The organism is Luteolibacter algae (assembly GCF_042683045.1).
GTDB lineage: Bacteria > Verrucomicrobiota > Verrucomicrobiia > Verrucomicrobiales > Akkermansiaceae > Luteolibacter > Luteolibacter algae.
In genome coordinates this window covers 9,252-66,922 of sequence record NZ_JBHUIT010000008.1, presented here as the reverse complement: position 1 = coordinate 66,922, position 57,671 = coordinate 9,252, and the positions used below count along the sequence as shown (strand labels likewise).

The window sequence follows — 57,671 nt, the reverse complement described above, 5'->3', positions numbered from 1 at the left end:
TGGTATAAAGCGTCCGGTCTTCGACATCTTTGGGGAGAAGCAGGGCAGTTGCCACAATGGAAAGCACTACCGAAAACAGCGTCATAGCACCGAGCGACCAGCTTTTGATGGAGCGCAATATATTCACTCCTGTGGATTCCGGGCCTTCGTGCTGGGGCAGGTTGAAGAAATTACTGGCGATCAAGATTACCGCAAATACCGCGAGAAAGTAAAAGACCTTCATTCTCACCAGCTGGGTGAATGCGTGATGAGCGATCACCAGGATACGACTAATGTGGGACGGCATGGATTTTATGGAAGAAAGCGGATTCATTTCTGCGATTCTATTTTGACTCTTGTTTTTGCGTCTCGCGAAGGAACAGACGCTCGAGCGTTGTCCGCGGTTTTCCCATCCTTATCAGCTCGGCTTGATCATCCCGCCCTATCATTGCCTGGATCTCAGCGATCAAGTCCGGACTAGCATTTTTCATGACAAGCTCTGTCTGGTCCTCAATAGCTATGAGATCATCCAACTTGCCTTCCTTGACCATTTTTCCACGGAAGATGATACCCACATGATCACATACTTCCTGCACTTGCTCAAGCAGATGGGAACAAAGGAACACCGTGATTCCCTGCTCCCGCAGCTTGAAAATGAGATCACGTATTTCGCGGGAACCCACGGGATCCACCCCGGCGGTCGGCTCGTCCAGAATGACCAGCCTGGGCTCCTGAATCATCGCCTGCGCCAGGCCGATCCGCTGCAGCATTCCCTTGGAATAGCCACCGATTCTCCTGTGGCTCGCTCCTTCCAGATCGACTAGTGCCAAAAGCTCTTTCACCCGGTCTCTCAGCTTCGCGCCTTTGATTCCGCAGAGCTTTCCATAAAAGTTCAATGTTTCCTCACCACTTAGGTGCTTGTAGAAATACGGATTTTCCGGAAGGAAACCAACCTCGTTGCGTGAATCGACCTTCAGGGAGTCTTTTCCAAAAATGGCACACTGCCCGGAAGTCGGGGCCACCAGCCCCAGAAGAGCCTTCATGGTTGTCGATTTTCCAGAGCCGTTCGGACCGATCAATCCGTAGACCTCACCCGGCATGATACGGATCGACACATCATCAACAGCTCTCAGAGGCTTGCGCTTGAAAGAGGTCTTAAAATCCTTCACCAAATGGCGGATCTCAACTGCTGGCGTGGGTTCTGTCATGTTCGGAAATAAGCTGTATGCACATCCCATATCTTGCAATGCCTTTCCGAACGGTGTCGCTCTCTTGGCGAATCCGGGCTTGTCAGGCGCAACCTTATCCTACAGAAAGTGATGAATATGAAAAAAACACTATTGAGATCTGTCCGGTTGGCTCTGGGAATCATCGCTGCATTGGCCCTGCCCGGCTGCCTCCAGAATGAAACATCCGTCACACTCAACAAGGACGGAAGTGGCACGGTAGTTGAAGAAACTTTCCTGGGTGCCCAAATGCTCGCGATGATGCCCCAATTCTCCCAACCGGGCGCTCCGGACCCGATCAAGGAAATGTTTTCCGATGAAAAGGCGAAGGATAAGGCCGCCCAGATGGGAAAAGGCGTGGAATACGTGAAGACTGAGCTCGTCGATGAGAACGGGAAAAAAGGAGCGCGGGTTCATTATAAATTTGCCGATATCAATACACTGGAGCTCAACGCGGGAGGTGTGATGGACGATCTTGCCAACCAAGCGCCGGCACCTGCCAAGCCAAAGAAAGAAAAGCAGCCTTTGAAATTCTCCTATGCCGATGGCAAACTGGAGATTCTGATTCCCCCAACGAATTACGAGGAGCTGGAGCTGCCGGAAGAACAGCAAAATCCCCAGATGGAAGCAATGATGACCCAGATGATGGCCGACATGCGCTTCAGCATAAGCCTGACCATCACCGATGGGGTCAAGGACACAAATGCAAGCTTCCACGATGGCGACAAAATCACCCTGATGGACGTTCAAATGGGCAAAGTTTTCGCACAAAAAGACAAACTCAAGAATATCGCTGAAAAAGCGAAAACCGATGAGGCTGCCGCCAAAAAAGAATTCTCGAAGCTCGATGGAGTAAAATTCGAGACCAACGAGAAAGTGGTAGTCGAAGTTAACTAATCCTTTATAGAACAATGACCGCATGTGCTTCGGCGCATGCGGTCTTTTTTTTGATCCTAAGATTGCCTGAAAAAATCGGCACTTTAGCCTTGTAATGAGATTGTGTCGCATTAGTCCTAGCCGCGCTCGAAATCTCGAAATTATGCAAGAAATGAAAAAATCAACGATTTCCCCACTAACCACCTGTCTCGTGATGACCGTATTATCCTGCTCCGCGAGCTTTGCCGAACGTGCGGAAACGTTCAGCGAACGTCTGGACCGATCAGAAAACCTCAGCGCTTCGGATATTGATGCCGCATTTCTTACAAATCCGCAGACTAGCTGGCTGGATCGGGCAAGCTTCGGATCCTACGGAGAAGCCCACTTTGCAACCGGCGACCAGGCAGACAAGTTCGACATCCACCGCCTGGTGCTCTTTGCTAGCTACGATTTCACCAAAAAGGTTCGGTTTGTAACAGAAATCGAGCTTGAGCACCTTTATTCGAATGATCCCGGAACCGATCTTACCTGGGAGTTCGAACAAGCTTATTTTGAGTTTGACCTCGGGAACCAATACACACTCCAGGCAGGGGGCATTCTTGTTCCCCTTGGCATTATCAATGAGATCCACGAGCCGACTACTTTCTACGGTGTCGAGCGCAACAAGATCGAAACTGAGATTATCCCATCCACCTTCACAGAGTTCGGCATTCTTCTCCGCAAAAATTATGACTCGGGGCTTCAGTGGGATCTGGCAGTCCACCGTGGCCTGAAGCTCGATACAGGAGATATGAACCTGAACGGTCCCGACATTCGAAACGGCCGCCAGAAGACGGATACGTTCGATGACCCTGCCTCCGCGGTTACGGCCCGGGTGAAATACACGGGCATCGAGGGACTTGAGTTGGCGGTCGGCGCCCAGTATCAGGACGATATCTCAACTGGTCGGGAAGAAAACAGCGCTCTACTCACCACAGCCCACTTCATTTACACCACCGGGGGCTTCAGCGTGCGGGGCCTTGTCGCTAACTGGCAGATCGACGGCGATGCCGCAGTGAATGGTATCACGGCAACCGGCGTTGACATTGATAACCAATACGGCGCTTATCTCGAGCCCTCCTATAAATGGGATTTCGACAATGGAATGGCTATCGGTGTATTCAGCCGTGTGCTCTATTACGAAAACGAAGACTCTCCCGACGGGCAGACCGAGTATCAGCTGGGTGTGAACTACTGGCCCACAGAGAAAATCGTGCTGAAAGCGGATTGGATTCACGAAGACCGCACCCGCGGAAAAGCCAACCAGGATAACTTCAACTTCGGCGTTGGATATTCCTTCTGATTTTCGGAATCATACTCCTACCAAAAATGTCTAGAATCCCGCTCCTCTTCATTTTCCTGCTGACTGCATTAGCGGCAAAGGGTGAAGAGCGGGTATATAAAGCACCTTCGGAGTTCATCCGTTCTGCATTCGGCGGAAGTATCCCGCGCACCTCCTCATTAACCCTCTCCAAAGAGGCCAAGGACCGCGCGAAAGCTATCCTACAGCACGAGTATGCCGGCTCCAGGGTCCGTTATTGGGCCAATGGAGACCGCAGCGTATGGATACTCGAAGAAATCGGAAAAACGCTGCCGATCACTACCGGATTTGTGGTGAGTCGCGGTAAAATCACCTCGGTAGAGATTCTTATCTATCGCGAGAGCCATGGATGGGAAGTCAGCAAACCGTTTTTCACCAGACAATTCCAGGGTGCTACGCTTGAAAACGGTGATGCATTGTCCAAGTCTGTCACCAATATTGCGGGGGCAACACTTTCAGTGCGGGCCGTTACCAAACTTTCGCGACTTGCGATTTACTTCGATTCACTGATCAAATAAGCCTGTGCCACCTCCAATGAAAAACCGGCGCTGGAACCGCCGATTTCATCGATGGTCCGGCCTTATTTTGATCATTCCCCTTTCGATTGCCTGCATTACCGGTGTATTGCTCAATCATTCGGTGGATCTAGGGCTGAAGGCCCGTCACGTCACAAGTCCCCTCATACTCCGCCCGTATGGGATGACACTGAAGGGCGAACCAATCGCTTATGGAATGGATGGCAGGACTTACGCCGCATCCTGGGACGGCAGCCTCTTCCATGCTTCTCGACTGATCGATTCCGATTCCACGCTCATTGGAGCGGTTCCGCTTCGGGACGGATTCGCCATCGTCACCCGGCAGACGATTCACTATTATGGATTGGATGGAGAACTCATCGAAAAACTCAATCCGCCGGAAATACCAAAACCTTTTGAAAAAGCCGGGCGCAGCTCCAGCCTATCCCTGGTTCTGCGATCGGGTGATCAATTTTTTATCAGCGATCCCGATCTCCTGGGCTTTACGAAAACCACAACACCTCCGGATGTCCAGTGGTCGGAACCTGTCACCCCCACTCTTTCTGAAAAATCCGCTTGGAAAACCGCGTTCCGTGGGGAGGGTCTGCCGCTTGATCGGGTAATCCTCGATATCCATTCCGGAAGAATCCTGGGCCCGGTGGGCAAATGGCTGTGGGACATCGCCGCCATCGGAGTCTTGGCTCTCTCCATCTCAGGACTCATTTTGTTCTTCAAGAACCGGAAACGTAACCGATGAACCGGCGCCATTTTTTGAAGGTCATTGGCCTTTCCACACTCCCATCCTGCCGAGAAGAAACAAAGATCCACACATTCTCATCCATCGCCTTCGGCACAGACATTCATTTCAAGACCCATGGTATAAGTTCCGCACTTTTCCGGAAAATTTGTAATTCAAGCTCGCAGCGCCTCGCGGAAATCGAGGCACTTTTCAGCCTTTATCAACCGGAATCAGCAATCTCCAGACTGAACCGTAACGGCTTTCTTGAAAATCCAGATTCGGAGTTTTTCCAACTACTCCATACGGCGCTCACAATAAGCGAAACCACCGGCGGTCTCTTTGACCCCACAGTTCAGCCGTTATGGGAATATCGCCAAAATTGGAAAAACGCGGATTTGGTCCAGCGAGCCGAACTCAAAAAACACACCTGGCAAACAGCGCTGTCCCTCGTCGATTACCGCAAGATACGACTGAACCGGAACAGAGTGGATTTTACGAAACCGGGAATGGCAATCACGCTCAATGGCATCGTGCAGGGTTACGCCAGTGATGAAATCCGCAGCTTGCTACGGAAAGCGGGAGTTGAGAACGCCCTTGTAAACATTGGCGAATACGCCGCGCTGGGCACAGCTCCGGACGGAAAGCCCTGGTCCGTTGAAATCCGCGGAAAAAATTCGAGCAGGTTGATTACCCGGGATCTCCGACCCAATAGCGCGATAGCCGTTTCCGCAGGCTACGGACATGTCTTCGATCCCGAAGGCCGGCTCCATCATATCTTTCATCCATCCGATGGGAAGACACCCAATGTTAACAGCACCATCGTGACTGAAGCACCAAGCGCGACCTTGGCCGATGCTCTTTCAACCGCGCTGGTAACAGCAACCCCCATCGAACGAGACAGGATTTCACACAGTTTTCCCAATATGATTTTTACGGAGTTTTTATAGAAATTAGTATCAAATTTATAACATCCCGTAAGCTTTTCCCTGTGAGAAGATTATAAAAAAAGCGTATCGGTCCATTGTCCGATACGCTTTTTAAAAATTCCTAGATCAGTTTAGTGCTCTTTGCAAAACTGCTCGAAACGCGTAAGACCTTCATTGAGAACGTCGAGCGTAGTGCAGTAACTAATGCGGATTCCATCGTCATACCCGAAGGCGATTCCCGGGATCGCCGCCACTTTGTAACGCGAAAGCAATTTGTCACAGAGATTCATGGATTTGAGCCCTGTTTGGCCGGTGTAGACAAAGAAGTAAAATGCACCCTTCGGCTCAATCACCCGGATATTCGGGATCGCGCTGAGGCGAGAGAAGACGAACTGGCGTTTCACATCATATTCTCCGCGAAGATCTTCGATGAAGGATTGGTCTCCCTCCAGTGCCGCAAGCGCTCCGTATTGTGCAAAGGTGGTCGCGTTGGAGACGGAATGGTTCTGGATCTTATCGATCGCTTCCGCGACAGGCTTGGCGGCTGCCGTGTAGCCAAGGCGCCAACCGGTCATTGAGAAGGCTTTTGAAAAGCCGTTTACAGTAATCGTCAGATTATAGAGCTCTTCACTGAGCGAAGCGATGGAAACGTGCTCGGCACCGCCGTAGACGAGTTTTTCATAAATCTCGTCGGAAAGGATCATGATGTCTTCTCCCACCGCGATTTCGCCGAGAGCGAGAAGCTCCTCGCGGCTGTAAACCGCCCCAGTAGGATTGGAAGGCGTATTGATGATCACCATCTTGGTCGCAGGAGTCATCGCGTCCTCAAACTGCTCCGGAGTCATCTTCCAGCCGGTGGATTCTTTGGTTTCCACCAGAACCGGGACACCGCCTGCCATACGCACCATTTCAGGATATGAAACCCAATATGGAGTCGGGATAATGACTTCATCACCATCCTCGATCACGGCGAGAATTGCGTTGAAACAAGCCATTTTAGCGCCCGCTGTCACACAGATCTGATTTGGCTCGTAATCGAGGCCATTGTCGGTCTTGAACTTCGTCGAAAGTGCCTTCCGCAGCTCTGGAATACCGCCGGAGGGTGTGTATTTCGTCCGGCCTTCCATAAGAGCCTTTACGGCAGCTTCCTTAATAAAGGTCGGAGTGTCCACTTCCGGCTCTCCACCGGCCAGTGCGTAAACCTCTTCGCCCTTGGCAATCAATGCTTTGGTCTGAGCCGTTACGGCGAGAGTAAGTGATGGGGAAACCTTATCGATTCGTGATGAAATGCTGTGCATGATGGGCGCTGTGGTTGATTTACAGGACATTCTGCCTCGGCTCCGGTGAGCACAACAGATTTTGAGATGCACCACCGAAACGGGCGGCGCTTGTTGTGAGCTTTGGCTCCCGAAGTGGCAAGAGAAATGCTGATCAAATGTGACATAGTTATCACTGGAATACGTTTCTGAATGTGCTCTTTTTATGGATGAGTTGTAGCCGCAAAATGCCAGTATCCTACTGCAATTTGCATCCAGCAGAGGTCTTGGAATCTTCATCAACCCTGTATTCTTCCATGTTTCATACCATTTCTGCCAATGGCACTAATATCGCTAGATATTTACGAACTTCGATTAGTCTATACCATGCACCTCAATACTTTGCCAGCAGCCCCGCCCCACAAACCACTAGCAAGCCCCAACAGGATAGCCGAAGCTCGTATTAGTCGAAATTCCCAGCAGATCAAAAAACGCCAGCAACCGCGAAGATTGAAAGTATTATTGGTTACTCCGGAAATAAGTGAGAGCTCCTACCTCAGTCAGGACGGGCGGAATTCACCATGCGTAAAAGCCGGCGGCCTGGCGGATGTCAGCGCGTTGCTGTTGGATTCGTTGACGGAATCAGGCGCAGAAGTTCATGTAGCCTTACCGCATTTCCGATCGCTTTACCAGCCCGGCAGCAATGGTCACTCTCCGCGATTACATCTTTGTAAGGATAGAGAGTTTTATTATAGAAAGTCCGTCTACGATGGCAGCCAAGAGTCAAATCTACGGGCGGCACTGGCCTTCCAGCGCGATGTGATTCATTATGTAATGCCCCGGATAAAACCGGATATCATCCACTGTCATGACTGGATGACAGGCTTGGTTCCTGCCGCGGCGCGCAGTATGGGAATTCCGTCGATTTTCACGATGCATAATCTCCACGACGAACGGACGAACCTCGCCCATATCGAGGACCGGGGGATCGATTCCGCTGAATTCTGGAGCCATCTGTATTTCGAGCGATATCCATATTCCTATGAGGAAACGCGCAGTCACAATACCGTTAGCATGCTGGCATCGGGAATTTTAGCGGCGGATCGTGTAAACACGGTGAGTCCAAGTTTTCTGGAAGAGTTAAGCTATCGCAGCCATAATTGTCCGTGGCAGGTGGCGGATGCGGTCCAGGGGAAAATCTCCGCGGGGCATGCCTCGGGCATTCTCAATTCATTGCCGGAAGAACGCTCCCCTCAGAACGATCGATTCATCTTCCGTCGCTTCAATGCCGATACTCACGTAGAGGGAAAACGGGAAAACAAAATCGAGTTACAGCGCATGCTGGGATTCGAACAGAATCCGGACATTCCCGTGCTTTTCTGGCCATCGCGCCTGGATCCGATGCAGAAAGGCTGCCAGCTGCTTGCAGAAATTCTAGAAGATCTGGTAAAAGCCAACGCCGATTCCGGGATACAAATTGTCTTCGTGGCAGATGGTCCGTTCTCTCGCCACTTCGAGGATATCGTCTCGATTGGAAAACTCCATGATCATGTTGCAATCCGCAAGTTCCACGAGCCGTTTTCACGGCTGGCTTACGCTGCTTCGGATTTTGTGTTGATGCCATCATCATTCGAGCCCTGCGGACTCGCCCAGATGATCGGACAGCGCTACGGCAGCATCCCGATCGTTCACAGCACAGGGGGCTTGCGTGATACTGTCACGTCTTTGAACTGGGAAGAAAACCAAGGAAGCGGATTCCCCTTCGAGGTTCATAATTCAGAAGGTCTGCGCTGGGCGATTGATCGGGCTCTTGAATTCCACAGACAATCTCCTGAACTCCGTGATTCCCAACGGGCCCGAATCATGAAAGACGCGGTCTGCGCCTTTTCTCCGGAGAAGATGATCGATTCGTATGTCTCTATGTATCGCAGTCTCGTCCCGTTCGAAGCCTGATCAAACGGGCTCGTGCTGCTTCCAGGATCTCTGGATCAAATCGTTGGCCTGCTCCGCTGCCATCATATTGGGAGCTGGAGCATCTCCGGATATCTCCTCCAGCACGACATACGGAAGCACGTCAGTAAGCTGCCGAACCAATTTCGGGCAGCTGTTTAGCGCCGATAGGGCAAGCTCCTCACAGCGCTTGTGATTGGTGGCCAATGCCAAGGTCAGCAACATACTATAACTGGTTGAAGCCACATTCATTGCCACGGTATTATCACGAACCATATGAGACAGAGGATGCTGCCTGGTAATTCCATAAAGCCCAGCCATTACCCCTGCTACTGCTGCGATTCCCTCTTTTATAGCTCCGCCGAGAGAGCCGCCCTCCTGGGCTATAAGTTTTTCAAAAACTTCCGCACGGTAATCCCCATTTACTGCAATCTCTAAAAAAAGTGAATGGAGTTGTGGATGATCACGCACCCGATCGTCTTCGAGTTGTGTTCTCACGGCGTTAACAATATCACGCTCCATGGCGACTATATCGTTAACGTAATGGATAATACTTGAGTGGTGTATATCTTTCATAAACAATTAAGGCTCACTGTTAACTTAGCCGCGCGGGGTGTCGTTCTCAGGATGCATCGCCGAGATTTCAGGGCTCTGTTTGGTTTCAGTCCCGTCAGGATACTCGATGTCATCTAGCGTCTCTTCCGGCTCATCACTGGTGGAGGCTTGTTTTTCATATTCACTTATCACAGCGTCCCTCTTTTCGTTTTCAGCTGCTTGAAGTCCTTGTTCTGTCAACGTTTGGTTCACATCGTCGTCGATGTAAGGAGGAGACATTGGAGCTTGGTTCTGCTTGTCGGATGTTTCTACGGGGTCGATTGGGCACATAATTTTATTCAGTTGTTACCTCTCCTATCCGCAGATGCCATTCCAACGGACTTCACCCTAGAACTAGGCGAATCAGACAGTTGCGCTCCGTTCCGAGATGACAAATGGCACGGACTGCGGAAAAAAATCCTGCATTCTGCAATCCCTCCAAATATGGATGAGCAACTCAGATCATCTGATCGAAAATTAGCAATCGAGAATCTCGAAAACATGCATTCGAGACCATTTTCAGCAGCTAATTTATCATATAAATATCATTCAGAAGATCCCGAACATTAGTGACCACCCATTGCATCAAAAAATCTGAATTTGTTCTATCCTGAAGATCAGCGACTTACAATCTTACGAAAAAATACCTAACAGGTATTAAATTTTTATGATTGAAAAACCGTTAGACAAACAGAACATCGCGTGCAAATGAAATTGGCCATCATAGCAATTGGAATGATTTTTCCACTCATATCCATAGCCGGTGAAACCGAAGGAAATGCAATATTCCGCGGGGTATTCACAGTGAATGATACAAATGAAAGCTCTGGGACGGCAGTCATTTCCACGATTCATTACCCAGGCATTCATTCTCATTTTTCCACGGATGACGCCCCCCTCCTAAAAGGACACATCGGTTCCGCTTCTATTTCAAATCCGGGAAATAGCCTGGCGGGTATAGAAAACAAATTAATCATAGGCTTTTATTCCCTTTGCATTATTGGCTCTGTAATAGGGGCATCAATTTTCTTTTATCTGCGGAAACATCCGTCACTCAAAAACGTTTCGTTCCCGTCATCAAAGACTCTGCATTCACCTGTTGCTGAATCAGATCGTGCCTCGGACTTTGAGATGACCACGGAAGAAATTGCCTTTTTCGAGGTTTTGAAACCCCTTGCCCCAGAGGGCACTCAGTTTCTGGTCCACCCACGACTGGATGAAATATTTGGCTCCGGATATACAAATACCGATTCAAAAAATGGACGAACAACATCCGCCAGGGTCGATTTTGCGTTGATGGGACTGCGCAGTAAGAGAATTCTCTGTGGCGTGGAACTCGACGATCAATCCCACTTTACCTCAGAACGGATGGAAAGAGATCGCGCAATCAACGCTGTTTTCGCGGCAAACCGGACAACGCTTCTCCGTATTCCACAGGCACAAACATATAACCGCAGCGTTTTGCACTCCAAGCTTCAGCAAATTTGCCAGATCAATCTATCGCCTGCTGCTTGATTTTCAAAAGGTCCTAGAACGGCCAAAAACGTGGAATCAACAACACGGAGGTAAGCCACAGGATCAAGCTGAGCGGAACTCCGACCTTCAAGAAATCACTGAATCTATAGCCCCCCGCTCCGTAAACGTAGGTATTGGTTTGATAGCCAATAGGCGTGATGAAACTGGCGCTGGCAGCAAACATGATTGCCACAAGGAACGGCCGGGGGTCAACCTCCATAGAAGCCGCGATTGAGATAGCAATGGGAGTCATCAAAATTGCCACAGCGTTATTAGTGACCAGTTCTGTAAGAACGAACGACAGAAAATAAATCGCTGCGAGAATAACCAATGGCCCCGAATCAGGCATCAGGCCAATCACATTCATCGCCACCCATTCTGCACCTCCTGTGTTTTTCATCGCCAGTCCTACTCCAAGCATCCCGTAGATAAGGAACAGCACATTCCACTCGATAGCTTGATAGGCTTTTCGAATCTCAAGGCACCCCGTTAGAACCACCATCACCGCCCCAATGACTGCGGCGCTTGTGATCGATAATATACCCAGGGCGGAGACCAGCACTACTGCGGCAAGAATTGCTATCGCGGTAAACACCTTGGACTTCAAATGCGGCTGCATTAAAGCTTCGTTCAAGCTTAGGAAGCTCCCTTCCTGACTAAGTTTCATAATACTTTGCACCGGACCTTCCAGCAGCAACGTATCGCCGAATGCGAGTTTCACATCCTGATAACCCTCTCTGAGATTGGTGCCTTTTCTATGAACTGCAGCCACGACGATTCCGTAACGCCGCCGAATATTTGACTGCCGGACACTCCTCCCGATCAGCTGGCTCTGCGGTCCGATGATCGCCTCGACGGTTTTCACTTCCTCGGCCTGCTCTGCCCCCGACTCTGTAAGATTCGACTTCCGGTGAATCATCACAACTCCTTTGGCCGCTTGTATCTCCGCAAGCTGTTTCGAGGTCGCGCGGAAGAGCAATACATCCCTCTCCTCAAGTGTGATGGCATCCAGAGGTATATTTTCCACTCGAAGACCGTGACGCAATACCTCGTAGACAATGGTCCGCTTCCGGTTGGAAAACAATGGATGGGCGATCAAGCTCTCGCCAATCAATGGAGAGGCATAGGGGATCTCCACGGCGCTGACGAATTTCCGCGTATCTTCGGCATCCAATAAACTGCTTACCGTATCTCTATCGGGTAAAAGATGACGCCCGATAAAGAATAGATAACAGGAGCCAACAGCAGCATACACCAAGCCCAGACCACTGATCTCAAAAATTCCAAAAGCTGGCTGGCCTTGCTGCTTGGACAATCCCGAAACGAGCAGGTTCGTCGAGGTTCCTATCAAAGTGATCGTTCCGCCAAGAATACTCAGGAAAGAAAGAGGAATGAGTAGTTTGCTTGCTTTCAGGCCCGTGCTCCGGGCGAAGCTCATCAGCACCGGCAAAAAGACGATCACTACCGGTGTATTATTCATAAACGCCGAGAGCGGCACCACAATAAGAGCTAGGATGATCACAGCTCTAGTTAATGAGTTTCCCGCCCATTTTTCAAAACGGTGCGCGATCCAATCGATCGCACCGGTGCGGGTCAGAGACTCGGCGAGAATGAACATGGCACCAATCGTCATCGGTGCCGGGTTACTGAAAATCTCTCCGAGATCAGAATCACTCAGAACTCCCGTTCCGAGAAGGATGGCAAGACCGCACAACGCCACCAAATCATTGGGCAGCCATTCTTTGATAAACGCGAGAAATACGCCCCCCAGGACGATGAACGTTAGGAGCATTTGAAACTCTACAGGCATTAATAAAGACGATCTGAAATTCTATCGATGGCAGAAAAGCCGAAATGGATTTGGCGAAAACTAATTATAGAGGATTTTGGTCAGGCTTGTCCTCTCTTCGTGCGATCTCTTAATCCACGCCATAGCGCATGCACGCTGCCAAAGGTCTTCCGAATAATTAATACGGCAACAACAAGCAGTATGACGAAAACGGCAAATGCCACTACCGGTGCGAAGGCGGTTAGAGTCAAGCCACCCAAGACCAAGCAGTCTTCGGCAACACTTGCAACACTGTTCGAAACAGGCTCCGGTGACATATTGACCAATAGTCGGGTTCCAGCCTTGGCTCCATGCATTGTCAGCGAGGCTCCACCGGATATCAGCCCTCCTATTGCCAAAAATTTGGGATCCATTTCACCTAGAGCAGCCATTCCTAAAAGAACACCACCCGCTGGGCGGAGAACCGTGTGTATGGCATCCCAGCCACTATCCAGCCATGGCACCTTATCCGCGCAAAATTCAATCACCATCATGATTCCAGCTACCGCCAGCACCCATTCGTTTCCCAAAACTCCAAGTCCCTCGTGGGAGGCAGCTAGATCAATCCAATTGAAACGGATAGCTAGCCCTGCCACGAAAGCCGTGAGATAGAGATTAATTCCCGCTAGCGATGCCAAGCCTAGTGCAGCCCCCAAATGCTCGAAAACGTCCATTCGAGATAGTTGAATACCAGATGCTACCAGGCTACAAAAAAGTTGCTCTAGTTATTGGTGCAAAAAAAAGCACTGCCTTAAAGGCAGTGCTTTTTATAGTTGTTACGGCGCTTTTAGATTTATTGGTCGTTCGTATCTTCGTCAGCCGGAGTGACTTCGATGGTCGGAACTTCCATCTCTACCTTTTTCTTTTTGATATCCACATCCGGGGCATCGACATCGTATTTAGGAAGTTTTGCTTCGCCTTCCACTTTCACTTCAGGCATTTCGCCATCCTGCGTTTTTTCCACATCACATGAGCTCAAAGCTACAGCTGCGAAAAATATTGGAAGGGCTTTCAAGGAGGTATGTGTGATTGATTTCATGGTAAAAGGATTATAGCTAGCAACAAGCCATCCCGCCAAATTCCCAGAATCAACCCGCAAAAACCTGATTATAAGCAAGTTACAACGAATCAGCAATAGAAGAAAACCTTCATCGAGGCACCCCACCCATGCGTTATGCATGAATTTCTCCGATAGCTCAAAGCGTTATGCAGTCATCCTCAAATGCTTTCCAGCGGAGCCTCGCTCTCTACTACATTCAGCTCGTGATCCTCAAGCTTGCGAAAGTGAACCTGTCCGACTCTACGGCCATCCGTGCTCGTGACCTTTGCTTCATATCCAAGGATCTTCAGGGTTTCGCCGACTTCCGGGAAGCGCTCCAGTTGTTGGGTGATATAACCGCCGACGGTAGTTACTTCGCCACTTTCCAGAGAAAGCTCTTCAACATTACCTTCCAGATCGTTCAGGGTCATCGATCCTTCGACGACAAACTCGTCGTCATTCACACGCATGAAGGAGGAATGTTCGTTATCGAACTCGTCCTGAATGTCACCCACGAGTTCTTCCATGACGTTATCAAGGAAAACAATACCCACAGGAGTTCCAAACTCGTCCACCGCCATTGCCAAGTGGGCATGCTCCTTGAGGAAGAATTTCAAAAGAGTATCGAGCGGCATAGTATCCGGAACCATCTTCAGTTCCCGCTTGATGCGCATCAGATCTGGATCCGGATCGTTCATTAATTTGAACAAATCTTTGATGTGGATCAACCCGATCGACTGATCCAAATGCCCTTTTACCAAAGGAAAACGGGTATGTTTGCTTCGTATCGCTACATCCAGAGCTTTCTCAAAAGGCTCATCTGCGTCCAGCACAACCACTTCGTTGCGCGGCGTCATCACATCCCGAACCCATAGCTCGTTCAACTCCAGCGCGTTGATAAGAATTTCCCGTTCGGTATCGGTGACTTCCTTGAATTTTCCGGAATGGGTGACGAGAATGGCTAGCTCTTCCGCGGAATGCACGTGTTCGCCCTCACTAATTGGATCGATCCGAAAGATGGTTTTCAACAGCCAGTTGGCAGTCCCTTGGAAAAACCGAATAACCAGATAGAAAGTTTTGTAGAACAGATGTAGTGGTCCCACCAACATCAAAGTCGTTCCAAGTGAACGACGAATCGCAATGGACTTTGGCAATAGCTCGCCGACGACGACGTGAAGGAACGTGAACGATGCGTAAGCGATTACCAATGAAACCCAGTAAATTCCCTGCTCTGGCATTCCGGTATTGGCCAAAATCGGCGAGACCAATGCTTTCACGAAAGGTTCTCCCAGGAAACCTAGAGCCAGAGATGAAAAAGTGATCCCCAGCTGGTTTGCAGATAGATAGCCATCAAGATTCTCGACCACATGAACTGCCCGGGCCGTATCAGCCCCGGTCTCTTTGCCGTGGCTTTCCAGCTGGCTTGGTCTGACTTTTACTATCGCAAACTCTGAAGCCACGAAAAAGGCATTGAGCAGGAGGAAAAAGGTGATCCCAAGGAGATAGAATACCGTCTCGCCAGCGCTGGGAAACTCATGAACTACGGCAGCTCCCGTAGTTAGAGAAAAATATTGAAACAGCTCGTTCACAGGTTGATCAAAGCTTTTCATAAACTCCTTGATCCCGTTTTTCCAAAACCGTGAAGCCAGCTTTCTTGGCGTCCGATATCGAAAGAGGCTTGGTGACACGAGGTGTGTTCACCTTGGATATAACCTTCTTAACTGGATTTTTACAAATCAAGCAGTTGCACAAGGCCTCTCTCTCGATAGGCCTGCGCAGTTCAAATCCGGATCGACAGATCTTACACGATCGCTCAGGATCGTCGGGTGATTCGGAAATATATTCGTAAATAGGCATAGGAAAAACGCAGGATCGGGTATGTTACCGTCCCGCGCTATATTCGATGCGGTAATCATACCGCAAACCGACTGTCTTACCAGCTCGATTTTGTTACACCCGGCAACAAGCCTGCGGATGCATACTCACGGAATGTAATACGTGAAAGTCTGAAGCGACGGAGGAAAGCACGGCGGCGGCCAGTGATTTCGCAACGGTTTACAAGACGGGTAGGACTTGCATCACGTGGAAGCATGGAAAGACCCACATAGTCTTTTTCCGCTTTGAGTTTATGCCGGAGATCGGCATACTTATCGACTGTCTTTGCTTTGCGCTTGTTTCGTGCTATCCAACTTTTCTTAGCCATAATTAGAGGGGCGGTTGATACCTCATAGCACCGCCTATGCAAGCCCAAACTTGTTATTTATCGGAAAAAAGTCCCATTCAGGGTTCTTTCGGGGCTTCCCTGTCAATTTACAGAGCCTTTACGGACAGACGAGTGACCAAACGTGTAGAAAAAGAGAGTCATGAAATTTCCACTTACTCTCTCTTTAGCCTTAGCGGCAATCATAGCCGTCCACCAGGTTCATGCGAGCCCCGCGCGGACTCCCCAGGTAGATCACGGCCCCGGTCAAATCGATCCCAAAACTACTTCCGACGATGATAAAAAGAATCGAATCCAGATCGCCCTGCTGCTTGATACTTCAAACAGCATGGACGGTTTGATCGACCAAGCCAAAACGCAACTATGGAAGGTTGTAAACACCTTCATCGATGCCAAACGGGACGGTGAGACACCCTACGTGGAAGTGGCACTTTACGAATATGGCAACAACGGGAACGCGATGGGAAATGATTGGATACGTCTGGTCAGCCCACTCAGCCGCGATTTGGACGGACTGAGCAAGCAGCTCTTTTCCCTGAAAACCAACGGTGGCGAGGAATTCTGCGGAGCGGTTATCCAACGGGCTCTTGGCGATCTGACCTGGGATCCCCGCAAAAGCACTTACAAAGTCATCTTTATCGCAGGTAATGAATCATTCACCCAAGGCAGGGTCGATGCCCGTGCAGCGTGCAAAGAAGCCATGGAGAAAAACATTGTCGTAAATACGATTCATTGTGGCGATCGGGGGCAAGGGATCGCAGGTTTTTGGCATGATGGCGCCGCATTGGCTGGCGGGGACTTTCTCATAATCGATCAGGATCGGGCGGTTCCCCATGTGGATGCGCCCCAGGATGAAAGGATCTCCAAGCTAAGCCAAGATCTTAACAAAACCTACATCGGCTACGGCAGGCAGCGGAAGGAAGCCTCCGCCAATCAAAAGCTTGCGGATGCGGATGCCGAGGCAAATGCAAAGGAGGGCGCGGCTGTTCAACGGGCTATCACCAAAGCCAGCAACAACTACTCGAATGCCAGCTGGGATCTAGTCGATGCCGTCCGGGAGAAAAAAGTTAACCCCTACAAGCTCGACGAAAACGAATTGCCAGAGAATCTGAGGAAAATGACTCCGGAGGAGCGGGCGGACTTTATTGAAAATGCTGCGGCTCGCAGGATGGAGATTCAAAGCGAAATCAAAAAATTAAACAAGGAGCGGGAAGCACACGTTGCCGCAGAGCTAAAGAAACAAGCGGAATCGGGGAAACAAACCCTTGATCAGGCAATGATCGAGATCACCCGCAAGCAGGCAAAAAGCCTCGGTTATCAATTCGAGGAATAACTGTCCTCATTGCAAAAGCGAGGGAGCACGCCGCTGTGGCGTGCTCCCTTAAAATGTTTTACAACGGCAGCAGCACATCTGTGAATCCCTACCATCCCACGAACTTTAAATCTGGGCGTGTGGAGCCTTGTTTATCATCGTTTTCCAAGAAATCCTACTCCCCGCCATAATGATCGAGTCTCCCACTATCCTTGTCATCGAAGACGACCCCGCTGTCCGGACCGGCATCGTCGATACGTTAGAATACGGCGGCTATAAGACCATAGAAGCTGCTGACGGTCACAGCGGTATGAAAATGGCGCTGCAATCAAGCTACCGCCTCTTGCTGCTGGATATCGTTATGCCGGGTCCGTCTGGCTTTGAGATTCTAGCAGCCCTCAAAAAGTCACGCCCAGGGCAAGCGGTAATCATGCTTTCCGCTCGCGGCGAGGAGCAGGACCGGGTGAAAGGTCTCGTGGGCGGTGCGGACGACTACGTCGTCAAACCTTTTAGCATGAAGGAATTGCTCGCTCGCGTGGATGCGGTATTACGGCGCACCCACGAGCGCCCTTCCCTATCCCCCACTCATAATTTCCATGGTGCGGTCATTGATCTGAATGAATGTTTCATCAAGTTTTCAGACGGCTCCAGGGCGGAGTTCAGCGAAAAGGAAAATTCTCTGCTTCGTTATCTGATCGGAGCCAGCGGCCGCACAGTCACCCGTGCCGAGATCCTGCGTCAGGTATGGAATCTGGATCCCGAACGTATCGAAACGAGAACCATCGATATGCACATGGCCCATCTCCGTTCCAAATTGGGCAAAAGGATTGCCTCCTGCATCATCACGGAACGCGGGAAAGGCTATCGTTTCATCCAACCCGAAAAGCCTGAATGAACTGGAGTCGCCACAAACATTCTCCCGCATGGGTGTGGGTCGCTTTCGGCTGTTGTGCCTGTCTCGTTCTGGCGGCAATGTTGTGGCTGACACGCAGCGTCATCAAAACGGAGCGTAATCGTGCTCTGGCGGAAATCCGGGCAGAGCAACAGGAACGTGTCCGCCTCTCGCTCTGGCGTATGGACTCTTTGGGCGCTTCCATTTTGCTCGAGGAAAACTCCATCCCTCCCCAGCTCTTCCTTTCCGACGCAGAAACCACCCTGCCCTGTATCGTTCGCTTCGAGACACCTGATGGCGCGGCAATCCGAGGTGAAGGCGATCCCGACGCATTGCAAAAAGTCGCCACACAATTACCGACTTTGATCTCAAATCTAAAAATTTCACTTCAGGCAGAAGGGAAACCCCTGAAGAAATCCAGCTCTGGCTCCGAATTGGAAAATCCTGATAGCAAAAAGCTCATCGAGAATAAGATCCGTGGAGGCCCAGCCGCTCAAAATTTTGCCAACAGTGTCGAAAAGGCAACCCGCGAAAAATGGTTGGGGGAAGCTTTATCAAGGCAGCGTGAGCAAAACCTTCAGTATAAGACGGTCATCCCGAGCGAGGGATCCGTGGAGGATCTTCCTATCCCCGATTCATCCGCCAGTCTTGCGGATCGAAGGCAGCCAATTTCTCCGTCCACACCCAGTGCGAAGGAAATTTCCAATCCTGTCGGCGATTTTAAACCAACCTGGTTTGACGGCTCCCTGTATCTTATCAGGCGTGGACTTAGCATCACCACCTTTGCCCAAGGCAGCCTGATAGACGGCAGAGAGCTAACCGAGATACTGCAGGCGGAAGCCAATCAATTACTCCCGGGTTCCAAATTGGTGCCCGCACACGCCCAGGATACCGATGACTCTTTTGTGCTGGCATCATTTCCGTATAAGCTTCATCCCGGAAAAATTAGCGCCACTCCCGATCGCATTCCCGGAAGTATCACCATCTCGCTCTTGGTCGGCTGGCTGGCAACCCTTACGGCTCTGATCATTGCCTCGATATTGATTTCCAATGTGATCGAGCTCAGCGAACGCCGCGCGTCTTTTGTCTCCGCAGTCACCCACGAACTCCGCACTCCATTGACCACTTTCCGCCTCTATTCCGATATACTGAGCAGTGGCGCGGTAAGAGAAGAGAAACGGCCTTCATATCTCAATGTCTTATCGCGCGAGGCAGACCGCCTTTCACATCTTGTGGAAAACGTCCTGGCATTCTCCCGGATTGAGCGTGGGAGTGCGCGGAGCACCATCGCAAAGGTGGATCTTCCGATTTTGTTGAGTGGCATGCGAGAGCGTTTCGAATCCCGTTTGGCCGCTGCTGGATTGGAGCTGAAAATGGATCTACCAAGCTCATGTGACATCACCTTGGACGCATCCGCCCTTGAGCATATTCTCTTCAACATCATCGATAATGCCGCAAAATACGCTGCGGTTTCAGAGCCTCCCCTGGTTACGCTCAAGATTCTCGATTTTCCTAAAAAAATCGAAATTCACGTTATCGATCATGGCCCCGGCATCCCGGTTGATGAATGTAAAAGAATCTTCCGGCCCTTTCACAAATCCGCCAAGCAAGCTGCCGAAAGCATGCCCGGAGTGGGCCTGGGACTTGCTCTGTCACAGCGGTTAGCGCGTTCCATGAACGGATCTATTTCTTGTCGCCAGCCTCATGATTCCGATCGCGGCACTGTCTTCATTCTCATATTGCCCCGCCTTTAGCTTGAGTTATTACACGGAAAACGTGTAAATATCTAGTTATGGAATATCGGGGTGGTTCTAATGTGTGCTCGGAAAAGCCGTCTTTCTCAGGCGATGAATTTTCCCGTGCCCACGCGGAATTGCTGGAAATGATTCTGAAGGAAGTTCCTTTGGGAGAAATTCTCCGGCACGTCGCATTGCTAATCGAGGGGCAGTCTCCAGTTAAGACCTGGTGTTCCGTCATCCTTTTAGCCGGTTCGCCGCCCGTGATGAAACTTGCGGCCGCACCCAGCATCCCCGTTGATTTCATCGATAGACTCAGGACACTTCATACCGCCCCCACTGATGGCACCTGCGGCAAAGCGATTGTGACGGGAAATACTGTGATCGTAGAGGATGTTCTCGCGGCAGAAGGCTATGAGAAGTTCCGGGACCTATCCCGCAACAGCGGCGTTAGAGCGAGCTGGACGATACCAGTTTTTGGGAGTTCGGGTCAGGTTATCGCTACGATTACCTGCTTCTATCATGCTCCTCACAAGCCTTCAGCCGAAGAACTCCGCAAGGTGGAAGACATGCGCAATCTCATCGGCCTCGCCATCGAAAAAACCAGAGCTGCGGAAGAACTCGTCCGAAGCAATAAGCTATTCCAATCAATTGCCTCCGCGACCAATGACGCCGTATGGGATTGGGATATTACTACAAACAACGTCTGGTGGAACGAAGGGTTTTGCAAGTTGTTCGGCTATAGCGGAACGGGAAACGGTCCGACCTACGACGAATGGAAGGCCCGCATACATCCTGAGGACAGGGAACGGGTTTGTGAGAGCCTGATTCCACCCTCAAAAGGTCAGCAGAAGCGCTGGGTCGTGGAATATCGCTTTTTCCATCAGAACGGCAATATCACCCACGTGATCGATAAGGCCGAAGTAATTTTCGACAACAATGGCAAGGCCGTCCGTATGATCGGTGGGATGACGGACATGACCAGCCAACGCGAAATCCAGAGCGAGCTGGTCTCCCTGAACCGTGCCCTTCAAATGTTGCGTGCCTGCAACCACGTCCTCATACACGCGACCAACGAAGACGATCTACTGACAAAAATTTGCGAGGTAGCCATCGAGATCGGCGGCTACAGCACGGCATGGGTTGGCTATGCGGACAGGGGTCCGAAGAAAATGATCATCCCCGCCGCAACGGTCGGCTATAAAACGGATTTCATCAACGAGCTGGAGCTCACCTATGACGAATCCATTCCGTCCGGGAACACGCCGGGAGGAACTACCATCCGCACCGGCAAGGCGGTGACCTGGACGGACATCTCCACTGACGCTTTGGATTTCATTCATAAGCCGAGAACCGTCAAGCTGGGCTACCGCGGACTAGTCTGCCTTCCGCTCAGAGATGAGAACAAATGTTTTGGCTTTCTCTCCCTACTTTCCCGCGAAGTAAATGCGGTAAGCGAGCAAGAGCTCAATCTTCTCCAAGAGCTGGCAGATAACCTCGCCTTCGGCATCATCGCGCTGCGCAATCGCATCAGTGAAGAGACGACCCGCGATGTCATTGTAAAAGTGGCACAGACGGTTTCCGATGCCAGCGGGCAGAATTTCTATGAACTATTGGCGGTCAATATGGTTGAGGCACTGGGAGCGGATGCGGGGCTGATCGGACGGATCGACCCCAATACCTACACCGTTAACTCACTGTCCTTTGTTCTGGATGGCGTGGTGCAGGAAAATGTAACTTACAGCCTTCACGACACACCCTGCGAGCAGACTGACTATCCAGGGGTCTGTCTCTTTGACCAAGGGGTAAGAGAGCTCTTTCCGAATGACCACGCTCTTGTGGAAATGGGCATAGATTCCTATGCGGGAATCTCCCTCTTTTCAGACAAAGGGGAGCGCTTCGGCATACTTTCAGTGCTCTTTAAAAAGCCGATTGGTGAGCCCGCGCTCGTCAGGTCCGTGCTGAAAATTTTTGCCGATCGGGCCGCTTCTGAAATGACCAAGGAGCAATCGAACGCTTTGATGATCGAGCAGGCCTCTCTGCTCGACAAAGCTCGCGACGCTATTTTCACCTGCGATCTCGACCATCGTATCGGCTTCTGGAACAAAAGCGCTGAAAGGCTGTATGGCCGCAAAGGCTCCGCTGTGATCGGCTTGTCTGCCCGCGATCTGCTGCACGATAATCCCGAAAGCTTTGACTTGGCCTATAAATATGCCATTGAGCAGGGAGAGTGGCTTGGAGAGCTCCACCAGATTGATAAGCGTGGCCGACCCATCATTGTGGAAAGTCGCTGGAACCTCGTCCGGGATGAGAAGGGCAAGCCCGTTTCCATCCTTTCCATCAATACGGATATCACCGGCCACAAACACCTGGAACAGCAATTTCTAAGAGCCCAGAGACTCGAATCCATCGGCACGTTGGCCGGTGGCCTTGCTCACGACTTGAACAATGTGCTAGCCCCGATTTCCATGTCGATCGAGCTTTTGAGAAAAAGCATTTCCGATGCCCGAGGGAACGAATTGCTGGATACCATTGCCCAAAGTTCCCACCGCGGCGCGGAGATGGTCGGTCAGATTTTGTCCTTCGCCCGGGGTATTGATGGCCGCAGGGTAAAAGTTTCCGGCAGTGAGGTCATTGCGGAACTTTCGGCCATTATCCGTGATTCGTTCCCTAAAAGTATCCGCACTGAGACACGTCTCGTCGCGGATCTCTGGCCTATCCTCGGCGATGCCACGCAGATTCACCAAGTGCTCCTGAATCTCTGCGTGAACGCCCGCGATGCGATGCCTGAAGGAGGGAATCTGTATATTTCCGCGAGTAATCAGGATATCAACGAGAACTACGTGGCGGCCAATATCGACGCAAAACCGGGACCATATGTTTGTATCGAAGTGGAAGACACGGGCGAAGGAATCTCTCCGGAAATCATCGGGAAAATCTATGATCCGTTTTTCACAACCAAGGAAATAGGCAAAGGAACCGGCTTGGGATTATCCACCACCCTGGCTATTGTCAAAAGCCACGGAGGCTTTATCAAATCATACAGCGAGCCGGGAAAAGGAACCGGATTCCGTGTTTATATTCCCGCCATGGTAGAATTTTCCGATGCCGAATCTGAGAACAATTCCCTCGAACATCCGGAAGGCAACGGCGAGCTGATCCTTCTCATCGATGACGAAACCGCCATCCTGAAAATGACCCGTAGGATTCTCGAAACCTTTGGCTACAAAACCTTAACGGCTGGCTCCGGGACAAAAGGAGTCGAGATTTTCCGGGAGAGACATCGGGAAATCGACATCGTGCTGACCGATATGGTGATGCCCGGCATGGATGGAAAAGCGACGATTCAGGCGCTTCTCGAAATCGATAAAGACGCACAAATCATCGCCGTCAGCGGCATTCGTTCCAATGGGGAAGTCGCGCAGAGCTATAGCAAAGGCGTGCGTAACTTCCTTCAAAAACCATTTACTGCAAATACATTACTCCAGTGCTTGAATAGCATTCTCCATCATTCATAAATTCCACAAAATAAGAGACTTTCGTCTAAAAGAATGTGCTCTTTGCTTGTAATAGGCATATCCATACCTTCAAGTTTCGCGCACATCCAACTGCCAACCCTTTCAAAAACGTATCAGTGAATCCTAACTCCCCTAACCTCCTCATCGTCGATGATGATGAAACGATCCAACGCCTCCTCGTCATGGCGGCAAACGATCATGGCTGGAAACCGGTAGCCGCCTCCTCGGGCTTGGAAGCCATCGATTTAATTGATGAACACGTCGAAGCGGTTGTCTTGGATCTGGGATTACCGGGAATGAATGGGATCGAGACGATCGGCCGTTTGCACGAAAAATTTCCTAATGTTCTGGTAATTATGCTCACCGGAACGAATGATGCTGAAACTGCGGTGCAGGCGTTGAAGGCTGGTGCCTGCGATTACCTGACGAAGCCGTTTGAGCTGCAACGCCTGTTCGATCTGGTTTGTGCAACGGTTCGTAACAACCAACGCCCGGATAAAAATAGCTCCGTGCCAAAGAAGATCAGCAAACCATCCCTTCAAACCTCAAGCCCGAGGATGAAGCAGCTTTTCCATCAAATCAAAAAAGCAGCATCACTGGATAGCACTATTCTGCTCACCGGTGAAAGTGGAACAGGTAAGACATATATTGCCCGCCAAATTCATATGCTGAGCGAACGGGCCTCGGAAGACTTCATTACCGTAAGCTGCCCCGCCCTTCCCCGCGAGCTGCTGGAAACGGAACTCTTCGGCCACGAGAAAGGAGCGTTTACGGGTGCCTCCACAGCACGCGCAGGCCGTTTCGAGCAAGCTTCCTCGGGAACCATTTTCCTCGATGAGATTGGCGACCTTCCGCAGGAGCTGCAGCCGAAACTTTTGAATGTTCTGCAAGACCGGGAATTTTTCCGCGTGGGCGGGAACAAATTGATCAAGACCAGTGCCCGGGTAATCGCGGCAACAAACGTGGATCTTCATTCAAGAGTGAATGCAGGGACTTTTCGAGAAGATCTTTATTATCGGCTCAATATTATCGAGCTAGTGATTCCTCCACTGCGGGAGCGAAAAGAGGACATTCCACAAATCATCGAACACATTCTGGCACGTATCGCGGCAAACCGTAATACCGAAACGTGGACTCTCACCAAAAATGCGGCGGCTTCGCTACAGAAATCAAATTGGCCCGGCAATGTCAGACAGCTCGAAAACGTCCTGGAGCGTGCCACCGCCTTCTCTGAGAGCAATATCATTGAGGCAGAGGACATTATAGGTGTTTTGGAAGCACCCAGCCCGGCAAACCAGGGAAGACAAATTCTTTCCGAGCCAGGTCTGACTCTACACGAAATCGAACGGGAAGCCTTCATTCAGACATATATACGGACAGGAAAGAACAAGGCCAAGACTGCCCGTGAACTAGGAATCTCGGAGCGCTCGGTTTACAATCTGATGGGTAGACACGGGCTGAAGTAGCAGTTTCCCCATGCAATTTTTGCAACGCAAAAGCATGCACTAACTTCATGATTCTTGCATAGCACATTCCCCTTACGCAAACTGCCGCAATCGTAAACATTGGCAATCAGCGAGTTATAGACCCCGGAGACATTTGGCATGCTCCATGCATAACAATAGATATTCTCTGGGGGGAGAATAGGGGCTCACACCCCGAATAGGGGCTCACACCCCGAATAGGGGCTCACACCCCGAATAGGGGCTCACACCCCATATCCAATGCCGCTCGCCGGCGGACTTTGTAGTGCACTATCAATTCCGCCGGTGAGCTGGCAGTAGGATTCTCCAAACGACAAGATAGCGCCCAATGGCTGTCGATCTCATATTTCCTATATGAGCTGATCGATAAGTGCTACGAAATGAGCATGAGATTTCTCTGGCTACTTTTAGCGATCACCGTTCCCCAATATGCGCCGGCACAGAAGCTACCGGACTCCAAAGATGCGGCCTATGCCCAGCTTGAGCGCTTTGTGGAAGTGCTGGAAACGGTGCGCAACAGCCACCCGGATTTGGAGAAGCTATCTTATGAGCGTCTGATCAATTTTGCGCTCGATGGAATGCTCTCCAGTCTGGACGCCCATTCCTCATTTATCCATCCGGAGATGGGGCACCTCGTCAGCCAAGGAAGTGACGAAATCAACAACGACTCAAAATCGCTCGGCCTCAGTTTAGGGAAAAATTCCGATGGATATTTTATTTCCTCCATCGAACAAAACGGACCGGCCCATATTGCAAAACTCATTGCCGGAACGTCTGTGATCTCGATCAATGAACAAATTATATCCGACACACCGTTTCCGGAGGTGATGCAATTGCTCCACGGTCTCCCCGGAGAGTTGGTCCATCTCAAGCTACGCAATCCCGAGCGTCCCGGTGATTTGGATGTGACTCTGAGCCATCGCTACGTTGAGCAGAAGTCTATCGTTACCTCTTTTTTACTCCGGGAAAATCCGACGATCGGTTACTTGCGACTCGCCAGTTTTGGCCCTGGTTGTGCGCGGGAAGTAGAAAATGCACTCGACGCGCTGGAGGACAATGGGATGAAATATCTGGTCCTCGACCTCAGGGAAAACGGAGGCGGAGATCTGAACGAAACCGTCGGTATCCTAGGGCTATTTGTGCCGCCATCTACTGCTGTCGTCTCGGTGCGGGAGCGCGAAAAACCGGAAAAGTTTCTCAAAACATCAAAACGCCAGCGCCGCAAACGCACTTACCCAATTTCCGTATTAATCGATAGAAACTCCGCCTCAGCATCAGAGCTCACTGCAGGCTCTCTGCACGATTTGAAAAGAGCCTCTGTGGTCGGCGAAAAAAGCTACGGTAAGGGTAGTGTGCAGACGATCGTCCCGATGGGAAATGGAAGTGCTCTCCGGCTTACCATTGCCACCTACCACACGCCATCCGGTAAAACTCCACATTTGGTGGGCATCACACCAGATACCGAAATCGTTTTCAGCGATGGTGATCGAGAAAACTTTCGCAATAACGGCCGTCTGGACACTCTTCCCGAAGCCGAGAAGAATGCGCTGGAAAAATGGCAGGATCCTGCGATCCAGGCTGCCGTCGAAGTCCTCCTCCGTCAATAGGTTGTTTGTCCATCCCGAAATTGCTTATTCCGAATCTTTCGACTTCGCAGCCTTTTTGGCAGCTTTCTTTGCCGCTTTTTTGGCAGGTCTCGGTGGAAAATCAAAACCGATTTTTGTCGTTTTGGTGTCGAACGTCAGGTGCGCGTCGAACTTCCGTTTTGTTCGGTTTGAGACAAAGCCCTTCAGCAGATCTGTTTTTCCCTCAGCAATGAGCTTGATCGCTTGGTCTTCGGAGATTTCCCGCTGAAGAATCACTTTTCCGATGCGAACTCCGTGCGGATCTTTTTTGGTTACGATCCCGGGCACGTAATACGCGCTGTCGGTCGCATAGATTTTATGCTCTCCACCATCGGCCATCTTCGCCGTGCCAATCACCATGTCCTCGCTGAGATCCGGCGCTTTATCATCATCGCCTTCAAATAGGAATGCAGTCTTGAATTTTTCATCAATCTGTATGGAGGCTTCGAAAGGTTTGTTGAATTTCGATTTAAAGCCCTGCAATGGACCAACGATACCTTTTTGAATCAGAGTCCGTAGCTCGTCGGCACTAAGCGCTCTGCCAGCGATATATTTTTTGATCTTAACCGGCAGATTCTCATCCCTGGACTCGTATGTGGCGTCAGTCTGCTTGAACACCATGGCTCCGTGGATGGGATGCTCTACTTCCACATCAGGAAAAACGCGGCGTTTGGCTTCTTCCGCAAGTCCGTGGGCCTTGGTAACAATATCATTGGTATATTCAATGATCTCCTTCATGAATTCCGGGCGGGCAAGCGCACCTTGTTCCATCTGGCGGAGCTTGTATTCCCAGTCACCGGTGAGCTTTGGAGAGTAAAGACCCTCGATATCCATTTGGCGCACCAGCTGGATCAACCGTAGGCCCGATGGCGTAACGTGAAGTTCACGGCCATCACGAAGAAGATATTTCTGGGAGATCAGTCCTTCAATCGTCGCCGCACGGGTTGCAGGTGTGCCGAGACCACGCTCGGACATTGCTTCACGCAGTTCCTCATCGTTGACCAGTTTTCCTGCGCCCTCCATGGCAGAAAGCAAGGTAGATTCCGTAAAGCGTGCCGGAGGGCGGGTCTGCTCGTTGATCAATTCCACGGGATCCGCCGTGGCAGTTTCTCCCGGCTTGATGCCGACAAGGCCATCTTTCCCTGCCGCAACACCCGGCTGCCTTCCATAAACTTCCAACCAACCCGGAACAACAAGCACGCGACCTTCCGTCTTGAAAACATCTTTCTCGTTCCCGTTTGTCACTGTTGAGAGACGGGTGGTCTGCTCGAACTCGGCATGTGGGTAGAATACGGCAATGAACCGTTTCACAACCATATCATAAACCTTCTGCTCGGTTTCGGAAAGTTTGGCAGTATTGCCTGTGGGAATGATTGCAAAGTGGTCTGATACCTTCGCGGTATTGAAAATGCGCTTTGACTGGTGAAGGCGCGGCCCCTTTTCCCCCTTCCCGGAGAGCACAGCTTTTGCATACTTCGCCACTTCCATATCACTATTGCCAATCTGACTTAGTGTTTCCCGGACGTTCGAGACATAATCTTCAGGGAGGTAGCGGGAATCCGTCCGCGGATAAGTGAGAACTTTATGCTTCTCGTAAAGCGCCTGGGCAATTTGCAGAGTGCCCTTTGCCGAGAAAGGAGCCTCCCGCTGTAGAGTCGTCAAATCATATAGCTGTGGAGCGATTTGTGTCTGAGCTTTTTTCTCTTCCGTAATGATCGCTTCCTTACCGGCACAGCGGCTTACGATTTTTTCCGCCAGTCCTTTTTCCCAGATTCTTTCGGCCTTACCATGTGGCTTTTCGGCTGATTTCTTGAAATCGGTATCAATCCATTTGCCGAGATATTCTCCCGCACTTACGCCAAGTGTCGCATGCACTTCAAAATACGGCTCCGGCTTGAATGCCTGGATTTCTTCTTCGCGCGCCGCCAGAATCGCCAGCGTAGGGGTCTGGACGCGCCCGGCCGCCGTGATGTTAAATCCGCCGTGGCGTGAGTTGAAACAAGTAAGGGCCCGGGTCGCATTGAGTCCAACGAGCCAATCCGACTCCGAACGACATTTCGCTGCGTCCGCCAAGGGTTTCATCTGCTCATCGGTCCGGAGGTTTTCCCACGCGGCAACAATTGCGCCGGTAGTCATCGACTGCATCCACAAGCGTTTGATGGGTTTGTTGATCTTTCCGATTTCCATGATGTAGCGGAAGATGAGTTCACCTTCCCGCCCGGCATCGCAGGCATTGACGATCACATCCACATCCTTCCGCTTCGCAAACTTCAGCACTTTTTTCAGTTTTGCCTCCGTCTGCTCAATGGGATCCAGATCGAAAGTATCCGGAATGACCGGCAGCACATCAAATTTCCATGGTAGTTTTTTCCCGTTGGGTCCCATCGGCATCCGCAGCTCCACAAGGTGTCCTACTGCGGAGGTGATGATTGCATTATCATTCTCGTAGTGGATGTCCCGGCCGGACCCTACCTTTTCAAACTTGCCCAAAGCTTTTGAAAGAGCTTTTGAAAGGTCGTTCATGACGGACGGTTTTTCTGCAATAATCAGTGTTTTTCCCATGGAAGTCGGTTCTTAGAAAGTGCTTGTGTCTGCAGGGGACTAGGCAGGGATTTTGCGAGGATGCAAGGAGGAAACGGTTTTCAAGAAAAAGGAGAGTTCCCTGCAAGCTGCGTAACAACCTGGAAATCAGTGAATTCGATTTTATTTACCGCCTGATAAAGCGAAAGCCCGGTAATGCCCGCACCAATCGTCTCAGCTCCAGCTTGAACAGAGCCGCCGTAACGGACGAGGACGGCAGCCCGGTTTTCCCGATCAGCATATCAATGGCCATTTCCTCACCTGGCGGCATTGCATTCATCACCGCAGCTTCCTCCGCAGGCAGCTCAGGCGTCCCCTCTTCCTCACTGGAATTTTCCGCGGAAGAGGAAAATGGAAGCTCGCCCATATCGTCTATGATGTGGGATGCATCGGAAACCAGGGTAGCGCCGTCCCGGATCAACTGATGACAGCCTGCGGACGTAGGTTTGTCGATCGGCCCCGGCACCGCGAAAATGGGTTTTCCATATTCTGAAGCTAAGTTGGCGGTGATAAGAGATCCCGACCAAGCCGGACACTCGGTGACAAGCAATGCCTGGCACCATGCGGCCACGATACGGTTCCGCATCGGAAAAGTTTGCTTATCCGGAGCCTTATGCAGAGGAAACTCCGATATGACCGCTCCGTTTCCATCGGCTATCTTTTCCGCCAAGGTCAAATTTTCAGGTGGATACAATCTGGCTAATCCAGAACCCACCACAGCAATTGTTCGTCCTTTGCCTGCGAGAGCCGCCTCATGGGCGGCGGTATCAATGCCCCTGGCGAGCCCTGAAACAATCGTAAAGCCCGCATGCGCAAGCTGATAGGTTATTTTCCGCGTAGCAGTGACACCGTAATGGGAGCTACGGCGCGAACCTACCACGCTGATGGCATGTTTATCACGCGGCAAAATCTCTCCCCACACATAGAGAAGTATCGGCGAATCATAGGCTTGAAGAAGATGTCTCGGATAACCTTCATCCTCCCTGGTAATAATGGAAATCCCCCGCTCTTTTGCTTCCTCCAGCTCTTTGGCAGGATCCGCGTGGTTCTCCCAGTCCGCGATAATCCGCGCGGTCTCTTTTCCGATACCATCAACCTGTTGAAGCCTGGAGGCTCCGGCCGACAAAACTTTTTCGGCACCGCCAAAATACTCTAGTAATCGAGAGATGCGGACCGGGCCGATTCCCGGCAGCAAATTTAGGGCGAGGATGGCTTCCAGACGAGTCATTGAATTTGTTAGAGCATGATCCACATCATACTCCCAGCACAGAAGTATTTTTGAGAAGAGGCAGGGATCCATCCTGGCTCACGGGAACCGGTTGCCTACTCGATTTCCAAACCACTTTTGGGCCACAACCAACGCACGACCGCTCCATCCTTGATCAGAGCCTTGGCCTGGATAGTTTTCACGCCGAAGACTGTTTCCGCCTTATATGAAGCGATTCCTGTCTGATAAGACTCGCCATCAATGGTTTCCGGCTCTTCGTTCGCACTCCAGTCCAGCACTTTGTCAAAAGTGAATTCTTTGATCTCACCATTTTTAATGCTGGATTGCATAACCGCCACTATATCCACCGGACCACTTGGCGCCTTAGGCACCGGATTACTCTCGGTCTCAGCTTTTTCAGGCTCTTCGGCCACCGGTTCGTCAACTGTCATATCCGCCTCCGCCTTCGGTGCTGCTCCAAGTGCCGTCAACTGCTCAATCAGGTCCGTCTGACTAATCGGCACTGTTCCCTCGAAAGGTCCGGCTCCCGGGCTAATCACGACGTTCTGACCTTCGAGTCTGATGAGATTCACCTTGTTTCCCGCAGTGATCGTCATTTTCAGATCCCCGTTCTCATTGGAGACTTCCGCGTCTGATTTTAGCTGAATTTTCTCAGGAAGTTGATCGGCGGAGTAACTTGCGGGATCGATTGTGGAAGAAGGAGCAGTCGTGTTGATCACGATTTTTTCGGGATCGGGCGCCTCCGCATCCTCCATCCCGGCGGAAGGAGACTTCCCGGTAAGTTGCTGGCGTAATTGCGGCTCGAACGAATAACCGAGAAAGCCGGCGGCAACCATGCCTATTAATATAAGAAAGAGTTTCATTTGGATTCGTTATGTGACGAAGGTGGATAATTGTTTGGAAATATTTTACTCAGTAATGCGACTGCATTGGAGGTTGAAGGCTATACGCTCAATTGGGTAGATTTTTTTCTGTGAAGAGGATTTATGTTGTAGCGGGGGAAATGAGTGGAGACGCGCATGCGGCTGGATTGTTGCGTGAACTGAGCACCATGCACGCCGATTTGGAAATCTTTGGAGCGGGAGGCCCGGAAATGTATGAAGTCAGCGGAGGAAAAATCAACAACTGGGTGGAAGATGCTGCTGTCATGGGCGTGATCGAAGTCCTCAAACGTTACGGATGGTTTAAAGAACAGTTCGAGAAAATGATGACTGAAATCAAGACTGTTCAACCAGATGTTCTGCTTTTGGTAGATTATCCGGGATTCAACCTACGTTTCGCGAAATCGGTAAAAGAAGCTCTACCTCAGGTCAGGCAGGTTTACTATATCAGCCCGCAGGTCTGGGCCTGGAACAAAAAACGCATTCCGAAGATGGTGGAACTTCTTGATGAGATGCTCTGCCTCTTTCCTTTCGAGCAACCGATTTTCCAGGACGCCGGGCTGAAAACCACGCACGTCGGTCATCCACTCGTCGATGAGCTGGCCCAGGAGCGTTGCGAAGGCAAACGGATAGAGAATCTCATAGGATTGTTTCCGGGTAGCCGGGAACGAGAAATCGCCAAGCTTTTTCCCATGATGATTGAGACAGCCGCAAGGTTGCGCACGTGGCGTCACGATCTGGTTTTTTCCGTCCCCGCTGCCACTCCCAAACTTGCCATCACCATGCGGAAAATGATTGCTGAGGCAAATGCCAGTGATTGGATCACGCTTACGAATGGAGGTAGCCACAAACTCATGCAGACCGCTGCCTGTGGTATTATCGCAAGTGGCACCGCCACCTTGGAGGCTGCCACCTTCGGACTGCCATATTGTCTCGTCTACAAGATGGCTTGGACCACCTATTTCCTTGGTAGGATGCTGGTGAAAATCAAATACATCGGTCTTGTGAATATCCTCGCCGGAGAAAAAGTCGTGGAGGAATTTATCCAAGCGGATGCCTGTGCCCAGGAAGTGGGCGACTGGGTGCGCGATCTCCTTTCGAATGATCAAAAGCGGGAAGAATTGATGAAACGATTGAGCGAGGTAAGTGAGAAGCTGGGCGATCCCGGCACACATCGCCGGGCTGCAGAGCGGGTATCCGACTGGCTGAATCGCTGAAAATCTCTCGATCCCCAAAACAAAAAAAACCGCCCGCGATATGCGGACGGTCCTTTATAATCTCTGTAATCGGACAGCCTAGGCTGGAGCTCCGACCACTCCTGGAAGTGGGCCATCGTCTTCCGGACGCTCGTCCTCCACCTTCTTGGATGAAGGTTTCTTGGAAAGATCGTCTGGGATCGGCGGGGGCTTTGGCGCACTCGGTGGATTGCGCATTTCTCCATGATCAATGATATCCCGGAGGTGCGAGGCATCCAGCGTCTCGTATTCCAAAAGAGCCAATGCTATCTTTTCGACGATATCGCGATCCCGGGTAAGGATGCTAGTTGCCTCTTCGTAGGCATCATCAATGAACTTCTTAATTTCAGCGTCGATAACTCTGGCGGTCTCTTCGGAGTAATTCCGGCTCTTGTTCATGTCCCGGGCAAGGAAAACAGGGTTCTCTCCTTCTCCGTATTCGACCATTCCCAATTTGTCGGACATACCCCACTCACAGACCATATTACGCGCAAGCGAAGTCGCTTGGCGGATGTCTCCGGAAGCGCCGTTGGAAACATCATCGGAATGGAAAGCTTCCGCGATACGCCCTCCCATAGTGACAATAAGATTGGCCAAGGCTTCTTTCTTTTGGGTCGAGTATTTATCTCCGTCCGGCAGATACATCGTCGCGCCAAGATAAGGGCCCCGCGGGATGATTGTAACCTTGTGGAGTGGATGGGTATGAGGAAGAACCATGTTCAGGTAAGCATGGCCTGCTTCATGCCATGCCGTCCCCACTTTTTCCTTGTCGGACATAGCCAGCGAGCGACGCTCCCGACCCCACCGGACCTTGTCCCTGGCCTCTTCCATCTCAGCCAGAGTCACCGCGGACAAACCTTTACGCGCTGCCAGTAGAGCAGCCTCATTGACAAGATTTGCCAATTCCGCACCTGAGAATCCCGGAGTGCCTCTGGCAATCGTCGCGAGATCGGTATTGGCAGCCAATTTGATTTTTTTCACATGAACGCGAAGGATCTCTTCTCGTCCGTTCACATCAGGGAGAGAAACGCTGACCTGACGGTCGAAACGTCCCGGACGGAGCAATGCAGGATCGAGAACATCAGGCCGGTTGGTAGCAGCGATAATAATCACACCCTCCTGCGTATCGAATCCATCCATCTCAACAAGAAGTTGGTTGAGCGTTTGCTCACGCTCATCGTGTCCTCCTCCCATGCCATGGCCACGGTGGCGCCCTACGGCATCGATCTCATCGATGAAGATAAGGCAAGGCGCATTTTTCTTTCCCTGTTCAAACATGTCACGCACGCGGGAAGCACCCACACCGACAAACATTTCGACAAAGTCCGAGCCCGAAATCGAAAAGAACGGGACATCTGCCTCTCCGGCAATCGCACGTGCCAAAAGTGTCTTACCGGTTCCCGGAGAGCCAACCATCAATACACCTTTCGGGATGGAGCCGCCGAGCTTCTGAAACTTTTTGGGGTCACGAAGGAAGTCCACAATTTCAAAAAGCTCTTCCTTGGCTTCTTGAATACCGGCGACGTCTTTGAACGTCACTTTGTTCCGGTCCATCGTGAGAAGACGCGCCTTGGATTTACCGAAAGACATTGCACCACGACCAGCCGATTTCATCTGCTGACGGAAAAGGAAGAACAAAAGAAGGATCACCAGCAGGAAGGGAAGGAATGTAAACAGCGCTTTGCTGAGATAGTCAGACTTCCGGACATATTGTGCCTTGTCCTTGAGTAGCTCGCGGAGCTCGCTGCCCAGGATTGTGGAATCGACACTGACATTAAACGGCATTGGCTCGATTTTGTGGCCTTCGCTATCCTTTGCCTCCTGCATGTTGGTGATCGTTTCCCTTTTACCAACGATGACCGCGTTTGCATTCCCGTCGGTCATCAAAATACGCAGGGGATTGATCAGGTCACCTTCTTTGATCTCACCAAGAGCTTTCGCCTTGCGGAACTGAGCGAGGGAGAGCGTCTCTACGTCTCCTTCAAGAGGGGCTTCACCACTATCGGAAATTTCTTCCATCCGGATATTATCTCCCATCAGTTCCCGAATCTCCTCACTCTGAAGTCCGAGATTAACTGGGACTCTGAAGTCGGAGGTTTTGATCTCAGGATTCTCCGGTTTTTCGAGTGGAGCCTTCACCCAGCCGGAAATCGTCGCATCCAAAGCGGTATCGCTGGTGACGACTTTCAGAGGCTTTTCGGGATTATCGAGAATCACACGATCCTGATCCAATGTTTGGCGAAACTCCGAATAGCTAAGAGTCTTGGCCTGCGGATTCATCTGCGGTCCGAAAAAGGCAACGCCAAGAATTACTAAAGCCAGGCTGAAAAGGGCAAGGACACGCCAGTTGAATCCGTTATTATCTCCGGAAGGGCGGTTCGAGTTGGGTGGCTGTGGAATATTATTTTTTGAGTCGGACATGGTGGGTGTCGGCCGGTGAGTATTTTTATTTCCGGGTGAGAAAACCTAGACGGCTTGCGAAGAATGTCTAGGCGAGGTTTTTCCCTTGTTTGATCGCACGAATCAAGACAATCAGCAATCCCACCGCAACCGCTGGTGCCACATATGACAACATGGCATGACGGTATTGAGGGAAAAAGGCAGATTGGGTAGCCTCCAGAATGAGATAAGCAATATACGAGCCATAGAAACCAAGGAAAAAGATCCCGCCCGCACGGCCGATCTTGTATCCATAGAAAAAGATCGGCAATGACGCCAGTGCAACCGCGATCATCACCGGGAGATCAAAGCCAAACGCCTGCGCGGGCACATGGATACCATTTGGAGCCACGATTGAGGATATCCCCAGAACGGTAACAATATTGAATATATTGCTTCCGACGACATTCCCGACAGCGATATCGCGTTCGCCTTTCATTGCCGCCACCACCGATGTGGCCACCTCCGGCAAGGAGGTGCCGACGGATACGATTGTCAGGCCGATGATCAACTCGGAAACGCCGAAGAATCGCGCAATCTCCACGGCACCATCCACCAACCACTTGGAGCCCAATACCAGACCGCCCATCCCGAGGGCGATGAGGAGAAGGTTTTTCAACCACTTGGGGTCTTCCGTTGCCTTGCCATATTCCTCCTCATACTCGGTGAGAACTGCGGAATTCTTTTCACGTTTTGACTGAAGAATGAGCACTACGGTATAAGCTACCGCGATGGCAAAGAGTATCAGTCCGTCGATACGTGAGATGGATCCATCACGGGAAAGCCAGTAAAGCAGAAGCGATAGGAAAATCATCACCGGCAGATCAAACCGGATCAACTGCCTGTGGACGATCAATGGAATGATCAGTGCGGAAAGACCCAGAACAACCAGGATATTGAATATATTACTCCCAACCACATTCCCGACGGCTAGATCTGCCTGCCCTTGAAAGGCAGACATCACGGAAACCGCCAGTTCTGGCGCACTAGTTCCGAACGCTACGACCGTGAGGCCTACGATCAACGGGGAAATTCCTACGGCGGCAGCAATACTGGCAGCCCCTTTGACTAGCCAATCAGCGGCAAATACCAAAAGCGCGAGGCCCAGGATCAGTAATATAATGGTAAGCGTCATCGCGCGGATGTTTTCCACAGTTTCATCAACACGTCCACTATTTCCGATGATTCATCGGTCGTATTCCACCGGCTCTGGCCAATCACCCGGACATCACGGAAATCTCTATTTCTCGACGGGAAATAATTAACATCTCCGAAGTAAATTTCGTCGATGGAAGACAGCAAAGACTGTGTTTTTTATTTAAAGCTCTCCGGATCATTTTGCCATCCGTTTCATATCGTATCGCTTACCGATAAAGGTGGAGCCTATATTCTACGCGTTTCTAGCCGGAACCTTTTCAAAGAATCCGCATTGAATTTTCTTCTTGCATATACCTGAGACCGAATTTAGAGGAGCCCGCCCCAAAGGGGATAAAACACATGAAGAAACACACACGGAAATTCAAGTCCGCGATGCTGGCTCTCGTTAGTCTCGTCCTCATTCCAAGCTGCGCGAATACCAGCAATGCGAACTCAGTTGCTCTTGCAAAAGCGAAGCAGGATCCGTATCAGGTGAAGTCTGTGCAACAGGGTAAAGCCTCTTGGTATTCCATCAAAACCAATTACGGAACAGCCACCGCGAGCGGCGAACGCCTCCGCAATGAGGCGCCGACCGCTGCCCACAAGACGCTTCCAATGGGCACGAAAGTGCGGGTAATCAATATGAACAACAACAAATCCGAAGTGGTTACGATCAATGACCGTGGGCCTTATATCAAAGGACGTATCATCGATGTCACCATTGGAACCGCGGAAAAACTCGGGTTCGTAAAAAACGGAGTAGTTCCGGTGAAAATCGAAGTTCTCGATAAATCCGAACAATAATCCGACTCGAAGTTTCGAATTATCCTTTCGTCATTCTCTTCGCCCCGCAGTGGTAATTCCCTGCGGGGCTTTTTTTTGCTCCATCCGTTTCATCGGATCCGAAATTCACGGAGGGAATGGTGCGATCCTAACGTCGATTCCATTTTTTTCAACATTCGGTCTAATTTTGACTTGCCAATCATATCACCCCGGGTAGTTTTCGCGCCCCATGCCACGAGTAGGAGGAAAAGCAAAAACACGTAAGGCTGTCGCCAAACGCTTCAAAGTAACCGGCACAGGGAAGGTCCTTCGCCGCCATCAAGGAAAACGCCACTTGCTGCAAAGCAAGAGCCGCAAGCGCAAACGCGCTCTCGGTAAAGCTGGCCTTGTTTCGGCTGCTGACATCAAAAATGTCAAAGAGAACCTTCCTTTCCATTAATTAGAAGAGGAATCGACTGCTAACGCCCCCGTCCGCGTCTCGGACGGTCTTCACACAGCCTGATCCGGAAAAATCCCGGAAACACGAACAGGTGAGACTGTGGAAGATATGTAAATAACGACTTGTTCATAACCTAAGTATACAATGCCAAGAGCCACAAATTCCCCAGCAAGTCGCGCCCGCCGCAAGCGGACGCTTCTTCGGGCAAAGGGCTTCCGCGGTTTCCGCTCGAAGCTCTTCCGTTACGCCAAGGACGCTGTCCGTAAAGCGCAACAATACGAATATCGCGACCGTAAAAAACGTAAGGGTCAATTCCGCCGTCTCTGGACTCAGCGTATCAACGCTGCTGTTCGTGCGGAAGGAATGAGCTACTCCCGTTTCATCGAAGGTCTTAAAGCTGCCGGTATCGAAGCTGACCGCAAGATCCTCTCCGATCTCGCGATTACAGATCCTGCCGCCTTCTCAGCCATTGTCGCGCAAGCGAAACAAGCGCTGGAGAACAAGGCAAAAGCTTCTTAACTTGAGCTTCTCACTTGGTCTTCAAAGACACTGAGTAAAAAATCATCAGCCGCCTGTCCGAAACGACAGGCGGCTTTTTTGTGCTTTGTCGACTTTGCCAAAAAATGCTTCCATAGGGTTTCCATTCTTCCAACGGAAACAAAATTACCACATCATAGAGGAGTGAAAACCGCAGTTCTATTTCTCCTGTTCACCGCTAAACTCTTTGCCACGACAATTTCCGTCATTCCGGTCCACGAACCTCTCAGCCTCCATGGAACCGATGTTGACGATATCATTTCCGATACCGGGGAAGCTCTGCAGGCAACCGTCCTTCCACGTCCGATGGCTCTCACCGGTGCATTTCCCGAGGTTCTGGTGGAGGCCATACGCACCCCTCATCTCATCCCTACAAACAACCCAAACTATCGGGTATCGGAATCGAATCTCCTGGTTCTCTGCAATGTCGGGATTGCCGCGCAAATGACGGAAGAAGGCTTGCTGGTAACCATGAATCTCAGCGAACTTGAAATTCCTCAGGAAGTGGATATCACCAGCCGTCAGCTGTTGAAGCTCACCCTCGTCGCCTTGCAGCGGACCCTTGAGGAATATCACAAACCTCAAACAGACCCTCTGAAAGTGACTGTGGCCATCGATGGAACTACCGAAAAGAATGCCACTCTTAAGGATTTGGAGGTCACCTTCACGCTGGAGCCATCTCCGTAACCTGGCGGACACGAAAAAAAATTCGTCCAATCAATGTTCAGAGTTGGACGTTTGGAGCTTGGTGTTCATTCTATTCACATCGACATGCCTACTCCTTCCAAAGATCCCCGCCCATTCAAACGCGCCATTCTAAAGCTCAGCGGAGAAGCCCTCCGCGAGCCGGGCTCCACCGATAATATTTCTCCGGAAATTGTTCAACGGATTGCCTCGGAAATCAAAGAAGCCATCGATACCGGACTGCAGCTTGGTATCGTGGTGGGAGGTGGCAATTTCTGGCGCGGCGCAAGTGCGTCAGCCCGGGGTATGGACCGTGCAACTGCGGATTATGTGGGCATGCTCGCTACCGTGATGAATGCGCTCGCGATAGAAGGTGCGCTTTCCCATATCGGCGTGAAATGCACAGTTATGTCTGCCATTGAGATGAAGAACGTGGCCGAGCCTTTCATCAGAAGGAAAGCTGAGCACCAGCTCGACAAAGGAACGGTGATCATCTTTGCTGCGGGCACTGGCAGCCCATTTTTTTCCACAGATACCACGGCAGCTCTACGGGCCAGTGAGATGGGCGCGGATGTGATCCTGAAAGCCACACAGGTCGATGGCGTCTATTGCTCGGATCCCCGCAAGAATCCGGATGCAAAAAGATTCGATACCGTTACCTTCCAGCATTGTTTGGAAAACCGCCTCAATGTTATGGACGCAACAGCTTTCAGCCTCTGCATGGATAATGATATCCCGATCGTTATCTTTGATCTCGGTCCGAATGGAAATCTCTCCCACGCACTCCGCTCCCAGCCGATTGGCACGCTAGTCCATGGAGAATAACAGTTCCCACCTCTAGCAATTCACTTTTCCACATTTCCACCAATACCAATGCAAGATCCAGACCAAGCAATCAAAGCAGTAGAGGCCAGCATGATCGCCGGCATCGACCACCTCGTTCAGGATTTCTCCGGAGTCCGCACTGGCAAGGCATCCCCTGCCCTCATCGACAACCTGGATGTCTACATCCACGCCTATGGAGGCACTCAAAAGCTCAAATCACTAGCTGTCATCAATTCGCCGGAACCACGTATGCTGAATGTTCAGCCGTTTGATCCATCCACCACCCGCGACATCGAAAAGGCGATCCGCGAGTCCAAGCTCGGCCTCAATCCTGCCGCCGCCGACCGCTCAATCCGCGTCCCGATCCCGGAACTTTCCGAGGAACGTCGCCGCGATATGGTAAAACTTATCAAAACTCTCGCCGAGGAAGCAAAAGTCCGCCTCCGGGGCTCCCGCAAGGCAGGTCTTGACGAAGCTAAAAAAATGAAGGCTGATAATATCCTGACAGAGGACACCTACAAATCCTACGAAAAAGAGGTTCAGGAACTCACCAATAAATATACCAAACGGATTGATGAACTGGCTGTCGCCAAAGAAGCGGATCTCATGAAGATTTGAGATTTCCCATCATCTTTTCGATTTATTCATCCGGGCTTTTACTTGAAAAAAGTAATCGACCTGGATTTTTTTTACCGGGTTTTCCGCACAGCGGAAATCTTTGCATATTTTCAAATTATCCGCTTGCCAGACATCCTGCTTCTCAACTAAACATTCGCCCCCGTCACGGAAACGTGACCACCCGGAATTCACGGGGCGTTAGCTCAGTTGGTAGAGCACTTGCATGGCATGCAAGGGGTCAGCGGTTCGAATCCGCTACGCTCCACTTCCTTTCCCCTTAATGGATGGAGGATTGGGTCTACACCAAAAATCGAGAATTTACCGTTTTTGATGTTTTTTCATTTGAGTCACCCGCGTTCTGCGGTGACGCGAAGGCGGTAATAATTGAAGTTTTCAAAACCGTAAGCCCGGTTGAATAAGCCGCATTCTGGTGGCGCATCCGCAGGAGTGAGCGGTGCATTTGATCATGGATAGCACGTAGAGCGGCAACCCTGGTGGAGGGTATGGTCGATCTTTTGATACAAATGGTTCTGGGCTTTCCGGGTGATATCATCATTCTATCCAGCGAATACTTTTTTCCGGAATTACTTTCTCAACCACACCTATGACCGAGCGTTTACGGCGATATCTTCCGGCAATTCTGATCTTGGCCTGTGGTGTTTTCGCCTTTTTCCTTTCCTATCGTCAAAAAGAGTTGGCTCCTGGCGAGCCAGAGAGAGTCGAACGTATAGCTCGAAAAAAGCCGCAGCTGTCGAGCGTCGCAAAGGATACGGATACAAATATAGTTGAAACTCTCTCGGCCCTCCCTTCGGGGCTCGAGATCGAGGCTTTTTCATCCTATCATCCCAATGAACTCATTTTACGTTTTCCCACGCAGGAAAGCTACGCCACGACCATCAACCTCGTCCGCAGAAGCCCTGTCCGGCTATTGCGTCAGATCGATGCCTTGCGGGCAGTTCGTCTGGGCTACAACGAATGGCAGGATATGGCAGTTCTGTTGAACTCCGCGAATATTTCCAAGCTGAAACCGATCAATTCGCATCCGTCAGTCGGTCGGCCAATTCCCGGGATCGGCGATAAGGCGCTAGCCTTTAAAAATTCGGTGAACTCATGGTTGGGAGTGACGTCAGACATTTCCCAGATGGGAAAGGGAGTTAAGATTGCGGTCATTGATACCGGAGTCGTTCCTCATGCGGAAATTCCATCGTTGTATCGGTCAATCGAAATTGAACCGTTTCCCGGAGATTTGACGATGACACATCCCCATGGCACCTCGGTTGCATCATTGATCACCGGCAAAGGGCCCGGAGTGATCGGCCTGGCACCTGCTGCACGACTAATCTCCATCCGTGCGATCGATGAGAGTGGGTCAACAGACGGTTTCAATATCGCGGCTGCGATACTTATGGCCGTGGATGAAGGAGCACAGATCATCAACTTATCCCTCGGATCCGCCTCGCAGACTTCGCTGGAGAAGGACGCGGTCGAGATCGCTTTGGCCAGAGGTGTGGTGATTGTGGCCGGCTCCGGGAACGATGGCCAGGACCGGCTATTGTATCCTGCCGCGTATCCGGGGGTGATCAGCGTGGGAGCATTGGATGCGGGAGGCGAACGAATGGTTTTTTCCAATGCGGGAGAGAACCTGACGATCACTGCTCCAGGTTATGGTATTTTCGCGGCAGCCCCGGGAGAAAAATATCTTCATTTCAGCGGGACATCGGCTTCTGCTCCTATCGTTACCGGTGCCTTGGCAGCCATCATGTCAGACAGCAGCGGCAGAGCGGTCAGCGCCGGGGAAGCGGTGAAGGTTCTTTTGGAAAATGCAGACGATATCGGACTTCCTGGCCAGGACCCGGAATACGGCTACGGGATACTAAATATGAACCGTGTGTTCACGCGGACTATTCCCGGCATTCTTGATGCTGCGATTACCGATGTCCGCCTGCTCAATGGTGGCGGAGGAAGAATTCCCACCGAGATTGGAGTCACAGTCCAGAACCGTGGCACTGCCACCATCATTAATGCAGAGCTTACTGTCGCCACAGCCGGCGGAGTCAGCAAAAAGTATGTGACCCTTGGAACAAGGGAAATCGAAACGTTTACTTCACCGCTGGACGCAAATTCCGGCAACGCAGGCCCATTCCAGGTCGATTCCTCGATCATCCTGCCTGCTTCCGATCATGATATAACTCCGGACAACAATATTTCGCGGAACATCTTCTCTCTCCCCCGATAATTATCGCCGGACCAAGTCATTATGAAAGGCTCTCATAGGCTTATTGAACTTGTTTCTTGAATTATCATACCTGTCTCACCTTCGAGCACGCAACTTGCTACCAGAGCTGGCGAGCTCATGTCATTCTTCTCTTTAAAATCCCATAACGGACCTCTCACTGCGGATCTTGTCCAAGAACCCGGACAATTCGGATTGGGAAAGGTTCCTTCCCGACTTAAACCGGTCTGCACTGCCACCTCGATTTGTGGATATTGTGCGACAGGCTGTCAGCTGAAGCTTCATCTAGATGCTGAGGGAAATGCAATCAATCTATCGCCACAAGCCGGCTATCCGGTAAACTCGGGGATGGCATGCCCCAAGGGATGGCAAGCACTCGACCCGCTCGATTCCCCAGACCGTGCCACCGTTCCCCTACTCCGTAATCACAAAGGAAAGCTGGAACCTACTGACTGGTCGACTGCTCTTCAAACTTTCACCACGAAACTCAAATCCATCAAATCCACCCATGGAAAAGAATCCGTGGCTTTCCTTTCCACAGGCCAAATTCCTCTGGAAGAAATGGCCTTCCTAGGCTGTCTCTATAAATTCGGGATGGGATTTGTTCATGCGGACGCCAACACACGTCAATGCATGGCAACAGCGGCCACCGCCTACAAACAATCGTTTGGGTTCGATTCCCCACCGGGCACCTACGCGGATTTCGAGCAGAGCGATGTGATCGTGCTGATCGGCGCCAATCTTTGCATTGCTCATCCGATATTGTGGCAGCGCGTCATGCGCAATAAGCGCAATCCGAAGATCATCGTCATCGATCCACGCGCAACCGAGACAGCCCAGGTGGCCTCCCAACATATTTCACTTAGGCCCAAGGGCGATCTCCCACTACTTTATGCGCTCGCCCACTGTATCCTCCGCGATGGACGGATAGATTCCACATCGATTGCGAACACAGAAGGAATCGAAGATTTCACAGAGTTCGTGAAATCCTATTCCCCGTCATCCGTTACGGAAACCACCGGTATTCCAACCGAAACGATCGAAGCTCTCGCGCTTGATGTTTCCACCCCCGGCAAACGTGTATCCTGGTGGTGGACCATGGGAGTGAATCAATCACATGAAGGGACCCGCACCGCCCAGGCAATCATCAACTTATGTCTCATCACGGGAAACATAGGGAAACCGGGCACGGGTCCCAACTCGATCACCGGCCAATGCAATGCGATGGGATCCCGGCTTTTTTCCAACACCACCAGTCTCGTGGCCGGTCACGATTATGCCGACGAATCGCACCGCAGAAAAATCTCCGAGCAACTCGGAATTCCCTACGAAAAGATCACCTCCCAGCCATCGATGGCTTATGACGAAATTCTTGAAGCGGTAATCGCCGGAAAAATCAAAGCCCTATGGATTATTGCCACGAACCCTTTTCACTCCTGGATTGATTCAGGAAAATTGGAGAAGCTACGGGAGAATCTGGACTTCCTTGTGGTTCAAGACATGTATCACAACACCGAGTCCGGATTGCTTGCAGACCTTTTGCTGCCCGCTGCCGGCTGGGGAGAAAAAAGCGGGTGCTTCATCAATTCAGAGCGGAGGCTGGGCACGATCAAACCGGTCAGAAGAGCGCCGGGCGAAGCTCTAACGGATTTTAGAATTTTCCGTCTCATCGCGGACGCTTGGGGTTGCGGAGATCTGTTTTCCAAATGGACAGATCCCCAGGCGGTTTTCCAACTGCTCAAAAATCTCACAAAAGATCGGCCATGTGATATTGTCGGTATCGAGAACTATGAGCATATTGATCGGGAAGGCGGGATCCAATGGCCGTTTCCCGAACTTTCCGGAGACCATGGAAATGAGCGCCGACTCTTTGAAGATGGCAAATATTACACAAGCTCTGGAAAAGCCCGTCTCCATTTCTCCCCACCGACCGCAATGCCTGAGCCGGTAGACCCCGAATATCCGTTCCTGCTGATCACCGGTAGAGGAACAAGCAGCCAATGGCACACCCAGTCCAGAACCGGGAAATCAAAGGTATTGAAGAAACTTTACCCTGCGGATCCGTATTTCGAAATTAACCCTGCGGATGCTACCAAATATGGGATTGAAGCGAATGCCGCGATCGAAATCCGATCCCGAAGGGGCAAAATGAGTGCACGTGCCTATCTCGCTCCCACGGTGCAATCGGGACAGCTTTTTCTTCCCATGCACTATGCTGAGGTCAACAGGCTTACTTATCCGGCGTTCGACCCACACTCGCGGCAACCCGGATACAAAGCCTGCGCTGTAAAACTCCTAAAATGATACGCATACGCTATCTTATATAGATCTTAACTTTCATCATTTGTTGATTTTTTAAAAAACTACGTGATTACGTAAAAAATTCGGCTTGCCGGAAGTGTCGATATTGTCAATAAATGGAATGTTCACCCACACCCTATTATGAAAATGCCAGCCACCCCCCGCTCGGCTCTTCTCTTGATCATGTGCAGCTCCCTCCCGGCAGCAGCCCAGATGATAGAAGTCCCGTCAGCGAAAAACACCACCACCGGGCACAAGGTCGAAGGCCTTGATTCTTCCGAGCATGCGTCATTTGCAGCAGATAGATCCCTTAGTGGTGTCTATCAGCTCCCTTCAGTCAGAAAAGCGCAAGCCGATCTATCCGAGACTGCTCCTGTGTATGTGAATCAGGATGCGCTGACATTGAACGACAAACGTTTTGCCGGCCGTAAAACCGAAAACGTTCTCGATCTCTCAGTTTTGAAAGAGCCATCGGTCTACCGCACTGCCTCGAGGGTCAGGATGCAGGTTTCCGACCAGCAGGCCACAGGAATTCATGCGGGATTGGCAGAAATATCCGCCGCATACCAAAAGCCGGGCCAGAAATCGGACAATGCGGACTGCGAGTCCGTCTCCATGTCAGTAGAGCATCGTATCCAGATGGATACCTCAAAGGTGCTGGAAATCGTTGAATCCGAAATAGGTGCCAACGCAAACTGCGCATGTGAGATTGTCAAAATAGCGATCAAAGCGTCCGGCGCGGACGAAGGCCTGGTGGGCGATATTACCGAAGTCGCCATTACTTCGGCTCCTCAATCGATGCGTATGATTTCCCAGTGTGCTATTGCAGCCATGCCGGAGGCTCTTCCAGCCGTTCAGGCAGTTCTCGCCAAACTTGATCCCAACCGTGGTGATACCAGCTACAGTGCCAAGGATGCAAAAAGCGGCAAGGAAGCGGTAGCTGCTGCCGTCTCCCCACCAGAGGAGCCACCCAATCCACTCGATCTCCCGCCGCCACTTTTCCCACCACTTCCACCGCCACCGGTTTATCCGCCGCCTGAAGTGACCGACCCGAATCCTTAAACATGATTCCTCGTTGAAAGTTTTTATACTTCGCGCCTAGATTATCATTCACCCGCATTTCCTTCAGATTTGCGGGTGTTTTCTTAGGAAGATTGATCATGTCTACCGCTCCCAACATCAAAATTGAATGATTTCATCACTTCGCTTGTCCTATCATCAGCAAGAACTACTATAAGCTCATGAAATTCCTTATCGGCCTCGCCGCCTCACTCACCATCTTATCCGCTTCGCTGAAAGCCCAGGATCCCCAGAAAATCCTCGAGGGCGCCAGGCTGGCCGCCACGCTCACTGAAATTCAAGAAGGACTGCAGGGCACCCTGTCCAAAAGCGGACGAAAAACCCCGATCACCCTGTTCCTCCGCGGCAAGAACATTCAGTTTCAGTTTACGGAGAAAGGTCAGCCTCTCCGCATCTTTCACATGCGCCTGAGCGATGATAAATTCGATCTATTCGAGATCATCAATGGTAAGACGGTCAATTTTGATCGTAACAAGCTCGTTGAGCCAATCGCGGGCACAGATTTGACTTACGAAGACCTCTCGCTACGTTTTTTCTATTGGCCCAACCCGAAGCTTGAGGGAATCGAGAAAGTTGCAGGGCAGGATTGCTATAAACTGCGCTTGGACAAACCGAACGGTGCGGCAGGCCGCTATGAGGCGGTATACGTATGGGTTCACACAAAATTCGGCGCTTTCATGCGCATCCGCGGACATGATGCCAAGGGCGTGCTGGTGAAGGAATTCCAGGTCGAGGATGTCATGCAGGTTGCCGATGGAGTGTGGACTCTACGCCAGATGCAGGTCGCCACCCACGATTCGAAAAGCGGTCGTCGTGCGTCAATTACCGATGTTACGCTTAACAAACCCTCCAAAGGTACGTTAAAAGGCCTCCGTTGATCACATATTTTTGATTGCTCAGCTTCCACTCATACTTCATAGGGCGAAGGCACCGCAGAATTCCTGCTTGTCCATTACGTCCCTGTGTTCTTTATTTCCCGCCCTTCAATGATGAATCCTTTCTACCATTCCAGCACACCGCTCGTCCCAGGCTCCCTACACAGCCTCTCAAATGAACACGATAACTGCGGTATGGGTGCCATTGCCCATCTCGAAGGCAAGCGTTCGTTTACGGTGCTGGATCATGCCCTGACTTCCGTTTCCTGCATGACTCACCGTGGTGCTGTCGATGCCGATATGAAAACAGGTGATGGCTCCGGAATTCTCTCGCAGATTCCTTTTCCCCTGTTTTCAAAAGCTGCGGCTGAACTGGGAACCACAGTGGAAAATCCCGAGGATCTTGCGGTTGGTGTTTTCTTTTTCCCACGCGGTAATACCGAGCAGACTGCTTCGATCAAAAAAATCACTGAAGACACCATCGGTAAACGGAATATTACCTCAATCGGCTGGCGGGAGGTTCCGGTTGATGTCGATGCCCTTGGGAAGATCGCCCAAAAATCCCGCCCGAATATCGAACATCTCTTGATGCTCAAGCCTACCGGGATGGACCAGCTGGAGTTTGAGCGTAAGCTCTATCTCTGCCGTCGCGAGATTGAGCACGCCACCAAAGAAATTCCCGGCTTTTACATGCCGTCTTTTTCCAGCCGTCTAATCTCATACAAAGCCCTGGCCATGCCGGCAGCACTCCGGGGCTTCTACGGCGACCTCACCAACCAAGATTTCGAGACGGCGATCTGTCTTTATCACCAGCGTTTCTCAACCAACACCTTCCCTGCCTGGCCGCTCGGCCAACCGTTCCGCATGATGTGCCACAATGGCGAAATCAATACAGTTGAAGGGAACCGCAACTGGATGACATCCCGTGAAGAATTCTTCGAGTCTCCGGTATGGGGTGACGAGATCGACATCGTAAAAAATCTTATCCGCCACGGGGAGTCGGACTCGGCATCCCTCGATCATTGCTTGGAGCTTCTTATCCTTTCCGGCCGCTCTCCTGAGCATGCCATGTGTATGCTGGTTCCTCCCGCCTATCGTAATGATGAGGAAATTTCCGATGAGCTCCGCGCATTCTACCAATACATCCGTTCGTTCTCGGAGCCTTGGGACGGACCAGCTGGTCTTGTCTTTACGGATGGCACCAAGCTCTGCGCATCGCTTGATCGCAACGGCCTCCGCCCGTCACGTTACAAAACGACGGCCGATGGATTCCTCTACATCGGCTCCGAAGCAGGTGCGGTGGTATTCGATGACGCCAATGTCACCCGCAAAGGTCGGCTCGGGCCCGGTCAGATGCTTTCCGCGGATACTTCCACGGGTGTGCTGAAGATGGACATGGAAATCAAAGAGGAGCTAGCACGCCAGAAACCGTATCGCCGCTGGATTGACGAAAACCGCCTTGAGCTCCGTAAGTTCATTTCACCGTCCGCGCACGTGCCGGAAATCGAGATCGAACCGGTGGAACTTTCCCGCCGCCAAATCGCCAACGCCATCTCGGCTGAAGAGCTTGATATGGTTTTCCCTCCCATGATCAAAGGCGCCCAGGAGGCAGTCTTTTCGATGGGAGACGATATCCCCCTGGCTATTCTGTCCACTTATCCGCGTCTGCTTTATACCTATTTCAAACAGCGCTTCGCCCAGGTTACCAACCCTCCGATCGATCCCATCCGCGAATGGGCGGTGATGTCATTGGGCGCAGGGCTTGGCCCGGAACGGAATCTCCTTGAGGAAAGCCCGAACCACTGCAAATCCATTTCCTTGGATTCAGCAATCCTCTTCGAACATCAGCTGGAGAAAATCACCCATTTGGCCGAGCACGGTTATCCTTCGCACGTTCTCGATTGCACTTGGGATCTCTCCCAGGGAAGAGAGGGACTCAAGGCCCGAATTGACGAGCTTTGCGATGAAGTGGAGCGCGCTGTTAACAAGAACATCTCCATTATTATTCTTTCGGATCGTGCAACTTCCGCCCAGCGCGTGCCAATCCCGGCACTGCTTGCCACCGGGAGTATCCATCATCATCTCAACCGTATCCGTAAGCGTATGCGTGCGTCCCTGGTGGTTGAGACGGGAGAGGCGCGTGATGTCCATCAGATCGCATGTCTCTTCGGTTTCGGAGCTACGGCCGTGGTTCCATATCTCGGTTACGCAACGGTTCGCCAACTGGTCGCGGCCGATCAGGGCAAGGACAAGCTCGGTGATGGTATGACACCCCAGAAAGCCATGACCAACTACCGCAAAGCTCTTGAAAAAGGCTTGCTCAAGATCATGTCTAAAATGGGAATCTCCGTTCTCAATTCCTACCAAGGTGCGCAAACTTTCGAAGCCATCGGTATCGGTAGCGAAGTAGTCGATTTCTCATTCACGGGAGTTCCTTCACAAATCGGCGGCATTTCCTTCGGAGAAATTGCCGATGAATCTCTCATTCGTCATAAGGCCGCTTTTGAGACCGAAGCTGCGGATGGCCCTCTGGATCTCGGGGATCCGGGTTACAACCGTTACCGGAAATCCGGAGAGCGCCATGCTTTCACCACCGAGGTGATCAAAAACTTCCACACCTACGTGAAATCAGGCAAGCCCGAGGACTACGAGGACTACGTGAAGGTCTGCCTGGAGACTAACCCGGTCGCCATCAAAGATCTTTTGAACTTTGTTCCTGCCGCTAGCGGCCCTATCCCTATCGATGAGGTCGAGCCGGTGGAAGATATCCGCCGCCGCTTTACCACTGCAGCGATGTCTCTAGGAGCGTTATCTCCGGAGGCTCACGAAACTCTCGCGATCGCGATGAACCGCATCGGCGGCAAGTCGGACTCCGGCGAAGGCGGTGAGGACCCCATCCGCTTCAAACCTTATCCGAATGGAGATTCCGCCCGTTCATATATCAAACAAATCGCTTCGGGACGTTTCGGCGTATCGGCACATTATCTGGTCAATGCGGACGAACTCGAGATCAAGATGGCTCAAGGCGCCAAACCGGGCGAAGGTGGCCAGCTGCCTGGCCACAAAGTTAACGCACTGATTGCGCGTTTGCGGAACACACAACCTGGCGTGCAGCTGATCTCCCCTCCTCCTCACCACGATATCTACTCGATCGAGGACTTGGCACAGCTCATCCATGACCTGAAGGAAATCAACCCCCGGGCACGCATTACCGTAAAACTTGTGGCGGAAGCTGGAGTTGGAACCGTTGCTGCAGGTGTCGCGAAGGCTTCCGCGGATAATATCCTCATCTCAGGCCACGACGGAGGCACCGGTGCATCTCCGCTTTCATCAACGAAACATGCCGGTTCTCCATGGGAACTTGGCCTTTCCGAGGCACAGCAGACTCTTATCATTAACAATCTTCGTGATCGGGTTATCCTTCGCACCGACGGCGGTATCAAAAACGGCCGGGATGTGGTGATTGCCGCAATTTTAGGAGCGGAACAGTTTAACTTCGGCACCACGGCGATGATCGCCATGGGTTGTGTTTACGTTCGCAAATGCCACCTAAATACCTGCCCCGTGGGTGTAGCAACAACGGATCCCAAGTTCCGTGCCAAGTTCAAAGGCACTCCGGAGATGGTGATCAACTATTTCAACGCAGTTGCACACGAAGCCCGCGAAATCATGGCAAAACTCGGCGTCCGCAAGCTTGACGATCTCATCGGCCGCCCCGAACTCCTCACCCAGCGTGAGGTGCCTAGCCATCCCAAGGCAAACACTCTCGATTTTTCCCGTCTATTGAAAGACGTGGTGCCGGCAGTGGCCAAAGCCATTGAAAAGCCTGAAGCCGATGTCGCCAGAATCTGCACCCAGGAGCGCAATGATGGCATTGCCAAATCCGCGCTTGATATCCAGATCATCAAAGACTTGATGCAGCATGCCGGAATCGCGCCTTCGGAAACTCCCGAGTATGGAGACGCTGCTATCACGAAAGAAATGCTGGATGCCATCCAGTCGCTTCCGGATCGCGCTCCTGCCAAGCTCGCCTACGATGTAGTCAATACCGATCGTAACATCGGCACCCGCCTGTCCGGCCGCATCGCCGAGGTTTTTGGAAACCGGGATCTTCCGGCAGGTAGTATTCACATCACTTGCAGCGGCTCCGCAGGTCAGTCATTCGGAACATTCCTAGTAAATGGAATCACCCTGGAGTTGATCGGGGAAGCGAACGATTACGTGGGTAAAGGAATGTCCTCCGGAGAGATTATCCTCCGTGTCGATCCGGCAGCCAAGTTCGAGGCAGCCAAGAACTCCATCGCCGGAAACACCTGTCTGTATGGGGCCACCGGTGGTGCGCTCTACGCAAATGGCAGAGCCGGTGAGCGTTTTGCCGTCCGGAACTCAGGCTCAACAGCCATTGTTGAAGGAGTCGGTGATCACGGCTGCGAATACATGACCAATGGCACAGTCGTCATTCTGGGCAAAACCGGCAAAAACTTTGGTGCAGGTATGTCTGGCGGCACTGCCTTCGTGTATGATGTGGATGGAAAATTCTACTCCCGTGTCAACACGGAGATGGTCGTAGCCATGCCCATCACCCGTCCCCAGGATATTGCCGAAGTGAAGTCTCTCATTGAGCTCCACGAACAGAAAACGGGCTCGAAACAAGCTTCCGATTTACTTGCGGACTGGGAAACGACTGCCCGTAAACTTGTGCGGGTGATTGCCAAGGAACGCGCCGAACTCGAGGCAGCTGAAGAGCAACATGAAGCAGCCTCCACTCCCGTAGGCAAATAATCGCTCAAAAATCAGTTCGCCTGGCTTCATAGCTGGCAGGCATTACCAAGCTTCTTCCGTAATAGCGGAAGAAGCTTTCTTTTTCTAGCTCATCTCCCTCCGGGCACGACAGGATTCTCGGATTTCCTAAAAAGAGTCTTCCGCCTTCCCCTCTGTTTTATCGCCAGATTTACCAAGATCTTCAGGACTCGCTTTGGAAGCATTTTTGACAAGGCTGAACAATAACATGCCGACCACGCTGAAGCTCAGCAAAATCATTCCCAGCATCACTAGCGCGAAACCTCCTCCATCCGTAATTTCCTGATTCATCAATGTATTCGATAACCTCCCACAATAGCTTCTCCGATACAACAAACCTTCTCGATATTTCAGAAAAAACACCATTGCGCCCGCCACCATATAGAACTACCACTTCTGCATGAGCATGCTTGCTGAAAGAACATCCATCATTTCCAAAACAAAAGAACTCTGCGCACAAATCGCCGAGGACGAGCAATTCATCAAGCTTCAGGCGGATGTTGAGCGCTTCCTTTCCGATGACGCTGCCAAGCTTCAATATCAGTCCGTCCATGAAAAGGGCGAAGAGCTGCACCACAAACAACATGCCGGTGTGGAGCTGGGTGACGCTGAAATCAAAGCCTTCGAATCTGCCCGGGACGAGCTTTTTGCAAACAAAGTCGCAGCGGACTTCATGGATGCACAGCGCACTCTTGAAGGATTGCAAAAGCAGATCGGCCAATACATCAGCATGACCCTCGAGCTCGGCCACGTTCCCAGCGACGAGGAGATCGCAGAGGCACAGAACGCTGGTGGCGGCTGCTGCGGTGGTGGTGGTTGCGGTTGTTAATCGCTCCCCTTCCCTCTCAATCGTGTCTACGGATCACGAATATCTTACTTTTCTGGGCACCGGCACTTCTGTCGGTGTTCCTGTTATAGGCTGTAGGTGCATGGTCTGCACTTCTACAGATCCTTGCAATAACCGCACCCGCTCTTCCATTTTGATCAAGAGCGGAGGGACCTCATTACTGGTCGATTCCGGTCCGGATCTTAGAGAGCAGGCACTGCGCGAGAAGATCAGTTCCATCGATGCGGTGATCTACACTCATTCACATTTGGATCATGTGGTAGGATTCGATGAGCTTCGTGCGTTTTGCTGGCACAGACAGGATCCTCTGCCCCTATATGCCACCCAATATTGTCTGGATGTGTTGAAGAACATGTTCGCCTGGGCTTTCGATGCCGGAAACTCCTACCCTGGCTATATCAAGCCCGATCCCCGGATCGTGGCGGAACCTTTTCAATTCGGCTCGCTTGGAATCACTCCGCTACCCGTTATTCATGGCTCGGTGGTCACCGTGGGCTATCTTTTCGAAACCAAAAATGCTTTCCGGTTTGCCTATCTTCCGGATGTAAAAACGATTCCGGAATCCACACTTTCCATGATGGAAGATTTGGATCTGCTCATCATCGACTCATTACGAAATGAGCCCCACGCGACCCACCTTTCCGTTCCGGAATCATTGGAGATAGCGAAAAGGTTATCACCCGCCCGCACGATTTTTACGCATATCAGCCATGATATTGACCACGCCACGCTCAGCGCCGAGTTACCGCCAGGTATATCGTTGGCCCACGATGGATTGCACGTTGCTCTCATAGATTGACGAAAATTCAGCAAACTCCATTGCAAGATTTTCTCCGTCATTCATGATCTCCGCATGTCCTTACTGCGGTCACACCCCACTCTCGCAAAAACATTTTTGCAGTTTTTCATCGCCGCTTTCTTGCTCGCTTTCGCCAATGCCCAGTTTCTAACCCACGAGCAAATTCTCGTCGTTTTCAACGAAGCAGATTCAGAATCAGCCAAGCTTGCCGAAGCTTATCGTGCCGCCCGGAATATCCCGGAGAATCAGGTTCTAGGATTAAACCTTCCTCTGAAAGCCGATATTTCGCGTGACGAATACCAGTCGACCCTGCTTAAGCCCCTTCGAGAGTATTTTGATTCTCAGAATTTTTGGAAACGCGGCAAGGATGCTCAAGGCATTCTTCTGCCTATTGAAAACCGTATTCGCTGCATTGTCCTTATGCGGGGCGTTCCGTTAAGAATAACTGCGATTCCCTCTTCTTCACCGGCCGACGGGGAAGCTCCGCCAAAAGATCCGATTTCTCCGCGCGACGAAGCTTCTGTCGATTCCGAGCTCGCCCTATTCGGCGTAGAAACGCTTCCGGAAAAAGGCATCCTTCAGAATGCTTTCTATGATAGCAAAGTCCCGCTTTCCAAAGTCAATGCACCTTATCTGGTCCTTACCGCGCGTATCGATTCTTCCAGCTATGCGATCTGCAAGCGTATGATAAACGACTCGGTAGCTACCGAGAAAACAGGCCTTTGGGGGAGAGCTTACGTGGATATCGCCAATAAAATTCCTGAGGGCGACCAGTGGTTGAATTCCATCATATCGCGGAACCAGCAATACGGCATCCCTACTGTCACGGATCGCTTCAATGACACACTTCCGAAGAACTACCCCATGACAGAGCCTTCTCTCTACTACGGATGGTATGATTGGAATGTCAGCGGTCCTTTTCTCAATACCGGTTTCAAATTTCGCCGGGGGGCTATCGCGGTGCATCTGCATTCTTTCAGTGGCCAGCAACTGACCGATCCACATCAGAACTGGTGTGCTCCACTACTCGCACGTGGCGCCGCTGCAACAGTGGGAAATGTCTACGAGCCTTATCTTCACCTTACACACCACTTCGATATTCTTCATGACCGTTTGTTGAAAGGCTGGAGCTTTGGAGAGGCTGCCTGGGCGGCGATGCCCGTCGCTTCCTGGCAGGGAATTACCTTGGGCGATCCCTTATATCGTCCTTTCCTGCATATTGATGGCACTGGCGAAAATCGGGGTGAAGACCGGGATTTTCGTGCGTTGCGTGCGGCATCCCGCCAGTGGTCGGACGCGACCGATGAGCGCCGTGCCAAGCTTGCAGCAGCCGCCCAGAAACTCAGTTCCGGAAATATCGCGGAAGGATTGGCACTCGATTACCAAGAATCCAAGGATTCGGAAAATGCCGCAGTCTGGTTCAATAACGCAAAAACATTCTATTCCCGCAAAGAGGATCAATTGCGCCAGGATATGCAGCTAATCGCAATTGATCGCGCAGCGAACAACACGCAAGCAGCTATCTCCGCGCTGCGTGCGGCGCTGAAAAACTATGGAACCATTTCCGAGACTGCGGCGCTCTCCGGATGGTTGGACATTCTCGATCCTCCTCCGCCACCAGTTGCGGATCCGTCGAAAATCCCGGGCAATTAATTCTTCATTGCGTTTCGTCTGTTCTTTACGATTCCATCCAGCTCATGAATTACGGCTTTCTGCTAGAGAGTGTCTGGCATCCGCCTCTTGCCTTCGAGGAAGTCGCAGCACCAAAGTTACCACCTGAGCTGGAGCTCCAGGCCTTATGGTTTGCAGGAAGTTTCGGCAGGGAGTTCAAATTGAAAGACGGCCGAAGCTTACGCATAATTCAGTTTGGCGAATGGAATCACGGACCCGGACCGGATTTCACCCACGCGGCCATTGAGATTGATGGATGCCATTACACCGGTGATCTTGAAATTGATTCGTGCACATCTGACTGGGAATCGCATGGTCATTCCACCAACCCGGCTTTCGCCAATACGATTTTACATGTGGCCTTCCAACCCACGCTGCGTGAGATGTTTGTCCGCACGTCAAACCATCGCCTGGTCCCAGAGCTGATGATCACTCCCAACCAGCTGACCGAGGCGCTTCGCCTGCCGTCCCGGGATACCGCCATCGCCATTCCCGGCCGCTGCGTTCAACCGCTTCGAAAGATGTCCCAGTTGGGTATCGAGCGCCTGCTACGTGAAGCTTCCCTTCATCGCGCTTCGCTCAAGGCAGCTCGCTTCCTCCGCACGGTGGAGGCTCATGACTTTGACTCCGCCTTGTTCCAAGCCACTGCCGAGGTTCTGGGCTATGGAGGAAACTCCTTACCCATGAAACTACTTTCCCAGCGGGCACCAGTAAAAATGCTCCGGGCAAATCCTCTGCACTCTGAAACTATCCTGCTAGGCACGGCAGGTTTTCTCGACGCAGGTCTATACCTTCGGGCACCGGAAGACACCCGCGAATATCTTTCCCGCCTTTGGGAAACCTGGTGGAAAATACGTCCGAAGCATGAACCGCCGACAAATTCCTGTAGTGCATGGAGAACCAGCGGTCAACGGCCAGCGAATCATCCTCACCGCCGGGTGGGAGCGCTCGCGGCACTGGTCGACAAATGGCCGACTTACCGTAAGCTCGCCTTGGCCACACCGTTTTCCGTCAAGCCGATGGTCGATTTCCTGCAGGAATTGACCCACGACTTCTGGACTTTCCGCCATACGCTGACTTCTGCCAAAAGCAATAAACCTATATCCATTTTTGGGAAAAATCTGGCGATGGAATTATGCGCGAATCAGCTCATCCCGCTTGCTCTCCATGAAAAGAGGTTCACCTTTCACAACTACTTCAAACACCGTCATTCCACAATCAATCAAAAGCTGAAACGCTGTGGGATCAGGCTTTTCGGCTCTGAAGAAGCCTCGAGGCCCTACCTCCGCCGCCTTTCCCACCAACAGGGCATGCTTCAGATCTACAGCGATTTCTGCCTTGAAGATTTTTCAGACTGCGAGAACTGTCCGTTTCCCGAGCAGCTGCTCCAATGGCGTTGAGTTTCTCGCGGACACGTTTATAATTTCAATCTTAACAACCAATGGACATCACTCTCAACGGCCAATCTCACCCGCTAGCTGGAACAACCACACTCGAGGAGCTCTTGGAATCCTTGGATCTCAGAGGCAAACCAGTCGTGGTAGAATTGAACCAAACCGCCATATTGCCGAGGAATTTTTCTTCCACGGAAATCAATCCCGGCGACGCGATCGAGATCGTCACCTTGGCTGCAGGAGGATGATCTTCATCCGTGGAAACAAGCGATTTCCATGAGGGATCGGATTGGACATCCGATATGATCCGGCCGAAGCTAGGCGCATATGCCGGACAAGAACCAGCTCGGAAAAACTGCTAGTATCCCCAGCACCGAGAACAGCGATATCAGGCGCCAGCCGGTCGCCAACGTCGGGCTGCGAGAGGCATTTTCAGCATTTTCGCATCGCAATTACCGGATCTTTTTTGGCGGTCAAGTCATCTCACTAATCGGCACATGGCTGCAGACTACCGCAGAGGGTTGGTTGGTCTACGATCTGAGTGGCTCCTCGGTCGCCCTCGGGCTCATCCGGTTTGCCAACATGCTTCCATTCGCGGTGATCGCTCTTTGGGGCGGCATGATCGCGGACAGATACTCAAAGCGAAAAATCCTGATACTCACCCAATCAGCGTCCATGCTGCTGGCATTACTGTTGGCTCTGCTGGTTTATCTTGAAATCATTGCCGTCTGGCACGTCGCGGTGATCGGCTGTTTATTGGGAGTGGTCAATGCCTTCGACGTGCCCGCGCGGCAAGCATTCGTAGTGGAACTTGTCGGACGGAAAGATCTCATCAACGGCATCGCGTTGAACTCCTCCATGTTCAATTTCGCACGGGTCGCAGGACCAGCTCTCGCTGGCGTCCTGATCGGTGTGGTAGGAATGGCTGGCTGTTTTTTACTGAACGGTATTTCCTATATCGCGGTAATTTTCGGCTACAGGATGTTGCAGCTCCCGGAGTTCCGGAAGCGCACAAACCATCCCCCATTCGCAGAGGCCATACGCGAAGCATTTCAATACATCTCCCGGAACGGACCGCTCCGCGCAATCATGATTCTGATTTCAACATTCAGCACATTTGGAGTTAGCTTCGTGGTATTGATGCCCGTTTTCGCCAAGGATGTCTTGAACGGAAATGTGGGCGCGTTTGGCACACTCATGGCGTCCAATGGAGCTGGCGCACTGATCGGTGGTCTGGCCTTGGCTTCCCATGGCAAGCGGTTCGAAAGACGGACCTTGATCTATACAGGCCTCTTCGGATGTTGTGCGTTTCTGGTTATTTTCGCGCTTTCCAGAATTCTTCTGCTATCCGCTTTGATGTTACTTTTTGCAGGCTTCTTCATGATCATTTTCTTAGCCACTGCGAATACGGCCACCCAGCTCAGGTCCCCTGACGAACTACGCGGTAGGATCATGGGCTTCTACTCTCTATGCTTCCTCGGTATGAGCTCGGTGGGCGCCTTGCTCACAGGTTTACTGGCCAAAATATTTGGCGCACCCGGCACGGTCTGCCTTGGAGCTGTTATATGCGCAATCATCGGCCTGATGGTTAAAGGACGGCTCATCCCGATCCCTGCGGAATCTTCCCCGCTCGATTCGTGATCGGTATTTTCCCGCCAGATCCAGGCCACGGTTTCCCGCGGAAAATTCTAGCC

At 51.4% G+C, this 57,671-nt stretch carries 47 protein-coding genes and 1 tRNA gene (1 of these 48 only partly in view); 32 read left to right on the top strand and 16 right to left on the bottom strand.

What is annotated here, in order from left to right; all coding sequences use genetic code 11:
• Nucleotides 1–313, bottom strand: the 5' portion of a protein-coding gene (locus ACFSSA_RS07070; protein ID WP_386819653.1) for a hypothetical protein. 617 nt of this gene lie to the left of the window's left edge; 313 of the gene's 930 nt are visible here — the first part of the coding sequence; its start codon is at nucleotides 311–313; its stop codon lies beyond the left edge, outside the window.
• A 10-nt stretch (nucleotides 314–323) separates the two neighbouring features.
• The gene (locus ACFSSA_RS07065) at nucleotides 324–1,187 is read right to left on the bottom strand and encodes an ABC transporter ATP-binding protein (RefSeq protein WP_386819651.1); all 864 of its coding nucleotides are present in this window, start codon (nucleotides 1,185–1,187) and stop codon (nucleotides 324–326) included.
• Between the two features lie 117 nt (nucleotides 1,188–1,304).
• Between ACFSSA_RS07065 and ACFSSA_RS07060 the strand changes: the two genes are divergently transcribed.
• The 5 genes from ACFSSA_RS07060 to ACFSSA_RS07040 all read left to right on the top strand — a co-directional run bounded on the left by ACFSSA_RS07060 (nucleotide 1,305) and on the right by ACFSSA_RS07040 (nucleotide 5,642).
• Nucleotides 1,305–2,102, top strand: a complete 798-nt coding sequence (locus ACFSSA_RS07060; RefSeq protein WP_386819650.1) for a hypothetical protein — start codon at nucleotides 1,305–1,307, stop codon at nucleotides 2,100–2,102.
• Between the two features lie 151 nt (nucleotides 2,103–2,253).
• Complete coding sequence (locus tag ACFSSA_RS07055; RefSeq protein WP_386819648.1) at nucleotides 2,254–3,423, top strand: porin; 1,170 nt, start codon at nucleotides 2,254–2,256, stop codon at nucleotides 3,421–3,423.
• Nucleotides 3,424–3,449: 26 nt separating this feature from the next.
• Complete coding sequence (locus ACFSSA_RS07050) at nucleotides 3,450–3,959, top strand: FMN-binding protein (RefSeq protein ID WP_386819646.1); 510 nt, start codon at nucleotides 3,450–3,452, stop codon at nucleotides 3,957–3,959.
• Nucleotides 3,960–3,975: 16 nt separating this feature from the next.
• Nucleotides 3,976–4,713, top strand: coding sequence for a PepSY-associated TM helix domain-containing protein (locus ACFSSA_RS07045; protein ID WP_386819644.1), 738 nt, complete (start codon nucleotides 3,976–3,978; stop codon nucleotides 4,711–4,713).
• Complete coding sequence (locus tag ACFSSA_RS07040; protein ID WP_386819643.1) at nucleotides 4,710–5,642, top strand: FAD:protein FMN transferase; 933 nt, start codon at nucleotides 4,710–4,712, stop codon at nucleotides 5,640–5,642. Before ACFSSA_RS07045 ends, ACFSSA_RS07040 begins: the two co-directional genes overlap by 4 nt.
• Nucleotides 5,643–5,752: 110 nt before the next feature.
• Here the strand turns inward: ACFSSA_RS07040 and ACFSSA_RS07035 are convergent, their stop codons facing one another.
• A complete protein-coding gene (locus ACFSSA_RS07035) occupies nucleotides 5,753–6,919 on the bottom strand; it encodes a pyridoxal phosphate-dependent aminotransferase (protein WP_386819641.1) in 1,167 nt (388 codons plus the stop codon).
• A gap of 468 nt (nucleotides 6,920–7,387) precedes the next feature.
• On the opposite strand from ACFSSA_RS07035, the gene ACFSSA_RS07030 reads away from it, so the two are divergent.
• The gene (locus ACFSSA_RS07030) at nucleotides 7,388–8,830 is read left to right on the top strand and encodes a glycogen synthase (RefSeq protein WP_386819639.1); all 1,443 of its coding nucleotides are present in this window, start codon (nucleotides 7,388–7,390) and stop codon (nucleotides 8,828–8,830) included.
• On the opposite strand, the gene ACFSSA_RS07025 is transcribed toward ACFSSA_RS07030, so the two are convergent.
• Together ACFSSA_RS07025 and ACFSSA_RS07020 are read right to left on the bottom strand one after the other, a co-directional pair.
• Nucleotides 8,831–9,403: a hypothetical protein gene (locus ACFSSA_RS07025; protein WP_386819637.1), complete on the bottom strand. Its 573-nt coding sequence runs from the start codon at nucleotides 9,401–9,403 to the stop codon at nucleotides 8,831–8,833.
• Between the two features lie 24 nt (nucleotides 9,404–9,427).
• Nucleotides 9,428–9,712: a hypothetical protein gene (locus ACFSSA_RS07020; protein WP_386819635.1), complete on the bottom strand. Its 285-nt coding sequence runs from the start codon at nucleotides 9,710–9,712 to the stop codon at nucleotides 9,428–9,430.
• An 840-nt stretch (nucleotides 9,713–10,552) separates the two neighbouring features.
• On the opposite strand from ACFSSA_RS07020, the gene ACFSSA_RS07015 reads away from it, so the two are divergent.
• Entirely contained in the window at nucleotides 10,553–10,936 is a 384-nt protein-coding gene (locus ACFSSA_RS07015) for a DUF2726 domain-containing protein (RefSeq protein ID WP_386819633.1), read from the top strand.
• A gap of 13 nt (nucleotides 10,937–10,949) precedes the next feature.
• On the opposite strand, the gene ACFSSA_RS07010 is transcribed toward ACFSSA_RS07015, so the two are convergent.
• The 5 genes from ACFSSA_RS07010 to rpsN all read right to left on the bottom strand — a co-directional run bounded on the left by ACFSSA_RS07010 (nucleotide 10,950) and on the right by rpsN (nucleotide 16,006).
• Entirely contained in the window at nucleotides 10,950–12,746 is a 1,797-nt protein-coding gene (locus ACFSSA_RS07010; RefSeq protein WP_386819632.1) for an SLC13 family permease, read from the bottom strand.
• An 80-nt stretch (nucleotides 12,747–12,826) separates the two neighbouring features.
• The gene (locus ACFSSA_RS07005; protein WP_386819631.1) at nucleotides 12,827–13,438 is read right to left on the bottom strand and encodes a DUF4126 domain-containing protein; all 612 of its coding nucleotides are present in this window, start codon (nucleotides 13,436–13,438) and stop codon (nucleotides 12,827–12,829) included.
• Nucleotides 13,439–13,557: 119 nt separating this feature from the next.
• Nucleotides 13,558–13,803 carry a hypothetical protein gene (locus ACFSSA_RS07000; RefSeq protein ID WP_386819629.1) on the bottom strand — a complete coding sequence of 82 codons (246 nt, stop codon included), beginning with the start codon at nucleotides 13,801–13,803 and terminating at the stop codon, nucleotides 13,558–13,560.
• 179 nt (nucleotides 13,804–13,982) lie between these two features.
• Entirely contained in the window at nucleotides 13,983–15,413 is a 1,431-nt protein-coding gene (locus ACFSSA_RS06995) for a hemolysin family protein (RefSeq protein WP_386819628.1), read from the bottom strand.
• 323 nt (nucleotides 15,414–15,736) lie between these two features.
• The gene (gene rpsN, locus ACFSSA_RS06990; RefSeq protein WP_386819626.1) at nucleotides 15,737–16,006 is read right to left on the bottom strand and encodes a 30S ribosomal protein S14; all 270 of its coding nucleotides are present in this window, start codon (nucleotides 16,004–16,006) and stop codon (nucleotides 15,737–15,739) included.
• 160 nt (nucleotides 16,007–16,166) lie between these two features.
• Between rpsN and ACFSSA_RS06985 the strand changes: the two genes are divergently transcribed.
• The 6 genes from ACFSSA_RS06985 to ACFSSA_RS06960 all read left to right on the top strand — a co-directional run bounded on the left by ACFSSA_RS06985 (nucleotide 16,167) and on the right by ACFSSA_RS06960 (nucleotide 26,573).
• Complete coding sequence (locus ACFSSA_RS06985; RefSeq protein WP_386819624.1) at nucleotides 16,167–17,357, top strand: vWA domain-containing protein; 1,191 nt, start codon at nucleotides 16,167–16,169, stop codon at nucleotides 17,355–17,357.
• 169 nt (nucleotides 17,358–17,526) lie between these two features.
• Nucleotides 17,527–18,231, top strand: a complete 705-nt coding sequence (locus ACFSSA_RS06980; protein WP_386819623.1) for a response regulator transcription factor — start codon at nucleotides 17,527–17,529, stop codon at nucleotides 18,229–18,231.
• On the top strand, nucleotides 18,228–19,982 hold the full coding sequence (locus tag ACFSSA_RS06975) for a sensor histidine kinase (protein WP_386819622.1): 1,755 nt from the start codon (nucleotides 18,228–18,230) through the stop codon (nucleotides 19,980–19,982). The genes ACFSSA_RS06980 and ACFSSA_RS06975 overlap by 4 nt, the downstream gene beginning before the upstream one ends.
• Before the next feature lie 38 nt (nucleotides 19,983–20,020).
• Nucleotides 20,021–23,482 (top strand): hybrid sensor histidine kinase/response regulator, encoded by a 3,462-nt coding sequence (locus ACFSSA_RS06970; RefSeq protein WP_386819621.1) that lies wholly within the window; start codon nucleotides 20,021–20,023, stop codon nucleotides 23,480–23,482.
• 116 nt (nucleotides 23,483–23,598) lie between these two features.
• Nucleotides 23,599–24,948, top strand: coding sequence for a sigma-54-dependent transcriptional regulator (locus tag ACFSSA_RS06965; RefSeq protein WP_386819619.1), 1,350 nt, complete (start codon nucleotides 23,599–23,601; stop codon nucleotides 24,946–24,948).
• A gap of 404 nt (nucleotides 24,949–25,352) precedes the next feature.
• Complete coding sequence (locus ACFSSA_RS06960) at nucleotides 25,353–26,573, top strand: S41 family peptidase (protein ID WP_386819617.1); 1,221 nt, start codon at nucleotides 25,353–25,355, stop codon at nucleotides 26,571–26,573.
• A 24-nt stretch (nucleotides 26,574–26,597) separates the two neighbouring features.
• Here the strand turns inward: ACFSSA_RS06960 and topB are convergent, their stop codons facing one another.
• From topB to ACFSSA_RS06945, 3 genes are all read right to left on the bottom strand, one after another.
• Entirely contained in the window at nucleotides 26,598–29,153 is a 2,556-nt protein-coding gene (topB, locus tag ACFSSA_RS06955) for a DNA topoisomerase III (protein WP_386819615.1), read from the bottom strand.
• Between the two features lie 145 nt (nucleotides 29,154–29,298).
• Complete coding sequence (dprA, locus tag ACFSSA_RS06950; RefSeq protein WP_386819613.1) at nucleotides 29,299–30,399, bottom strand: DNA-processing protein DprA; 1,101 nt, start codon at nucleotides 30,397–30,399, stop codon at nucleotides 29,299–29,301.
• Nucleotides 30,400–30,494: 95 nt separating this feature from the next.
• On the bottom strand, nucleotides 30,495–31,262 hold the full coding sequence (locus ACFSSA_RS06945; RefSeq protein ID WP_386819611.1) for a hypothetical protein: 768 nt from the start codon (nucleotides 31,260–31,262) through the stop codon (nucleotides 30,495–30,497).
• Between the two features lie 110 nt (nucleotides 31,263–31,372).
• Here ACFSSA_RS06945 and lpxB point away from each other — a divergent pair, with 110 nt between their 5' ends.
• Nucleotides 31,373–32,497 (top strand): lipid-A-disaccharide synthase, encoded by a 1,125-nt coding sequence (gene lpxB, locus ACFSSA_RS06940; RefSeq protein WP_386819609.1) that lies wholly within the window; start codon nucleotides 31,373–31,375, stop codon nucleotides 32,495–32,497.
• Between the two features lie 78 nt (nucleotides 32,498–32,575).
• Here lpxB and ftsH read toward each other — a convergent pair whose 3' ends face one another.
• Complete coding sequence (ftsH, locus tag ACFSSA_RS06935) at nucleotides 32,576–34,936, bottom strand: ATP-dependent zinc metalloprotease FtsH (RefSeq protein ID WP_386819608.1); 2,361 nt, start codon at nucleotides 34,934–34,936, stop codon at nucleotides 32,576–32,578.
• A 67-nt stretch (nucleotides 34,937–35,003) separates the two neighbouring features.
• On the bottom strand, nucleotides 35,004–36,107 hold the full coding sequence (locus tag ACFSSA_RS06930; protein WP_386819606.1) for a calcium/sodium antiporter: 1,104 nt from the start codon (nucleotides 36,105–36,107) through the stop codon (nucleotides 35,004–35,006).
• Nucleotides 36,108–36,451: 344 nt separating this feature from the next.
• Between ACFSSA_RS06930 and ACFSSA_RS06925 the strand changes: the two genes are divergently transcribed.
• From ACFSSA_RS06925 to gltB, 12 genes are all read left to right on the top strand, one after another.
• Nucleotides 36,452–36,895 carry a septal ring lytic transglycosylase RlpA family protein gene (locus ACFSSA_RS06925; RefSeq protein WP_386819604.1) on the top strand — a complete coding sequence of 148 codons (444 nt, stop codon included), beginning with the start codon at nucleotides 36,452–36,454 and terminating at the stop codon, nucleotides 36,893–36,895.
• 208 nt (nucleotides 36,896–37,103) lie between these two features.
• Entirely contained in the window at nucleotides 37,104–37,313 is a 210-nt protein-coding gene (rpmI, locus tag ACFSSA_RS06920; protein WP_386819602.1) for a 50S ribosomal protein L35, read from the top strand.
• A 144-nt stretch (nucleotides 37,314–37,457) separates the two neighbouring features.
• Nucleotides 37,458–37,832: a 50S ribosomal protein L20 gene (gene rplT, locus ACFSSA_RS06915; RefSeq protein WP_386819600.1), complete on the top strand. Its 375-nt coding sequence runs from the start codon at nucleotides 37,458–37,460 to the stop codon at nucleotides 37,830–37,832.
• Nucleotides 37,833–37,994: 162 nt separating this feature from the next.
• Nucleotides 37,995–38,537: a hypothetical protein gene (locus ACFSSA_RS06910; protein WP_386819598.1), complete on the top strand. Its 543-nt coding sequence runs from the start codon at nucleotides 37,995–37,997 to the stop codon at nucleotides 38,535–38,537.
• Between the two features lie 84 nt (nucleotides 38,538–38,621).
• Nucleotides 38,622–39,359 carry a UMP kinase gene (gene pyrH, locus ACFSSA_RS06905; protein WP_386819873.1) on the top strand — a complete coding sequence of 246 codons (738 nt, stop codon included), beginning with the start codon at nucleotides 38,622–38,624 and terminating at the stop codon, nucleotides 39,357–39,359.
• A 48-nt stretch (nucleotides 39,360–39,407) separates the two neighbouring features.
• Nucleotides 39,408–39,977, top strand: coding sequence for a ribosome recycling factor (gene frr / locus ACFSSA_RS06900; RefSeq protein WP_386819596.1), 570 nt, complete (start codon nucleotides 39,408–39,410; stop codon nucleotides 39,975–39,977).
• 192 nt (nucleotides 39,978–40,169) lie between these two features.
• Nucleotides 40,170–40,242, top strand: a tRNA-Ala gene (locus tag ACFSSA_RS06895).
• A gap of 339 nt (nucleotides 40,243–40,581) precedes the next feature.
• Nucleotides 40,582–42,213 (top strand): S8 family peptidase, encoded by a 1,632-nt coding sequence (locus tag ACFSSA_RS06890; protein ID WP_386819594.1) that lies wholly within the window; start codon nucleotides 40,582–40,584, stop codon nucleotides 42,211–42,213.
• Between the two features lie 117 nt (nucleotides 42,214–42,330).
• On the top strand, nucleotides 42,331–44,514 hold the full coding sequence (locus ACFSSA_RS06885) for a molybdopterin oxidoreductase family protein (RefSeq protein ID WP_386819593.1): 2,184 nt from the start codon (nucleotides 42,331–42,333) through the stop codon (nucleotides 44,512–44,514).
• 144 nt (nucleotides 44,515–44,658) lie between these two features.
• The gene (locus ACFSSA_RS06880; protein ID WP_386819591.1) at nucleotides 44,659–45,573 is read left to right on the top strand and encodes a hypothetical protein; all 915 of its coding nucleotides are present in this window, start codon (nucleotides 44,659–44,661) and stop codon (nucleotides 45,571–45,573) included.
• 179 nt (nucleotides 45,574–45,752) lie between these two features.
• Nucleotides 45,753–46,469: an outer membrane lipoprotein-sorting protein gene (locus tag ACFSSA_RS06875; protein ID WP_386819590.1), complete on the top strand. Its 717-nt coding sequence runs from the start codon at nucleotides 45,753–45,755 to the stop codon at nucleotides 46,467–46,469.
• A 108-nt stretch (nucleotides 46,470–46,577) separates the two neighbouring features.
• Nucleotides 46,578–51,248, top strand: coding sequence for a glutamate synthase large subunit (gene gltB / locus ACFSSA_RS06870; protein ID WP_386819588.1), 4,671 nt, complete (start codon nucleotides 46,578–46,580; stop codon nucleotides 51,246–51,248).
• A 126-nt stretch (nucleotides 51,249–51,374) separates the two neighbouring features.
• Here gltB and ACFSSA_RS06865 read toward each other — a convergent pair whose 3' ends face one another.
• Nucleotides 51,375–51,557: a hypothetical protein gene (locus tag ACFSSA_RS06865; RefSeq protein WP_386819586.1), complete on the bottom strand. Its 183-nt coding sequence runs from the start codon at nucleotides 51,555–51,557 to the stop codon at nucleotides 51,375–51,377.
• A 109-nt stretch (nucleotides 51,558–51,666) separates the two neighbouring features.
• Between ACFSSA_RS06865 and ACFSSA_RS06860 the strand changes: the two genes are divergently transcribed.
• The 6 genes from ACFSSA_RS06860 (at nucleotide 51,667) to ACFSSA_RS06835 (ending at nucleotide 57,618) form a co-directional block, all read left to right on the top strand.
• Complete coding sequence (locus ACFSSA_RS06860) at nucleotides 51,667–52,095, top strand: YlbF family regulator (RefSeq protein ID WP_386819584.1); 429 nt, start codon at nucleotides 51,667–51,669, stop codon at nucleotides 52,093–52,095.
• A 22-nt stretch (nucleotides 52,096–52,117) separates the two neighbouring features.
• On the top strand, nucleotides 52,118–52,912 hold the full coding sequence (locus tag ACFSSA_RS06855; protein ID WP_386819582.1) for an MBL fold metallo-hydrolase: 795 nt from the start codon (nucleotides 52,118–52,120) through the stop codon (nucleotides 52,910–52,912).
• 54 nt (nucleotides 52,913–52,966) lie between these two features.
• Entirely contained in the window at nucleotides 52,967–54,565 is a 1,599-nt protein-coding gene (locus ACFSSA_RS06850; protein ID WP_386819581.1) for a TIGR03790 family protein, read from the top strand.
• Nucleotides 54,566–54,609: 44 nt separating this feature from the next.
• On the top strand, nucleotides 54,610–55,983 hold the full coding sequence (locus ACFSSA_RS06845; protein ID WP_386819579.1) for a DUF2851 family protein: 1,374 nt from the start codon (nucleotides 54,610–54,612) through the stop codon (nucleotides 55,981–55,983).
• 41 nt (nucleotides 55,984–56,024) lie between these two features.
• Nucleotides 56,025–56,225, top strand: a complete 201-nt coding sequence (gene thiS / locus ACFSSA_RS06840; RefSeq protein ID WP_386819577.1) for a sulfur carrier protein ThiS — start codon at nucleotides 56,025–56,027, stop codon at nucleotides 56,223–56,225.
• A 79-nt stretch (nucleotides 56,226–56,304) separates the two neighbouring features.
• The gene (locus ACFSSA_RS06835; RefSeq protein WP_386819576.1) at nucleotides 56,305–57,618 is read left to right on the top strand and encodes an MFS transporter; all 1,314 of its coding nucleotides are present in this window, start codon (nucleotides 56,305–56,307) and stop codon (nucleotides 57,616–57,618) included.
• Nucleotides 57,619–57,671: the final 53 nt, after the last annotated feature.

Coding starts and splice junctions, on each gene's coding strand:
- ACFSSA_RS06960 (WP_386819617.1), top strand. CDS start 25,353: ATGAGATTTCTCTGGCTACTTTTAGCGATCACCGTTCCCCAATATGCG.
- ACFSSA_RS07045 (WP_386819644.1), top strand. CDS start 3,976: ATGAAAAACCGGCGCTGGAACCGCCGATTTCATCGATGGTCCGGCCTT.
- ACFSSA_RS07025 (WP_386819637.1), bottom strand. CDS start 9,403: ATGAAAGATATACACCACTCAAGTATTATCCATTACGTTAACGATATA.
- topB (WP_386819615.1), bottom strand. CDS start 29,153: ATGGGAAAAACACTGATTATTGCAGAAAAACCGTCCGTCATGAACGAC.
- ACFSSA_RS06890 (WP_386819594.1), top strand. CDS start 40,582: ATGACCGAGCGTTTACGGCGATATCTTCCGGCAATTCTGATCTTGGCC.
- ACFSSA_RS06995 (WP_386819628.1), bottom strand. CDS start 15,413: ATGAAAAGCTTTGATCAACCTGTGAACGAGCTGTTTCAATATTTTTCT.
- dprA (WP_386819613.1), bottom strand. CDS start 30,399: ATGACTCGTCTGGAAGCCATCCTCGCCCTAAATTTGCTGCCGGGAATC.
- pyrH (WP_386819873.1), top strand. CDS start 38,622: ATGCCTACTCCTTCCAAAGATCCCCGCCCATTCAAACGCGCCATTCTA.
- ACFSSA_RS06845 (WP_386819579.1), top strand. CDS start 54,610: ATGAATTACGGCTTTCTGCTAGAGAGTGTCTGGCATCCGCCTCTTGCC.
- ACFSSA_RS06980 (WP_386819623.1), top strand. CDS start 17,527: ATGATCGAGTCTCCCACTATCCTTGTCATCGAAGACGACCCCGCTGTC.
- ACFSSA_RS07040 (WP_386819643.1), top strand. CDS start 4,710: ATGAACCGGCGCCATTTTTTGAAGGTCATTGGCCTTTCCACACTCCCA.
- ACFSSA_RS07065 (WP_386819651.1), bottom strand. CDS start 1,187: ATGACAGAACCCACGCCAGCAGTTGAGATCCGCCATTTGGTGAAGGAT.
- ACFSSA_RS06880 (WP_386819591.1), top strand. CDS start 44,659: ATGCCAGCCACCCCCCGCTCGGCTCTTCTCTTGATCATGTGCAGCTCC.
- ACFSSA_RS07060 (WP_386819650.1), top strand. CDS start 1,305: ATGAAAAAAACACTATTGAGATCTGTCCGGTTGGCTCTGGGAATCATC.
- ACFSSA_RS06945 (WP_386819611.1), bottom strand. CDS start 31,262: ATGAAACTCTTTCTTATATTAATAGGCATGGTTGCCGCCGGCTTTCTC.
- ACFSSA_RS06975 (WP_386819622.1), top strand. CDS start 18,228: ATGAACTGGAGTCGCCACAAACATTCTCCCGCATGGGTGTGGGTCGCT.
- rplT (WP_386819600.1), top strand. CDS start 37,458: ATGCCAAGAGCCACAAATTCCCCAGCAAGTCGCGCCCGCCGCAAGCGG.
- ACFSSA_RS06885 (WP_386819593.1), top strand. CDS start 42,331: ATGTCATTCTTCTCTTTAAAATCCCATAACGGACCTCTCACTGCGGAT.
- ACFSSA_RS06875 (WP_386819590.1), top strand. CDS start 45,753: ATGAAATTCCTTATCGGCCTCGCCGCCTCACTCACCATCTTATCCGCT.
- gltB (WP_386819588.1), top strand. CDS start 46,578: ATGATGAATCCTTTCTACCATTCCAGCACACCGCTCGTCCCAGGCTCC.
- ACFSSA_RS06865 (WP_386819586.1), bottom strand. CDS start 51,557: ATGAATCAGGAAATTACGGATGGAGGAGGTTTCGCGCTAGTGATGCTG.
- ACFSSA_RS07035 (WP_386819641.1), bottom strand. CDS start 6,919: ATGCACAGCATTTCATCACGAATCGATAAGGTTTCCCCATCACTTACT.
- ACFSSA_RS07015 (WP_386819633.1), top strand. CDS start 10,553: ATGACCACGGAAGAAATTGCCTTTTTCGAGGTTTTGAAACCCCTTGCC.
- ACFSSA_RS06970 (WP_386819621.1), top strand. CDS start 20,021: ATGGAATATCGGGGTGGTTCTAATGTGTGCTCGGAAAAGCCGTCTTTC.
- ACFSSA_RS07005 (WP_386819631.1), bottom strand. CDS start 13,438: ATGGACGTTTTCGAGCATTTGGGGGCTGCACTAGGCTTGGCATCGCTA.
- ACFSSA_RS06860 (WP_386819584.1), top strand. CDS start 51,667: ATGAGCATGCTTGCTGAAAGAACATCCATCATTTCCAAAACAAAAGAA.
- ACFSSA_RS07020 (WP_386819635.1), bottom strand. CDS start 9,712: ATGTGCCCAATCGACCCCGTAGAAACATCCGACAAGCAGAACCAAGCT.
- rpsN (WP_386819626.1), bottom strand. CDS start 16,006: ATGGCTAAGAAAAGTTGGATAGCACGAAACAAGCGCAAAGCAAAGACA.
- ACFSSA_RS07050 (WP_386819646.1), top strand. CDS start 3,450: ATGTCTAGAATCCCGCTCCTCTTCATTTTCCTGCTGACTGCATTAGCG.
- ACFSSA_RS07000 (WP_386819629.1), bottom strand. CDS start 13,803: ATGAAATCAATCACACATACCTCCTTGAAAGCCCTTCCAATATTTTTC.
- ACFSSA_RS07010 (WP_386819632.1), bottom strand. CDS start 12,746: ATGCCTGTAGAGTTTCAAATGCTCCTAACGTTCATCGTCCTGGGGGGC.
- ACFSSA_RS06925 (WP_386819604.1), top strand. CDS start 36,452: ATGAAGAAACACACACGGAAATTCAAGTCCGCGATGCTGGCTCTCGTT.
- thiS (WP_386819577.1), top strand. CDS start 56,025: ATGGACATCACTCTCAACGGCCAATCTCACCCGCTAGCTGGAACAACC.
- frr (WP_386819596.1), top strand. CDS start 39,408: ATGCAAGATCCAGACCAAGCAATCAAAGCAGTAGAGGCCAGCATGATC.
- rpmI (WP_386819602.1), top strand. CDS start 37,104: ATGCCACGAGTAGGAGGAAAAGCAAAAACACGTAAGGCTGTCGCCAAA.
- ftsH (WP_386819608.1), bottom strand. CDS start 34,936: ATGTCCGACTCAAAAAATAATATTCCACAGCCACCCAACTCGAACCGC.
- ACFSSA_RS06985 (WP_386819624.1), top strand. CDS start 16,167: ATGAAATTTCCACTTACTCTCTCTTTAGCCTTAGCGGCAATCATAGCC.
- ACFSSA_RS06850 (WP_386819581.1), top strand. CDS start 52,967: ATGTCCTTACTGCGGTCACACCCCACTCTCGCAAAAACATTTTTGCAG.
- ACFSSA_RS07055 (WP_386819648.1), top strand. CDS start 2,254: ATGAAAAAATCAACGATTTCCCCACTAACCACCTGTCTCGTGATGACC.
- ACFSSA_RS06835 (WP_386819576.1), top strand. CDS start 56,305: ATGCCGGACAAGAACCAGCTCGGAAAAACTGCTAGTATCCCCAGCACC.